Annotated in this window: 9 protein-coding genes (2 of these 9 running past the window's edge); 3 read left to right on the top strand and 6 right to left on the bottom strand. The window is 67.5% G+C overall.

The features are described from left to right. The 4 genes from AC51GR_RS03755 to AC51GR_RS03740 all read right to left on the bottom strand — a co-directional run. Nucleotides 1-33,386, bottom strand: partial view of a non-ribosomal peptide synthase/polyketide synthase gene (locus AC51GR_RS03755; RefSeq protein ID WP_496323283.1) — the 5' portion only. The gene continues 529 nt to the left of window position 1, outside the view; only the first 33,386 of its 33,915 coding nucleotides appear in the window; it begins with the start codon at nt 33,384-33,386; the stop codon falls past the left edge of the window. Between the two features lie 385 nt (nt 33,387-33,771). Further along, nucleotides 33,772-34,194: a hypothetical protein gene (locus AC51GR_RS03750; RefSeq protein ID WP_496323282.1), complete on the bottom strand. Its 423-nt coding sequence runs from the start codon at nt 34,192-34,194 to the stop codon at nt 33,772-33,774. Nucleotides 34,195-34,321: 127 nt separating this feature from the next. Next, entirely contained in the window at nt 34,322-34,447 is a 126-nt protein-coding gene (locus tag AC51GR_RS03745; RefSeq protein ID WP_496323281.1) for a hypothetical protein, read from the bottom strand. A 22-nt stretch (nt 34,448-34,469) separates the two neighbouring features. After that, nucleotides 34,470-34,826, bottom strand: coding sequence for a hypothetical protein (locus AC51GR_RS03740; protein WP_496323280.1), 357 nt, complete (start codon nt 34,824-34,826; stop codon nt 34,470-34,472). Nucleotides 34,827-35,088: 262 nt separating this feature from the next. Between AC51GR_RS03740 and AC51GR_RS03735 the strand changes: the two genes are divergently transcribed. Genes AC51GR_RS03735 through AC51GR_RS03725 form a run of 3 tightly spaced genes read left to right on the top strand, consistent with a single transcriptional unit; the run spans nt 35,089 to nt 38,200 of the window. After that, nucleotides 35,089-36,117 carry an ATP-binding cassette domain-containing protein gene (locus AC51GR_RS03735; RefSeq protein WP_496323279.1) on the top strand — a complete coding sequence of 343 codons (1,029 nt, stop codon included), beginning with the start codon at nt 35,089-35,091 and terminating at the stop codon, nt 36,115-36,117. Then, nucleotides 36,114-36,932, top strand: coding sequence for an ABC transporter permease (locus AC51GR_RS03730; protein WP_496323278.1), 819 nt, complete (start codon nt 36,114-36,116; stop codon nt 36,930-36,932). Before AC51GR_RS03735 ends, AC51GR_RS03730 begins: the two co-directional genes overlap by 4 nt. Further along, the gene (locus tag AC51GR_RS03725; protein WP_496323277.1) at nt 36,929-38,200 is read left to right on the top strand and encodes an ABC transporter permease; all 1,272 of its coding nucleotides are present in this window, start codon (nt 36,929-36,931) and stop codon (nt 38,198-38,200) included. Before AC51GR_RS03730 ends, AC51GR_RS03725 begins: the two co-directional genes overlap by 4 nt. A gap of 44 nt (nt 38,201-38,244) precedes the next feature. Here the strand turns inward: AC51GR_RS03725 and AC51GR_RS03720 are convergent, their stop codons facing one another. Then, a complete protein-coding gene (locus tag AC51GR_RS03720) occupies nt 38,245-38,472 on the bottom strand; it encodes an MbtH family protein (protein WP_482135440.1) in 228 nt (75 codons plus the stop codon). A 140-nt stretch (nt 38,473-38,612) separates the two neighbouring features. Beyond that, nucleotides 38,613-57,671: the 3' portion of a non-ribosomal peptide synthase/polyketide synthase gene (locus tag AC51GR_RS03715; protein WP_496323276.1), read on the bottom strand. The gene runs 7,362 nt beyond the window's last position; 19,059 of the gene's 26,421 nt are visible here — the last part of the coding sequence; its start codon lies off the right edge, out of view; the stop codon is at nt 38,613-38,615.

The raw sequence follows: 57,671 nt of genomic DNA, 5'->3' as shown, positions 1-57,671 counted from the left end.
GTCCGCGAGAGATCGGCGCCCGGCACAACCGCTTCCTGCCGGCCGTGACCCTCGAGTGTGAGCAGGGCGTTGTTGATCGCGTAACCACGATCTCGCCGCCACCCGACAACCGCTGCCGCGAGTCCGGCGACCAACTGGTCGGCCACCGTGACATCGCCGCCCGCCGCGGCCGACAGCGGCTCGACGATCTCGGCCGGGATCTCGACCTCCATGCGGCTTTGCAGGTCCACCCGGTCGCGGGTGACGTCAAGGCGGCGCGCACCCAGAGCCGGGTCCTGTCCGCCGAGCACCGCCGACCAGTGGTCGATCTCGTCGCGGCGAGACGCGGCCCGGGCGTGCTGCGCAACGGACCACTCTGTCCAGGTGGTACCGGCATCCGGTAGGTCCACCGCTCCACCGGCGGAGATCTGCGAACCCGCAGTTGCGATGTCGGCGACCAGGATCCGCCACGACACCGCGTCGACAACCAGGTGGTGGGCCACGATGAGCAACCGGCCGCTACGGTCCGGGCCGGCGTCCAGCCACACGAACTGCAGCATGACCCCGCCCTCGGGATCCACCCGATCGACACCGTCGAACAGCGCATCACGCAGCGCGGATTGGTATCCCGGTTCTCCCGGACGTGCATCGGCGGCCAGTTCCGTACGGGACAGCAGCGACCTGACGTCGAGGCCACCGGCAGGCGCGATCACCAGAGTGCGTTCGTGGCTGTCCAGCCGCGAGCGGAGCACGTCGTGCTGATCGGTCACCGCGGCCATCGTCGCGACGATGTCGTCTTCGGTCACACCCACGGGCAGATTGACCACCATCGGCATCACGAACCGGCGGTGGTCGCCGCCGCGTTCGATCATCTTCACGGCAACCGGACTCAACGGTGCGACACGGGCTTGGGCGGCAACATCTCCCGGTATCTCGTCGACGGTTTCTGTTGCCGTCGTCGTCGATGCGGCCGCGGCCAGTGCGGCGACCGTGCGCAACTCCAGCACGTCCCGGGCCGTGAACCTCAGGCCGGCACCGCGCGCCCGGCTGACCAGTTGCATCGCCATGATGCTGTCGCCACCGAGCTCGAAGAACGAGTCATCGGTTCCGACCTCGTCGGCTCCGACGACCTCGGCGACGATCTGACAGAGCAGCCGTTCGTTCTCGGTCTCCGGGGCCCGTCCGGCCGTCGTGGAGGTGTCGGTGGCGGGCAACGGCAATTCGCGGCGGGCGATCTTGCCGGATCGTCCACGCGGGAACTCGTCGAGCACCACGATCGTCTCGGGCACCATGTACGAGGCCAACATTCGCGAAGCGTGTTCGCGGATGGCGGCCGGGTCGACATCGTGTCCGGCACGCCTGCTGACGTATCCGACCAGCCGCTGGCGGCTTCCGTCGGTGTGCACGACCGCGGCGGCCTGCTCGACCGTGTCATGGCCGGCCAACACGGTTTCGATCTCTTCGAGTTCGATCCGCAGGCCGCGTACCTTCACCTGGAAATCGACACGGCCGACGTACTCGAGGGTGCCGTCGGGTAGCCGCCGCACGCGGTCGCCGGTCCGGTACATCACCGAACCTGCCGGACCGTGGACCGCCGGCACAAACCGCTGCGCGGTCAGATCCGGCCGGCCGAGGTATCCGCGGGCGAGCTGCTGCCCCGAAAGGTAGAGCTCACCAACGGCTCCGGCCACACAGGGACGCAACCAGCGATCGAGCACCACGGTCTGGGTGTTCCACACCGGCGCCCCGATCGGGGTGATGTCGGCCCCGGCCATCGACGTGTCCGGCCCGGTGGCACCGGTCGCCACAACCTGCGATGTGGCATCGACGGTGACCTCGGTGGGCCCGTACAGGTTCACCACCTGCGTATCGGCCAGTGCGGCAACGTGTGCGGCGAGTGATCGCGGCAACGCCTCGCCGCCACTGAACACCAGTCGCAGTGTCGAGGCGGTCTTGGACGTGGCCAGCTGCGCGAAGACGGCGAGCACCGACGGCACGAACTGCACGATCGTCACCTGATGGCGCGCGACCAGTGCGACGAGTTCGTCGACATCCCGATGCGCCTGCGGTGGGGCCACGATCGTGCGGGCACCCACCAGTGCCGGCGCGAACAACTCCCACACCGAGGCGTCGAAGGTGAACGGCGTCTTGTACAGCACGACGTCGTCGGCCGAGAAGCCGTGTTCGGTTGCCATCCAGCGCAATTGGTTGACCAATGCCCGCTGGGTGATCTGGACGCCCTTGGGGCGGCCGGTGGACCCGGACGTGAACAGGACGTACGCAAGCGATTCCGGATGGATGCGCCCGCGCCGCTCGGTGTCCCGGAGCGCACTGGCATCTGCCGGTTGCAGGTCGCGTGCCGTCAGGTCCACGCAGAGAACGCCGGGCAGTGCCGATCGCAGGCGGCCGAGCAGATCGGCACTTGCGACGACGCAGCGTACGCCGGCATCGCTGACCATGGTTCGCAACCGTTCGTCCGGTCCCTCGATGTCCAGCGGCAGGTACGCGCCGCCGGCCTTGAGGATCCCGTAGACCGTCGCGACCTGTTCGAGTCCGCGCTGCATCGCGACGCCGACGATGGAGTCGGGGCCGATGCCCTGTGCGATCAGGGCCCGGGCCCGCCGGTTCGTCAGCGCGTCGAACTCGGCAAAGGTCAGTGCGGTGGTGTTGTCCCCGAACGCGATTGCCTGCGGCGTGGCGGCCACCCGATCGGCGAACAGCTGCATCGCGGTGCGATCGGGAATCTGGCGATCGGTGGCGTTCCAGGTCTGCAATTGCGCAGCCACTTCGTCCCGGTCGAGCAGGTCGAGCTCCCGCACCGGCGTCCAGCTCGCCTGTGCGATGGTGTCGAGCACCCGCACGATCCGCTCGGCGAGTGTCTGCGCCCGGTCGCCGGAGATCAGGGCCGGGACGTACTTCAGGGTGAGCGACAGATCCGGATCCGCCTGCGCCAGAAGGGTCACCGGATAGTGCGAGGCGTCATTGATCTGTGCTCCGGCGATGAACATGCCGTCGATGCCCGACTCACCCTGCTGACGGGTCCGGTCCACCGGATAGGACTCGAAGACCGTCAGGGTGTCGAAGAGCACCGGCAGGCCCGCGGAACGCTGGATGGTTGGCAGACCGACATGGTGGGCGTCGAGCAGACCGGCCTGCTCGGACTGGATCCGTTCGAGCAGTCCGATGATCGTCTCGCGTTCGCCCAGCCTGATCCGCACCGGAATGGTGTTGATGAACAGACCGAGAATCGATTCCACACCGGTCACCTCTGGCGGGCGGCCGGAGACCGTCGCACCGAAGACCACGTCGTCGCTACCCAACGTGCGTGCGAGCACGATGCCCCAGGCCGCCTGCACGAGCGTGTTCATCGTCAGACCGCGCTCTCGCGAGAGATCGGCCAGAGCACTCGACGTGCGTCCACCGATGTCCAACGCCATCTCGGTCGGCACGGTGTCAAGGGCGTCGGTGGAGTCGGCCACGACGCTGTCCCCGACCAGCAGGGTCGGCGAGTCCAGCCCGTCGAGCGCCTGCTGCCACGACGAGATCGCCGCCGAGGCATCACGCGCTGCGAGCCAGACCAGGAAGTCACGGTAGGACCGGGTCCGCGGCAGGTGGGTGTCGTCACCGCCGGTGGCGTAGAGGACGAAGAGCTGCTCCATCAGCAGCGGCCCCGACCAGCCGTCGAGCAGGATGTGGTGGTTGGTCAGCGACATCCGGTAGCGCTCAGCGCCATTCTCGTCCGGCCCCATCCGCAGCATCATCACCCGAACCAGCGGTGGTGCCGCCATGTCGAACCGGGCGCTGCGATGTTCGAACAGCAGGCGGTCGGCCTCGCGGTCGGCGGCGGCGGTATCGTCGCCGTACTCCGCGGCCAGATCGATCAGCTGCCACGGAACGTCGACGCCGGCGGCCACGAACTGCACCGGCGAACCGTCGCCGATGTGCCGGAAACCGACCCGCAGGTTGGGGTTTCGGTCGATGAGCGCGCGTACCGCGGTGCGCATCCGCTCGGTGTCCACCGCGCCGGTCAGCTCGAAGACGATCTGGGCGGTGTAGATGTCGGTGTGCTGATCGGCGACCTCGGCATGGAACAGCATGCCCATCTGCAACGGTGAGAGGGACCAGATGTCCTCGATCGCGGCGAAGTCGTTCTCGAGTGCCTCGATCTCGTCCTGTGCGATCCGCACCAACGGCACATCGGACGGGGTCAGGCCGCCCGATGCCGGCGAATCGTCATGTGCCGCCAGGGCAGCCGCGGCCGAGGCCCACAGGTCGCCGAGTTCGCGGACCTCGTCGGGCGCCAGGATCCCACTCGCGTAGGCCAGTGAGGCCGACAGCCGCGGGCCGTCCGGGTGATCAGTCGTCACAGCGTTGATACTGAGCACGGCAGGCGCGACCATGCCGGCGTCCTGGGCACCGCCCAGCGGTCCGCCGTCCTTCGCCCGTTGCCACCCGAAATTGGTTGCTGCATCGGCGTTCTCATCGTGTCCCGCGGCGACCCTACCGAGATAGTTGAACCCGATCTGGGCCCCCCGGTAGTCGGCCATCGCGCGGGTCCGCTCATCCCCGCTGTACGCCAGCAGCCCGAAACCGATACCGGCCTGCGGGACCGCGAGCAACTGTTCCTTGACGGCCTTGATCGCCGCGCCGGCGGCCGGGCCACCGGTGAACGCGTCATCGACGTCGATCCCGGACAGGTCCAGCAACAGCGGATACATCGAGGTGAACCAGCCGACCGTGCGGGAGAGATCGGCGCCGCCGACCGCATCTTCCTCACGACCGTGCCCTTCGAGGTCGATGAGGACCGAACCGGCGTCCGATCCGCGACGAGACCGCCACACCCGCACCGCCATTGCCAGCGCGGTCAGCAGCGCGTCGTTCACACCACCGCGGTAGGTGGCGCTCACGCCGGTGAGCATCGACTCGGTCACCTCGGTGTCGAACTCGAGGTCCAGGCGTTCGATGGTCGAGGCCACATCCCGCTCCGGGTCGATGCGCCGGGCACCGAGCACCGGATCGTCCGACTCGACGATCGTTGTCCAGTAGTCGATCTCGCCACTGTGCTGCGGCGCAGAAGCGGTCAGTGCGGTGGCCCAGGCGCGCAGCGACGTGCCGGTCTCGGCCAGTTGTGGCGTGCCGCCGTTCTCGCTCTGGCCCCAGGCCACGGCGAGGTCGGGCAGCAGGATGCGCCACGACACGCCGTCCACCACCAGGTGGTGGATCAGCACGTAGAGCCGTCCGGTCACATGTGCCGGGCTGTCGGCGGCGGGATCGAACCAGACCACCTGGATCATCGATCCGGTGGCCGGATCCAGACGGGCGATCGCCTCGGCGGCCGCGGCCTGGGCGATCTCGATGAACTCGGGAGTTCCTGGCGCAGCGGTGAATTCGACCCGGGTCAGGACCGATCGCGGATCGACCGAACCGACCTCGCCGATCTCGAGGTGGGCCGATTCCGCACCGGCCTCCACCAGCCGGGACCGCAGGGCGTCGTGCCGGTCGAGCACCGCGCCGACCGCGGCGAGCAACCGGTCCGCACCCGGGTCCGCGGGCAGTGTCAGGAAGCTCGCCTGCGAGAACTCGCGGTACTCACGACGGCTTTCCACCAGCCACCGCATGATCGGGGTCAGCGGCGCAGAACCCACCCCACCACCGGGCAGTTCGTCGAGCATCTGGATCTGCGCGTCGGCCGCGATCCGCGCGACCTGGGCGAGTTCGGCAATGGTCCGCCGGTCGAAGACGTCCCGCGGGGTGAACACGATGCCGGCGGACCGGGCCCGCGACACCAACTGGATCGAGACGATGCTGTCGCCGCCAAGCGCGAAGAAGGAGTCGTCGACGCCGATCCGCTCGGCACCGAGGACCTCTGAGAACAGCTCTGCCAGTCGCTTTTCCATCTCGGTACCCGGCGCCCGGTAGGCGTCCGAATCGGCACCGAAGACCGGTTCGGGCAGGGCCCGGCGATCCAGTTTGCCCGCAGGCGTCAGCGGCACCGAATCCAGCACCGTGATCGACGAAGGCACCATGTGTCCGGGAAGTCGTTCTCCCAGAGCGGCACTGAGTTCTGCGGCGCTCACGTTCCGGCCGGGATGCGGATACACGTATGCCACCAACACCGTCTGGCCGGTGTGCGGATGGCGGTGACCCATGGTCACGGCGAAGCCGACATCGGGATGATCGCCGAGCGCGGCGTCAATCTCACCGAGTTCGATCCGGAAGCCGCGAACCTTCACCTGATGGTCGCTGCGACCGAGGAACTCGAGCTCGAGTCGACCGGAGGACGTCTGCTTCCATCGCACGACGTCACCGGTGCGATACATGCGGGAGCCCGGCTCGCCCAACGGGTCGGCGACGAAACGCCCGGCCGTCAGATCTGGCCTGCCGAGGTAGCCGCGCCCCACGGAAGCACCCGATACGTAGAGTTCACCGGCCACACCCGGCGGCACCGGCTGCAGTCGTGAGTCGGCCACCAGAGCCCGGACACCCGTGACCGGCCCACCGATCGTGACCGGCTTCTCCGGATCCATCTTCTCGGTCGAGGTCGACCAGATCGTCGCCTCCGACGGTCCGTACAGGTTGAACATCGAGCGTCCCGGTGCCCAGCGCCGGACCAGCTCCGGTGGACAGACATCGCCTGCGACAGCGATCATCTCGACACCGTCGAGTCCGTCGACAGGAACCGTGGCCAGGGCCGCAGGTGTCACGAACGCATGGGTCACCCGGTGTTCGGCGAGCAACCTCGCCAGATCGGGTCCACCGAAGATCGTCGACGGCGCGATCACCTGGGTCGAGCCCGACGCGACCGCCATCATGATCTCGAAGATCGAGGCATCAAAGCTCGGGGACGCGAAGTGCAGCACCCGCGACGACCGCGTGAGCTCGAATCGCGGAGCCATCTCGGCGATCAGGTTCGCCAGGCCACGGTGCGTCGTACCGACGCCCTTGGGCCTGCCGGTCGAACCCGACGTGAAGATCACATAGGCCAGGTCGTCGAGCGACACCTGCGCCGCGACCGATTCGCCCGGAGCATCCGCCCCGTCGGTGTCGACGGGTCCGAGTTCCGGTTCGGCCGACAGCGGTAGCCATTGGGTGGACTGCGGGAGCCGGTCGAGTACGTCGCCGGTGGTCAGACCGATCCTCACGTCCGCGTCGACGATCATGTTCTCGATGCGCGCCGCCGGATAGTTGGGGTCGATCGGCAGCACTGCACCACCCGATTTCACGATCGCCCAGAAGGCGGTCATGGACTCGACGGAACGGCCGATCGCCAGCGCCACCGGCGTGCCGGGGGCGACACCGTGTTCGAGCAGGCGCCGGGCCTGCCGGCTCGCAGCCCGATCGAGCTCACGGTAGGTCAATGACGTCTGACCACAGACCAGTGCCGCACCGTCGGGATTGGCGGCCACCGCCTCGTCGAAGATCTCGATCATGGTGCGCGGCGGTACATCCGGAGCCCCGGAGACGGGCGAGAGCGCGGCGCGCTCCTGGATCGCCAGGAGGTCGATGTCCCCCACCCGGACGTCGGGGTTGGCGGCCACGGCCGCCGCGATCGCAGCGAACCGCTGCGCCAGGGCGGCGATCGTCTCGGGATCGAACAGTGCCGTGGCGTAGGTGAAGTGCGCGGACAGACCGGTTGTCCCGGCCTCGTCGACCGTGTCGGCCAGTGTCAGCTGCAGGTCGAACTTGGTTGTGGGAGTGGCCGATTCCAGCGCCGAGACGCGCATGCCCGGCAGTTCGAGCTCGGCCCGCTCATTGTTCTGGAATGCCAGCGCGACCTGGAAGAGCGGTGCGTACGACGTTTCCCGCTCCGGCGCCAGGTGTTCGACCAGTCGCTCGAACGGGATCTCCGTATGGGTGAACGCCGCGATGTCGGTGCTGCGCGTGCGGGCCAGCAGATCGCTGAAGCGCTCACCGGGGTCGACGGGCGTCCGCAACACCAGGGTGTTGACGAACATGCCCACCAGGTCATCGAGTTCGGGTTCACCGCGCCCGGCGATCGCCGTCCCGACAACGACGTCGTCAGTGGTACCGGAACGCGCCAACAGCACGGCCAGAGCGGCGTGGCAGACCATGAACATCGTCGCCCGGTGATCCACTGCCACCCGCTGCAGTCCCTGACGTACCGACGCATCGAGTCCGAACTCGAAGGACGCACCGGCAGTGGACTGCACCGGCGGACGCGGTCGATCAAGCGGCAGGTCGATGACATCGGGGATGCCGTCGAGCTGCTGTGTCCAGTAGTCGAGCTGACGTGCGGCCAGGGATTCGGGATCGGCCTCGTCTCCCAGGACAGCGCGCTGCCACAGGGCGTAGTCGGCGTACTGCACCGGCAACGGGGACCAGTTCGGCTCGCTGCCTGCGGTCCTGGCGGTGTAGGCGACCATGATGTCGCGGGCCAACGGGGCAACCGACGAGCCGTCGCCGCTGATGTGATGGATCACCATCACCAGCACGTGTTCGTCCGCCGCACGCCGCAGTAGCGCGATCCGCACCGGAATCGACTCGGTCACATCGAATCCGACGCCGATCAGCGAACGCAGTCGGGCATGCAGGTCGTTGTCGTCGGCGACCTCGTGGATGTCGAGGGTCACGGCCGACGCGGGCAGGTCGTCGGCGTCGACGATCAGCTGGTGTGGTCCGTGGCCGTCGTCCGGGTACCGGGTCCGCAGGATCTCGTGACGGTGCACCACGTCGGCGACCGCGGCAGCCAACGCGTCGGTGTCGAGCTCGCCCGACATCGCGATGGCGGCCGGGATGTTGTAGGCCGGTGATGCCGTGTCGAACTGGTTGATGAACCACATCCGACTCTGGGCCGGGGACAGCGGCACCCGATCGGGACGTGGCCCGGCGATCAGCGGTGGACGATCGCGGCCACCGTCGGCCCGCTCAGCCAACTGCGCGAGTCCGGCGACCGTCGGTTCGACGAACAGATCACGGACGGCGAGATCCGATCCCACCGCCGCGTTGATCTGGGCCACCACGCGCGTTGCGGTCAGCGAGTTCCCGCCGAGCGCGAAGAAGCTGTCGTGGATACCCACGACATCGACTCCGGCGAGATCGGCGAAGATGCCTGCCACGATCTCCTCGACCGGCGTCCGCGGCGGCGCGTAGCCCTCGGTACCGGCGAAGACCGGCTCCGGCAGCGCCTTTCGATCGAGTTTGCCGTTGATGTTCAGCGGCATCTCATCGAGCGGTACGACCAGCGCGGGCACCATGTACGCGGGCAGTTCCTCGGCGGCAGCGGCCAGGACGGCACGGGTGTCCGGCTGCCCGGCGCCCTCGGTGACCACATAGGCCACCAGCTGCTCACCCACGTGCGGGTCACTGTGGACGGTCACGACCGCGGCCTGTACCTGCGGCGACTGCAGCAGGACACGCTCGATCTCACCGAGCTCGATGCGGAATCCGCGCACCTTCACCTGGAAGTCGCTGCGCCCGGCGTATTCGAGCGTGGGCGATTCACCGGCGACCGGGACCCAGCGGGCCAGGTCACCGGTGCGATACATCCGGGTTCCGTTGGCGCCGAACGGGTTGGCGACGAACCGTTCGGAGGACAGGTCGCTGCGACCCTGATAGCCGCGGGCCAGCTGGGCACCGGCGAGGTACAACTCACCGGTCACCCCGTCCGGCACCGGCTGCAACCGGGTGTCGAGGACGTAGACCTGCGTGTTCCATTCGGGGCGACCGATCGGAACGACCGCACCGATCGTCGCGGGCACCGGTTGGTGCGTGACGCTGACCGCAGCCTCCGTCGGGCCGTACAGGTTGTGCAGCTGCGGCGCCGCGGCGGAACCGGCGGTCAACTGCCGGAACCGGTGCACCACATCGGGAGTCAGTGCCTCACCGATGCAGAGCACATGGACCAGCGACGTCAGCTGTTCGGGCCGGGCATCGGTCAGGAACGCCCCGAGCAGGGAAGGCACAAAGGTCACGGTGCTCACGCCGGTGCGCTCGATGAGTCCGGCGAGATAGACCGGATCCCGATGACCCTGCGCGTCGGCGACGACCAGACGGGCACCTGCGGTCACGGCCCACCAGAACTCCCAGACCGACAGGTCGAAGGTGGCCTGGGTGCGCAGCAGCAACGCATCGTCGTTGCCGAGCCGGAACTCGGCGGTGATCCAGCTGAGCTGGTTGACGATTGCCGCATGCGACACCGCCACGCCCTTGGGCCTGCCGGTGGAACCGGAGGTGTAGATGACGTAGGCGGTGTTCTCCGGGCGCAACGGTGCCAACCGGTCGCTGTCATCGATCTCGTCCCCCGACACCGACGAGGTGTCGAGTTCGGTCAGATCCAGGACCTCGACGGTCTCGGGCAGACCGGACGGCCGCTCCCCCGCCACCAGCACCATCACCGGTTGCGCGCTCTCGACGATGAAACCGATGCGGTCGACGGGATGATCGGGATCGATGGGCAGATATGCGCCACCGGCCACCGAGACCGCGTACATCGCCACCAAGAGATCGAGTGAACGTGGCATGGCCAGTCCGACAATGGTTTCCGGGCCGACACCGCGATCGATCAGGAGCCGGGCTGTGGCGTTGACCCGCGACCGGAGTTCGGCGTAGGTCACTGCCGGGCCGCTGTCGCACTCGATGGCGACGAGTTCGGAGTTGTCGCTGCACGACTGCGCCAGTGCGCCGGCCAGTGTGCCGGCAGACAGCACCACCGAGGTGTTGTTGCGTCCCCGCAGCACCTCCCGACGGCGGCGTTCGGTCAGCATCGGCAGATCACCGACGGCGGTGAACGGCTCCGCGATGATCTCACCGACAAGCGTCACAAAATGTCCGGCGAAGGTGTCGACCGTCTGCGCATCGAAGAGATCGTCGGCGTAGGTGAACACCGCGTCGAGGCCGGCCGGCCGGCCCTCGTCGTCATAGTTGTCGGACAGGATCAGTTGCAGGTCGAATTGGGCAACGCCATCGGGCAATTCGACGGGCTCGATACTCAGCCCGGGCAGCTCCAGACTGGACCGCTCCATGTTCTGGAACGACAGACCGACCTGGAAGATCGGATGATGCGCGGTGGAGCGGACCGGGTTGAGGACCTCCACCAGACGCTCGAAAGGCACATCGGCGTGGGAGAACGCCTCTGCGTCCCGATCGCGAACGGCATCGAGAAGTGTGGTGAAGCTGCGGCCGAGATCGATGTCGGTCCGCAACGCCAGCGTGTTGACGAACATGCCGATGACACCCTCGACCTCACTCTCGCCACGACCGCCGATCGGTGTGCCGACAGTGATGTCGGTGTTGCCGCTCAGGCGGGCCAGAAGCAGGGCGTAGGCACTGTGGAAGGCCATGAAGGTGCTCGCGCCCCTGGTGCGCGCCAGATCCGCCATGCCGCGGTGCAGGTCCGCCGAGATGCTGAACGCATGCTGCCGACCGCGCAGAGACTGCACGGGTGGCCGCGGGCGGTCGGCGGGCAGTTCCAGCTGATCGGGCGCACCGTCGAGATTGCGCTTCCAGAAGTCGATCTGCTTCGACAGCAGGCTGTTCGGGTCTTTCTCGTCACCGAGGAGTTCGCGCTGCCAGATCGAGTAGTCGGCGTACTGCACTGCCAACGGTGTCCAGCGGGGGCTCTGGCCCTGTGACCGCGCGGCGTAGGCCATTGCGAGGTCACCGACAAACGGTGCCACCGATTGGCCATCGGCCGCCACGTGATGGATGACCATCGCCAGCACGTGCCGGCTCGGGTTGACCCGCAACAGGCCGATGCGCACCGGTACCGCGGTGGTCACGTCGAATCCCCGCGAGACGAATTCGCGCATCGCGTCGGCGACCGTCTCTTCGGTTGTCTCGAGGAGCTCGATCTCGGGTGTCGCCTGGGCCGGCGTCAGGATCACCTGATGCGGTCCGGACGGCGAGTCCGGGTAGATCGTCCGCAACGACTCGTGCCGGGCCGCCACGTCGGCGATCGCCCGTCGCAGGGCCGGCAGGTCGAGATCGCCGACCAGGGCGACCGCCGCCGGGATGTTGTAGGCGACCGAGTCCGGATCGAATCGGTTGAGGAACCACATCCGGGTCTGGGCCAGTGACAGCGGGATCCGGACCGGACGAGGGCGCGCCACCAGTGGCTGCCGCTGCGTCCGCGCACCGGGGTCCGAGGAGATCCGCTGCGCGAGTTCGGCAACGGTGGGAGCCGCGAACAGCTCCCGCACACCGATCTTTCCGCCCAGGGCGGCACTGGCCCGCCCGACCACCTTGGTGGCACTGAGCGAGTTGCCACCGAGGTCGAAGAAGCTCTCGTCGATGCTGACCTGGGAGACGCCGAGAACCTCGGCGTAGACCTCGGCCAGGGTCGCCTCGATCTGATTGCGCGGCGCGATGTATGCCCGCTCGCCCACGGTGAACACCGGCTCCGGCAGCGCCCGGCGATCGAGCTTGCCGATCGGGGTGAGCGGGATCGAGTCCAGCAACATGACAACCGTCGGCACCATGTGCTGCGGCAGATGTCGTCCGACTGCTGCTTTGAGCGACTCCACGTCGATCTCACGATCGCGCTTGGCCAGGACGTAGGAGACCAGGACGTGATCACCCTGCGGACCCGGAGTGCCCAGGGTGACCGCGAAGTCGACGTCCGGCTGCGCGTCGAGCACTCGGTCGATCTCGCCGAGTTCCACGCGGAAACCACGGATCTTGACCTGGAAGTCACTGCGGCCCACATATTCCAACGAGTCGGGGTGCACATCCGCGTCGGTGCTGTACCGCACGAGGTCACCGGTGCGATACAGGCGCGACCCGGGTTCGCCATAGGGATCGGGCACAAACCGTTCGGCGGTGATCTGCGGACGGTTGAGGTATCCCCGCGCCACGCCGGGTCCGGCGAGGTACAGCTCACCGACAACACCACGCGGGACCACGCGCATCCTCGAGTCCAGGACCCGGGTGGTGACCCCGCGCAACGGAGACCCGATGGTCACCCGGTCGCCGGCGTCGAGGGCAGGCGTGATGGTCACGATGACCGTGGACTCGGTGGGACCGTACGCATTTCGCAATGCGCCCGGCCAGCGGTCGGTCAGTTCCGGAGGACAGACGTCGCCACCGACGACAACCGAGCGCACCGAGTCGAGCCCGGCGGGGTCGACCGTCATCAACGCGGTCGGCGTCATGACCACGTTGGTGACCTGTTCGGCGGCGATCAGGTCGGCCAGTTCGGAGCCACCGAAGACGTCCTGGGGTGAGACGACAACGGTTGCACCGGCGGTGAACGCGGCCAGCAGTTCGCCGACCGACGTGTCGAAACTCGGTGAGGCGACATGCAGGAACCTGGAATCGGGGCCCACGTCGTAGTGCTCGCGCACGTCTTGCGCGAGGTTTGCCAGGCCGCGGTGTGTGACCACCACTGCTTTCGGCCTGCCGGTCGAACCGGAGGTGTAGATCAGGTAGGCGACCTGGTCGAGTCGCATCGGGCTGATCCGGTCGGCATCGGTGATGGCGGCACCGGCGTCGTCACCGGCGCCCAGCTCGTCGATGTCGTGCCAATCGACCACAGCGGGCAGATCACCGGAGTCGGGGGCGACGGTGATCCCGAACAGCGCCCCCGAGTCGTCGAGCATCTCCACAATGCGTTCGCGTGGGTAATCGAGGTTGATCGGCAGGTAGGCGGCACCGGTCTTCGCGATCGCCCAGGTGCCGACAACAGAGGCCAGCGAGCGGCGGGTTCCCAGTGCCACAACGGTTTCCGGTCCGGCGCCCGCCGAGATGAGTCGACGCGCGATGGTGTTGGTCAGGCGATCGAGCTGGGTGTAGGTCGGCTCGCGGCCCTGGCAGGACACGGCAACACCCGACGGATTGATCCCGACCCCGCGACCGAGTAGCTCGGGCAGCGTCTGTGGCGTCGTGCCCGCCGGTCCGGACACCGACACCAGATCGGCGAACTCCTCGTCGCCGAGCACGTAGATGTCGCTGACGACCACGTCGGGGTCCACGGCCACCGCGGCCAGGATGCGGTTGAACCGTTCGGCGAAATTGTGGATCGACGACGGGTCGAACAGATCGCTCGCGTACGTGAACAACCCGGCCATCGCCGCGCCCGGTTCGTCGTTGTCGCCGATCGACAACTGCAGATCGAACTTGGCGACATCGAAGTCGGCACGTAGGGGCGACACCCGCAATCCGGGCAGCGTCAGTTCGGGGACCTCGTTGTTGTCGAAGGACAACGCCACCTGGAACAGCGGATGGTGCGCGGTCGAACGGGGCACGTCGAGCACTTCGACGAGGCGCTCGAACGGTATGTCGCCGTGCGCCATCGCATCGACGTCGGCCCTGCGCACCGCAGCGAGAAGGTCGGCGAACGTCTCTTTGGGGTCGACCTCGGTGCGCAGTACGACGGTGTTGACGAACATACCCACGAGCGGATCGAGCGCCTGCTCACCACGTCCGGCGATCGGGGTGCCGACAGCGATGTCGGTGACCCCGCTCATCCGCTCCATGAACACGGCCAGTGCCGCATGGATCACCATGAACATGCTGACGTCGTGCGTCCGGGCGATGTGTTGCAGCGCTTCCCGGACCTGGGCCGGTACCTCGAACTGGTGGCTGCCACCACGCAGCGACTGTGTCGCCGGCCGCTGATGGTCCGTCGGCAGATTCACCGACTCCGGCAGTCCGGCCAACGTCTTGCGCCAGAACGCGATCTGCTGGGACGCGAGCGAATCGGCGTCCTTCTCGTCGCCGAGGACCTCCCGCTGCCACAGCGTGAAGTCGGCGTACTGCACGGTCAGCGGTTCGAAGTCGGGGGCCGCGCCGGATCGACGGGCTTCGTACGCGCGCAACAGGTCCGCGAACAGGGGTGCCATGGAGGCACCGTCGGCGGCGATGTGGTGGACCACCATCATCAGCAGGTGTTCGGTCTCCGACACGCGCATCAGCACGATGCGGATCGGCAGTTCGGCGGTCACGTCGAACCCGGCCACCGCGTGCCTGCGCAGTTCCGCCTCGATCGCTGCCTGGTCGGCGCGCACCTCGATCTCGCGGTAGATGTCGGTCACCGCGGCGTCCGCGGCGTGGATCACCTGATGCGGTCCGTCCGGTGAATCCGGGAACGTGGTGCGCAACGACTCGTGACGCTGTGCCACATCACCGATGGCCGCGCGGAGGGCCCGGACGTCGAGTTCGCCGGACAACCGCAGCGGCAGCGGCAGGTTGTATGCCGGTGAGCTGGTGTCGAACTGGTTGATGAACCACATCCGCGACTGGGCCAGCGAGAGCGGTATCCGCTCGGGCCGTTCGCGGGCGGCGAGTACCGGACGGGTGGAGACCGCGCCGGAGCGCGAGGCAGCCAGTTCCGCCAGCTCCGCAACGGTCGGATGGTCGAAGATGTCGCGGACGGTGATCTCGATGCCCAGGGCCGCGGCCACGCGAGCCGCCACCCGTGTGGCGCCGAGTGAGGTGCCACCGATGTCGAAGAACGAGTCCGTGGCGCCGACCTGCGTGGCCTTCGCGACATCGGCGAACACCGCCGCCACGGCCCGCTCGCCCGCGGTCCGCGGCTCCACGTGGTGCCCGTCCGAGCTGCCCGACTCCGGCCGCGGCAGGGCGGCACGGTCGAGTTTGCCGTTGACCGTGAGCGGGAGCTCCTCGAGGATCATCACGACGTCCGGAACCATGTAGCTGGTCAAGAACTCCGACACCGCTGCCCGGACCTCGCCGGACACCAGGTCCGTTCCCGACTCGGGGACCACATAGGCGATCAGACGTTCGCCGGTGGACAGGCCCGGCATATCTGCGCCTTCGACGAGCGTGACCGCCGAGGCCACACCGTCGATCCGCAGCAGCGCTGCCTCCACCTCACCGAGTTCCACCCGGAATCCGCGCAGCTGCACCTGAGAGTCGCTGCGCCCCAGGTACTCCAGTTCGCCGTGGGCGTTGCGACGGGCAATGTCGCCGGTCCGGTAGAGCCGCTCGCCGGGGGCACCGAACGGGTTGGCGACAAAACGCGAAGCGGTCAGATCCGGTCGATCCAGATAGCCACGGCCGAGCTGGACGCCCGAGACGTACAGATCACCTGACACACCGGTCGTGACCGGATGCAGACGGCTGTCGAGCACGTGTACCCGCAGACCTGCGATGGCGTCGCCGACCACCGACGACGTCGCCTGCGCGGCGAACTCCCGGTCCAGACGCATCCGCGTGACATGCACGGTCGTCTCGGTGATGCCGTACATGTTGACCAACACCGGGGCGGTATCGGCATGCCGGGAGAACCATCGGTCGAGCTGCCCGAGATCGAGCGCCTCGCCACCGAAGATCACGTACCGCAGGTTCAGATCGCCGGATACGGCCACCCGATCCGCCTCGGCGAACTGATAGAACGCCGACGGCGTCTGGTTGAGTACCGTCACCTGTTCCCGCACCAGGAGTTCGCGGAACTCGTGCGGCGATCGCGACGTCGCGAAATCGACCATGACCAGCGCACCGCCGTGCAGCAGCGGGCCCCACAGCTCCCAGACCGAGAAGTCGAACGCGTAGGAGTGGAACATCGTCCACACATCGTTTTCGTCGAAACCAAAGTCGCGCTGCGTGTTCCGCATCAGTGCGACAACCGTCTCATGGGCGATCACCACACCCTTGGGGCGACCGGTCGATCCCGATGTGTAGATCACGTATGCGGTGTTCGCCGCGGCCAGCGGCCCGGCGAGTTCGCTCTGCGTGACCGGCGACCCGTCGAGGGACGCGAGGTCGTCGGCAACCGACGGTGCGTCGAGCACGACAGTGGCCGGCAACTCCGCGGACAACGCAGCCCGGTGTTTCTCGGTCATCAGCACCAAGACCGGCGCGGCATCGTCAAAGATGTACTGCAGGCGCGCAGCCGGGTGGCTGACGTCGATGGGCAGGTAGCCGGCACCGGATTTCAGCACCGCCAGCAGGGCCACCACGAGATCAGCGGTTCGGTCGAGCGCGATCGCAACCAGCTTCTCGGGACCGGCACCGAGGGAGATCAGCAGCCGGGCAAGCCTGTTCGCGCGTTCGTCGAGCTGGGCGTAGGTGATGACGGTGTCGCCGTCGATGAGAGCCCGGTTGCCGGGAGTGCGCACGACCTGTTCGTCGAACAACTGCACCAGGGTCGCGTCGCGTGCCGACCCCTCCCCCGACTCGATGATGACCGAGGCGAGCATGCCGGTGAACTGCTCGGCAAAACCGACCGCGGAGTCGCCCTCGAGTAGTCCGGGAAGCAACGTCGACAACGCGACCGTGATGGCGGCCTCGGCACCGACGCCGACCGCCGCCAGTGTCACCACGAGCTCGGTCGACTTGGCATGCAGGGCGCCGTAGGTCACATCGGTACCGTTGTGCGAGAGCGCGATTCCGTCGGGGTTGATCCGCGCCGCGGTTTCCAGCAGCTCCGAGAGCGACTTGCCCTTGAGCTCGGCAAGGGCCGAACCGAACCCCTCCGCCTCTGCACCACCGACCGACCGGTCGAGCGATCGGCGTTCGGCCGCGGTCAGGATGTCGATGTCCCCGACGACAACGTCCGGATCGGTGGCGATCGCGGTCAACACCGAGAGGAACCGCTGTGACATCGCCTCGACGGTCGACTCGTCGAAGATGTCCACCGCGTAGTCGAGTACCGCGTCGATACCGCGTCCCCGGCCGTCGGTTCCGAACGATTCCGAAACACTGAGCCCCAGATCGGATTTCACATAGCGCAGCGGCGACTCGAGTCCGCTGACCTGCAGACCGGGCAGCGTGACGGTCGGGATGTCGATGTTCTGCATCGTGAGCATGGCCTGCACCAGCGGCGCGTACTTGCGCGAACGGACCGGCGCGAGTGCTTCGACAACCTGCTCGAACGGCAGGTCGGCGTTGTTGAACGCGGCCAGGTCCGACGCCTTCGTCTCGGCGAGCATCGAGCTGAAGGACGCCGACGAATCCACCCGGCTACGCATCACCAGGGTGTTGACGAACATGCCGACCAGTCCTTCGACCGCCGAGGCATTACGTCCGGCGGTCGGGGTGCCGACCGCGACATCGACCGAACCGCTCAACCGCGACAACAGGATCGCGTAGGCGGCGTGGACCACCATGAACAGCGTGGTCTCGTTGTCCTTGGCGATCGCGTTCAACCGCTGCTGTAGGTCGGCGCCGATCGTGAACCGGACCTCACCGCCGGCCACCGACCGCTGATCGGTACGCGGTCGATCGGTGGGGATGTCCAGCAGCTCGGGGAGCCCGGCGAGGTGCTGACGCCAGAAGGAGACCTGCTGCGAGACAATAGACTCCGGATCCTCTTCGGATCCCATCACCGAGCGCTGCCAGATCGCGTAGTCGGCGTACTGCACCGCCAGCGGCCGGAACACCGGCGAGCTGCCCGCGGCGCGCGCCGTGTAGGCCGACATCAGGTCGGTGGCCAGCGGTACCAGCGACGAACCGTCCGCCGCGATGTGGTGGATCACCAGGAGGACCACGTGATCATCGGGTCCGACCTCGATCAGCAGCGCACGCAACGGAGGCGCCGCGGTGACGTCGAATCCGCCGGTGGCCATCTCGAGGCACAGCGCCAGCAGCTCGTCCTCGGAGCCGACGGTTCTCGAGATCAGCGCCGGTGCGGCCTCGTCGACGGTCAGGATCTTCTGGTACGGACCCTGAACCGAATCGGGGTACACCGTGCGCAGGATCTCCTGCCGCTGCACGACATCGGTCAGGGCCGCGGTCAGGGCGGCCTCGTCGAGCCGTCCCCGCAGCCGCAGGCCGAGAGGGATGTTGTAGTCCGCGGCATCGGGGTTGAGCCGGTTCACGAACCACATCCGCTGCTGCGCGAGTGAGAGCGGGATCCGGTCGGGCCGCGGTTGCGGCGTCAACGGCCGGATGGGCATGCCATCGAGATCCGGTGAGGCACTGATCGCCTCGGCGAGATCTGCCACCACCGGTGCCTCGAACAGGATCCGGACACCCAGACGCACACCGAGGACCTCGTTGATCCTCGCGATGGCGCGGGTGGCGGCCAGCGAATTGCCACCGAGATCGAAGAACGAGTCGTCGGCGCCGACGGTCTCGACACCCAGCACGTCGGCGTAGGCCGCGGCGATCGCGTGTTCCATCGGTGTGGACGGTTCCCGGTGTTCGGTTGCCGCGGAGGCGAACTCCGGCGCCGGCAGCGCCCTCTTGTCGAGCTTCCCGATCGGGGTCAGCGGCACCTCGTCGAGGAACACCATCGAGCTGGGGACCATGAACTTGGGCAGGAACCCGCCGGCATGGTCGGCGAGATCGCGCGCATCGATCGTGGCACCGGGCTTGAGCTTCAGATAGGCCGCCAGCGCGGTGTCACCGGAGGGGCCGTCGACACCGATCGTCACCGCGAAGTCCACCGCGGGATGACCGGCGAGCACCGCGTCGATCTCACCGAGTTCGATGCGGAAGCCGCGGACCTTGACCTGCTGATCAGAACGGCCCATGTAGGCGACCTCGTGGCCGAGGTGTCCGTCGGGACCGGTGACCGCGACCCACCGGACCACGTCACCGGTGCGATACATCCGGTCACCCTGGGGTCCATACGGATTGGCGACGAATCGGGTGGAGGTCAGATCCGGCCGGGCGCGGTAGGCGCGGGAGACGCCGGGTCCGCTGATGTACAGCTCACCGGGGACGCCGACGGGTACCGGATGCAACCGGCTGTCGAGCACCAGTGCACTCACGCCCGCGATCGGGGCACCGATGGTGATCGGTGCACCGACCGTCATCGGATCACTGATGTTGGTCATGATCGTGGTCTCGGTGGGGCCGTACCCGTTGTACAGACGGCGACCGGGAGCCCAGCGCTGCACCAGATCCGACGGCACCGCCTCGCCACCGGCGACCACGTCGGAGAAGTGTGGCAGCCCCTGCGGGTCGATCGACGCCAGGGCGGCCGGCGTGATGAACGCATGCGTGACCTGATTGTCGGCCAGCAGTGCGTGGAGCTCGGCACCGCCGTACACGCCGGGCGGCACGATGACCATCGTGGCGCCCGCACCCACGGCCAGGAGCAGTTCGAGGATCGAGGCATCGAAGCTCGGGGACGCGAAATGCAGTGTGCGCGAGGACTTCGTGGTCCGGTAACGGCGTCGCTGCTCGTCACTGAAGGCGGCCAGACCGCGGTGCGTGACCTCCACGCCCTTCGGCTTCCCGGTGGTGCCCGAGGTGTAGATGATGTACGCACAGTTCGACACCCGCACGTCGCCGCGTCGTTCGGCGGCGCCGATCGGGTCGCCTGCGTGACGGTGCAACGCCGGATCGTCGATGTCGAGCCAGTCGATGGTCTGCGGCAGCCGCATGGCGTCGACGCGACGCGTCATACCGATCCGCGCCCCTGAATCGGCGAGCATGTGCGCCACCCGGTCGGCCGGATAGTTCGGGTCGACGGGCACGAACGCCGCGCCGCTTCGAGCAACCGCCCACACCGCCAGCACCGATTCGATGCTGCGGGTGATGCCCAGTGCCACCACGTCTTCGGGTCCCAGACCGCGCGAGATCAATTCCCTGGCGAGCCGGTTCGACCGGTTGTCGAGCTCGCGGTAGGTCATGGCCTGCTCGCCGCAGATCAGCGCGACACCATCGGGATCGGCGGCTGCCGCCCGGTCGAGCAGGTCGATCAGGGTTGCCGGTTCCGGCGCGGGTACACCGCGCACGGGGACCAGGTCGGTTCGTGCCTGCTCGTCGAGCAGTTCGATCTCACCGATGAGTACATCGCTGTCCGCGACCATGCCCTGCAGGATCCGCAGGAGCCGATCTGCCAGCGCCTGCGCGGTCGACGGGTCGAAGATGTCGGTGGCGAAGCCGAGGAATCCGGCCAGTCCGGCGGGCTGCCCGTTCTCGCCCCACTGCTCGGTGAGTTCGAAGGACAGGTCGAACTTGCTGAATGCGGTGTCCACCGCACCGGGGGTCACCTCGAGGCCTTCGAGTTCGAATGTGGGCCGGGCGTTGTTGTTCAACCCGAACACCACCTGGATCAGCGGCGTGTGTGCCGTTGATCGACTCACCGTCAGCGTGTCGACGATCTGCTCGAACGGGACGTCGCTGTGGTCGAACGCATCCAGGTCGCGGGCCCGGACGTCGGAGAGGAAGTCACCGACCGACCGGTCCAGGGGTACATCGGTCCGCAGGACCAGGGTGTTGACGAACATCCCGACCACCGGGTCGAGTTCCGCGGCGCCGCGTCCGCCGACGGGGGTCCCGAGGGCGACATCGCGATCAGCTCCGCTGCGGGCCAACAAGATTGCCACGGCGGCGTGCAGGACCATGAAGCTCGACAGTCCGCGGGCCCCGGCCAGGGCCACCACCTGCTGATGCAACTCGGCGGGCACGAAGAACAGGTGGCTGCCACCGACATCACTGCGCACATTCGAGCGCGGACGGTCGGTGGGCAGACCGATCACCTCGGGCATGCCGGCCAGATGTGCCCGCCAGAAGTCCAGCTGGGCCGCTGCCGCACCTCCGGGTTCGTCGGCGGCACCGAAGTTCTCCTGCTGCCAGATCGCGAAATCGGTGTACTGCACCGCAAGTGGTGCCCATCCGGGCGCCCGGCCCTGGCGGCGGGCCTCGTAGGCGGTCAGCAGATCCGACGCCATCGGACGCATCGACAATCCGTCCGAGGCGATGTGATGGACGACGATCACGAGCAGGTGCTGTTCGCGGTTGTCGCCGCCGACCTCGTCGTCGGGCTCGATGCGCCACAGGGCCGACCGGAACGGCACCGTGGTGGTGACATCGAAACCGACCCGGGCGAAGGCCTGGAGGCGTTCCCACACCTGGTCCCGTGCGATCGAATCGAGACGGAACGGCGGCAGGGCATCCATCACCGGAACCACCACCTGCTCGGGTCCGTCGGGCCCCTGTGGGTAGACGGTCCTCATCACGTGCTGGCGATCGACCAGATCGACCAGCGCCGCACTGAGCGCCTCGACGTCGAGTTCACCGGTGAGCAGGAGCGTCATCGGGATGTTGTAGGCACCGGACTCCGGGTCATACCGATTGATGAACCACAGGCGTTGCTGTGCGAGCGAGAGCGGTATCCGCTCGGGCGCAGGGCCTTCCGGCTTCACGAAACGGGTGACCGCGGGCCCGGGCCGGCCGGCCCCATCGGTGCGGCGCAGTTCCACGAGCGCGGCCAGTTCGGCCGGGGTCACCGCGTCGAAGACATCGCGCAGCCCGACGGTTGTGCCGAGCGCATCGGACAACCGGTTGGCCAGCCGGGCGGCGCTCAGCGAGTTGCCACCCTGCTCGAAGAACGATGCGGTGGCACTGACCCGATCGACGCCGACGGTGTCGGCGAAGACCCCGGCGATGATCTCTTCCAGCGGTGTCCGCGGCGCCACGAAGGACTCCGCATCGTCCTGACCGAATTCCGGCGTGGGCAACGCCTTTCGGTCGACCTTCCCGTTCGGGTTGAGCGGCAGTGCGTCCATGACCATGATTGCCTCGGGCACCATGTAGTCGGGTAGCACCTTGGCCAGTTCGGCCCGGACCGCACCGACGTCGAGTCCCGGATCGGCGCCCACGTGGGCCGCCAGTCGGCGGTCCGAGGACTCGCCGTGTGCCGACACGACAGCTTGGCGGATACCGGCCAGCGCCGTCAGCGCCGATTCGATCTCGCCGAGTTCGATCCGCAGACCACGGACCTTGACCTGGAAGTCGCTGCGTCCGACGAACATCGCGTCGCCGCCGGGTAGACGACGCACCAGGTCTCCGGTGCGATACATCCGGGATCCGGCCGCGCCGGCGGGATCGGCGACGAAGCGGGCCGCGGTGATGCCGGGCATCCGCCCGTAACCACGGGCAAGTGCCACCCCGCCGATGTAGAGCTCCCCCACCACACCGATCGGGACCGGACGCAGTCGCTGATCAAGGATCTTGTGGGTGACGTTCGGGATGGTGTGTCCCAGTGTGATCGGCCCGATGTCCCGGGCTTCACCGTCGGCGTTGGGCGCATGATCGGCCAGCGGCACCCACCGCGCGGCCGTGGTGGCCGCGGCCTCGGTGGGTCCGTACATCGACAGCATCGCGGTGTCGGTCCCGAGCAGGCTGCGATAAGCGCGCGGCGTCAGGACCTCGCCACCGGTCGCCACCGTGGCGAGCGTGGTCAGCACGTTCGCGGCATCGAGTTCGGTGAGCAATTCCAGTGCGCTCGGCGCGACGTTCAGCAGGGAGATGTCCTCGGATCCGATGATGCCGAGGATCTCCGCGGGGTCGAAACCCTCGGTGACGAGGCGGATCACACCGCCGACCCGCAGCGCGGTCCAGATGTTCTTCTGGGTGAGGTCGAACCGAGGTGACGAGGCGATGATCACCGTGTCACCGTCGGAGAACCGGATCTTCTCGCGGTACCAGCCCCACATGTTCAGCAGGCCACCGGCCGGCACCAGGGTCGGTTTCGGTCGTCCGGTGGACCCGGACGTGGTGATCACATAGCCAAGGCGCAGGTCGGCGCCGGGCTCGGACCAGCGGTCCGGCAATCCCGAGGCGTCGAGCCTTCCCAGTGCGGCATCGGTCGTGGCGTCGCCGAGTTCGATCAATTCCGCACCGGCGGTGTCGATCCCGGCACGGAGCTCATCGGTGACCACATCATGATTCGCCACGACAACCCGCACACCGGCATCGGCGACGATCGCGACCGCACGGTCGGCCGGGCCGGTCGGATCGAGCGGAAGGTACGCCGCCCCTGCCTTCCAGGCGGCCAGCAGACCGATGATCCAGTTCGCCGACCGCGTGGTGAGCAGGCCGACGACGTCATCGGGACCGATGCCGCGCGAAATCAGTTCGGTGGCAAGCTGATTGGCTGACCGGTCGAGCTGGCGACGGGTCAGCGACCTTTCCGGGCTTCGGATGGCCGGGGCATCCGGGTTCTCGCGGACGCGCGCATCCCAGTCGGACAGCGGCGTGGTGGCCGCCGGAATCGCAGACTCCGACTCCGTCACCAGACGCGCACTGCGGTAATCGGTGAGGTCGCGCCCATCGAGAAGACGCGCGGCATCGGCGATGACGTTGTCGAGGGCGACGGCGAAACCGTCCGGGGCCGCCACGATGGTGGGGACCAGACTGGTCAGGACGACCGACGCGATCGCATCGGCGTCCATCCCGCGCTCGCCGAGCGGACCCGACAGCTGACCGAAGCGATCACTGAAATCGCGGTAGGTGATCGCGACACCGTCGACATCGAGCGCCACCGCATCGGGATCGATGTCGACCGCGGCGGCGAGGAGCGCGGCGAGGTCTGCGGCGCTGTATGCCGGGGTGGGTTCGGCCGCGGGCTCCGGGGTCTGCGAGGCGAGTTCGTCCTCGAGGTGTTCGGCTGCGGTGAGGATGTCGATGTCCCCGACCACGGCGGTCGGGTCGGCGGCGATCGCCCGCGCCAGGATCTCGAAGCGCTCGGCGATGGCGGTCACCGTCTCACGGTCGAAGATGTCGGTCGCGTAGGTGATCCGGCCGCCCAGTCGGCGACGGCCGTCGGCGTCGACGGTGTCGTCGATGGCGAACGTCAGGTCGAACTTGGCGCCCTGGATCATCCCGTCGGCGACCTCCACGCTCAGACCGGGCAGGTCGACCGAGGCGGTCTCGTTGTTCTCGAAGGACAACATCACCTGGAACAGCGGCGAATGGGACTGCTGGCGGCGCGAGACCAGCGCCCCGACAACGCTCTCGAACGGGATGTCGTCATTGGCGAAGGCGTCGAGATCGGCCACGCGCACCCGGGTGAGTACCTCGTCGAAACGATCCGCCGGGTCGATCTCGGACCGCAGCACCACGGTGTTGACGAACATGCCGACCAGATCGTCCAGAGCGATGTGGTCACGTCCGCCCACGGGCGTGCCGACGGTGATGTCCGACGAACCGGACAGGCGCGCAAGCAGAGTCGCGACGATGGCGTGAACCACCATGAACAGCGACGCCTGCCTGCCCTGCGCATAGGCGTCCAATGCGGCCACGACATCGCCGGGAACGGCCAGCGGTACCGATGCGCCCTGCATCGTGCGCCGGGCCGGACGCGGCCGGTCCAGCGGCAGGTCGACGACCTCAGGCACACCCGACAGCGCCGTGCGCCAGAAGTCGAGCTGGCGGGCAGCAACGGAGGCCGGATCGTCCGGCGAGCCGAGCACTTGCCGCTGCCAATGCGCGTAATCGGTGTACTGCACCGGAAGTGGCGTCCAGTGCAGCTGCGGATCGGCACCCGCGGTCCGGGCTGCGTAGGCGGTCACCAGATCACGGGCCAGCGGGGCCATCGAGGCACCGTCGGCGACGATGTGGTGGACGACCACGATCAGCAGGTGTTCGCCACCGGCGCGTAACAACCGGGCCCGAACCGGGGCCGTTTCCGTGACATCGAAGCCGACAGCGGCGAACTCTGCTGCCGCCGAGAACATTTCGTCGGCGCCGGGGACGTCCACCGGGTCCAGATCGACCTGGACATCATCCACCGACAGCACCCGCTGGTACGGACCGTGGGCCGTGTCGGGGAAGACCGAGCGCAGTGTGTGCTGGCGGTCGAGGACATCGGCCACCGCGGCGGCCAGGGCCTCGACATCAAGTGCACCGGACAGTCGCAGAGGCAGCACGATGTTGTACGCCGGGGACTGCGGGTCGAGGCGGTTGAGCAACCACATGGCCTGCTGGGCGAGCGAGAGCGGTGGCCGCTCCCCCGACCCGCCGGCGACGAGTTCGGGCAGATCCGCTTGCGCCGGTGCGGTGTCGAGGCACCTGGCCAACGTTTCGACGGTCGGGTTCTCGAAGATCTCACGCACCGCCACACGGCGACCGACGAGCGCACTGATGCGGGCCGCCGCCTTGGTGGCCACCAGCGAGTTGCCGCCCAGATCGAAGAACGAATCACTCACGCCGACCGACGACAGTCCGAGCACCTCCGCCAGCACGGTGGCCAGCATCCGCTCGGTGTCCGTCGAGGGTGCCGCACCGGCCGAGGCCAGGGCTCCCAGGTCGGGTTCGGGCAGCGCCGATCGGTCGAGTTTGCCTGATCGGGTCAACGGGATCTCGGTCAGGAAGACGATCGCGGCGGGCACCATGTGGGAAGGCAGCCGCTCCCCGACGAAGTCCCGGACCGCTTTGGGGTCCAGGGGTTTCGACGCGAGCACATGCGCCACCAATGTGGTGACGCCCGAGGGCATCCGGGCACCGGAGGTGACTGCGAAGTCGATGTCGGGATGGGCCGACAACGCGGCGTCGACCTCACCGAGTTCGATGCGGAAGCCACGGACCTTGACCTGGAAGTCGCTGCGTCCGACGTACTTCACCTCGAGGCCACCGGATTCGGTGCGGACCCACCGCACCACGTCACCGGTCCGGTACATGCGGGCACCGGGTGCGCCGTGCGGATCGGCGACGAAGCGTTCGGCAGTCAGCGAGGCCCGGTTCTGATAGCCGCGGGCCACCGCCGGACCGCTCAGGAACAATTCGCCGTCCACGCCGACCGGGACCGGCTGCAGACGCCGATCGAGGATCAGCGACGTCAGTCCACGCACCGGCGAGCCGATCGTGATCTCACCGGCAGGGGCCATCGGTCCGGCGATAGTCGCGACAATCGATGTCTCGGTGGGTCCGTAGGCGTTGAACAAGCGCCGGCCGGGGGCCCAGCGCGCGACCAGCTCGGGTGGGCAGGCCTCGCCGCCGACGACCACGGTCTCGAGGTGATCGAGGCCCGCGGGATCGACCGAGGCCAGCGCGGCGGGTGTGATGAAGGCGTGGGTGACGCCGTATTCGGACAGGAAATCGGATAGATCGTCGCCGCCGTAGATCTCGGTCGGGGCGATGACCATGGTGGATCCGTGCGCCAGCGCCAGCAACAACTCCAGCACGGAGGCGTCGAAGCTCGGTGAGGCGAAGTGCAGGGTGCGCGAATCCTCGGTCAGCGCATAGCGATCCGACTGGTGCGCCGTCAGGCTCGCCAGGCCGCCGTGGGTGACGACGACACCCTTGGGGACCCCGGTGGTACCGGAGGTGTAGATCATGTAGGCCGGGTTGGCGATCCGGACCGGTCCGGTTCGGTCGGCGTCGGTCAGGGGTGCGGTCGATTCCCGCGAGATCGCGGCGGCGGTCTCCTGCGAATCGAGTTCGAGCCAGTCGACCGTGTCCGGTCGCACCGATCGCCAGGCCGACGTCGAAAGCCCGTATACCGCAGCCGAATCGGCGAGCATGTGTTCGATGCGTTCGGCCGGATATTGCATGTCGACGGGCAGATAGCCGGCGCCGGTCTTCGCCACCGCCCACAGCCCCACCAGGAAGTCGATCGAGCGACCCATGCCCAGTGCCACGATCTGGTCGGGTCCGATCCCACGGGCGATCATGATCCGCGCCAGCGCATTCGACCGGGTGTCGAGGTCACGGTAGGTGATCGAGCCGGTCGGTGACACGGCAGCGTCGCGATCGGCACCCGCGGTGGCCGCCGCGGCGAGCAGTTCGGGGAGCGTGTCGAAGGCGGTCTCGCCGGAGCCCTGCACGCCGAGTAGTTCGGTCCGCTCCGGCGCGGACAGGACCTCTACCCGGTCCACCCGGATCGACGGATCGGTGGAGATCTCGCCGAGCACCCGCAGGAACATCTGCAGGATCTGCTCGGCCTGGTCCCGGGTCACGCTGTCCGGCAGGTATTTGGCCGAGAGCCGCAGTCCCGGTTCGGTTGTCGCGATCAGCGTCAAGGGGTAGTGGGTGGCGTCGAGGATGTCGGCATCGACGACGGCCATCCCGTCGATCGAGGCGGCGGCGGTGAGCGCGCTGCGATCGAAGGGGTACGACTCGTACACCATCATCGTGTCGAACAGTGCGTCGGCGTCGGTGGCCGCGGTGATCTCTGCCAGGCCGATGGTGTGGTGGTCGAGCAGTTCGGTCTGCTCTACCGCAACCCGTCTGACCAGCGCGTCGAGATCGGAGTCGTTGTCCAGGCGTACCCGCACCGGCAGCGTGTTGATGAACAGTCCGAGCATCGACTCGATACCCGGCACCTGCGGCGGACGGCCCGACACCGTGGTCCCGAAGATCACGTCGTCGCGACCGGTCAGCCGCGCCAACACGATGCCCCAGGCCGTCTGCAGAGCGGTGTTGAGCGTGGTGCCGGCGCTCCGGACGTATTCGGTCAAGCGGTGCGAGATGTCCTCGGCGACATCGACCTCGACCACGTGTGGGACCTGACCGGCACTGTGGGCGGTGGCCGCCGGGAACAGCGTGGTCGGTTCGCTCACGCCGGCCAGGGCGGCGGTCCAGGCGGACAGCGTCGCGTCGGTCGACTGCGACCGCAGCCAGGTCAGATAGCTCCGGTAGGGAGCGGCCGGGTGCAGCGCCTCCGCGTTGCCGCCGGCACGGTAGATCTCGAGCAGGTCGCCCATGAAGATCGGCATGGACCATCCGTCGAGCAGGATGTGGTGATTGGTCACCACGAAGCGGTACGCCGCGGGGCCGCGCCGGATCATCGTGAACCGGATCAGTGGCGCAGCGTCCATCTCGAACGGGGCGATCCGTTCCTGATGTGTCAGCTCCGCGACCCGGGTCTCGGGTTCGTTCTCGTCGACGTCGGTCAGGTCGTGCTCGGTCCACGGCGCGTCCACGTGGGAGGCGACCACGGCCAGCGCCAGGCCCTCGCTGTCGGTGACAAACCCGCTGCGCAGGTTCGGATGTCGGTCGATCAGCGCCTGGGCGCTGCGCCTCATCCGGTCCGGATCGACGCCGGTCAGGTCGAGCACCATCTGCGCGGCATAGACATCCATCCCGCCTGCGGCGAGTTCGGCGTGGAACAGCAGTCCCTCCTGCAGGGGGGTCAGCGGCCACACATCGACGATGTCATCGAACCGTCGCTCGAGCTCATCGACCTGCCGCTGCCGCAGATCCACCAGCGGCAGATCGGACGGGGTCAGCCCACCGGCTCCGGCCGACGAAGCATGCCGCGCAATCGATTCCAGCGCCCGGGTCCACAATTCTGTGAAGCGGTCCACCGCGGCGTCGTCTAGCAGCCCGGCGGGGTATTCGATCGTGGCCGAGAACTGCGGGCCGGCCGCGGATTCGGTCACCATCGCGTTGATGTCCAGTGCGGTCCGAACCGGCACCGCGGTGCCCCGGTTGCCCCGTAGGGCGCTCTCTCCATCCGGGATCCAGGGACCCGACATGCCGGTACCCGAGAGCCGGCCCAGGTAGTTGAACCCGATCGCGGGTTCGGCGAACTGTGACAGTTCGGCGGCCCCGGCCTCGTTCAGGTACCGGAGCAGGCCGTAGCCCACGCCGCGCCGCGGTACCGAGGCGAGTTGTTCCTTGACCGCTTTGACCAGGTCTCCCGCGGCGACCCCACCGGTCATCGCATCATCAACGTCGATGTCGTCGGTGCGCAGGAGTACCGGGTAGGCGGTCGTGAACCAGCCGGCGGTCCGGGAGAGATCGGATCCGGCGAGCAGCTCTTCCTCGCGGCCATGCGCTTCGAGTGCCACGACGATCGACCGCCCTGATGGCCGGGTTCCGCTGTGTCCGTTGCCTGATTCTTCGTCACCCTCACGCAGCCAGGTGGTCGCCGCCAACGCCAGGGCTGCGAGCAACCCGTCGTTCACGCCACCGTGGAAGGCCTGCGGGACCCGCGTCAGCAGGGTGTCGGTGAGCTCCGGCGAGATGGTGAACTCCCGGCGCCGCAGTGTGGCCACCACGTCGCGGGCGGGATCGACCCGCAACGTCTGATCATCGATCGCCCCGAGCACCGAACGCCAGTGGTCGAGTTCGCCGAGGAGCTCGGGCTGCGCGGCCAGTTCGGTCAGGTGGTGAGCCCAGCGGCGCATCGAGGTGCCGGTCGGTGCGAGCACCACCTCATCACCCGCGGCGGCCGCCGCCCAGGCAATGGCCAGGTCCGGCAACAGGATCCGCCAGGTGACACCGTCGACAGCGAGATGATGGAGCACGATCAGCAACCGCCGGCCGACCTCGGGAGCCCAGTCACCGGTCACCACCGTCACGGACATGATCGAGCCCGTGGCCGGATCGAGCGCCTCGGTGGCATCGAGGGCAGCGGCGGCGACGGCCTCGTCGAACGCCACCGTCCCGGGCGCCGGGTCCACCGTGATCTCTGTGACCGCAACGTCTCTGGCGTCGGCGATGGGGTCGATGACGTGGTGGAGGCGCCCGGATTCGTCACCGAACAGGCGCGAGCGCAAGATGTCGTGGTGGGCCACCACGGCGGCAAGCGTGCGGCGCAGGGTGTCGTCGGAAAAAGGCTCGGGGGCGGGGACCACCACGGACTGGGAGAACGCTCGCGCATTCTCGGGCTCGGCCGCCATCCACCGCATGATCGGCGTCAGCGCCACCTCGCCCACTGCCCCACCGGGCAGTTCGTGGACCACGGACGCCGAACCCTCGGTTCTGGCGACCCCGGCCAGTGCGCCGATGGTGTTGTGCTCGAAGACCTCTCGCGACGAGAAGTGCAGACCGATCGCCCGGGCGCGGGAGACCAGCTGAATGGACATGATGCTGTCGCCACCGAGACCGAAGAACGAGTCGTCGAGTCCGACCTCCGAATGTCCGAGCAGGTCGCCGACGAGGCCGGCGATGGCCCGCTCGGCGTCCGTGACCGGCGGCCGGAATGCGGTGGTCCGTACCGAGAAATCGGGCGCGGGCAGCGCCTTTCGATCGATTTTGCCGCTGGGCCCCAGGGGCATCTGCGGTAGTTCGACGAACGCATCGGGCAGCATGTAGTCGGGAACCAGGGCCGCGACCGTGTTCGTCAGGGCCGCGGTGTCGATCGGCGGTTGCCCGGCGGCTCCGACCACGTAGACCACCAGTCGCTGACCGTGTTCGCTCTCGTGGACCGTCACCACAGCCTCGCGAACCGCCGCATCCGACCGCACCGCGGACTCGATCTCCCCGAGTTCGATGCGGAGGCCACGGACCTTGACCTGGAAGTCGCTGCGTCCCAAGTACTCCAGGGATCCATCGGCCGACCAGCGGACCAGATCGCCGGTGCGGTACATCCGCGTTCCCGCGGGCCCGAAGACGGACGGCACATATCGTTCGGCGGTCAGATCGGCCCGGCCGAAGTAACCGCGGGTGAGTTGTTCACCCGACAGGTAGAGCTCGCCGACGGCGCCGACCACACACGGCCGCAGTTGCCGGTCGAGCACCCAGGCCTGGCAGTTCCAGACCGGGCGGCCGATCGGGACGCCCCGTTCGACGTCCGGTCCGGTTGATGCGGATGTGGCGTGAACGGTGAACTCGGTGGGGCCATAGAGGTTTTCGATCCGGACACCGGGGAGGTCCCGGGCGCCCTGGCGCGCCAGATGCTCACCGAAGGCCTCACCGGCCACGAGCAGCAGTCGCAGTGCAACAGGGTCGATGGAACCGTTCTCACCGAGGAAGAGCTGCAGCATCGACGGCACGAACGAGGTGGCGGTGACGCGTTCGGCGGTGATCACGTCGAGCAGGTACTGGGGGTCCAGATGCCCGTCGGGCCGGGCGATGACCATCTTGGCACCCACGGTCGGTGCGAACAGTTCCCACACCGAGACGTCGAACGTGGTGGGGGTCTTCTGCAGGACGACGTCGTCGGGACCGATTCCGTAGTGCCCGGCCAGCCAGGCCATCTGGTTGACCACGGCGCGATGTGGGACCGCCACCCCCTTGGGCTTGCCCGTCGAGCCGGAGGTGAACAGGACGTAGGCCAGAGCCTCGGGACGCAGGGCGCGCTCGTCATCGGTCAGCGGCGCATCCGAATATCCCGCGAGGTCGACGTCATCGAGTTCGACGACCTCGACACCGGTGTCCGCGACCGCCGCCCGATCGGCGCCCTCGACCACGACACAGATCGGGGCCGCGGTCTGCAGGACATCAACCGTCCGGCTCCGCGGATGGTCCGGATCGATCGGCACGTAGGCGCCACCGGCCTTGAGTACCGCGTACAGGGTCGTCACGAGCTCGAGACCGCGGCGCAGGGCCACCCCGACGCGGACGTCGGGGCCCACGCCGACAGCGATGAAATGGCGTGCGAGCCGGTTCGTCCGGGCGTCGAACTCGGCGAAGGTCATCTGGCGGGACCCGTCGACGAAGGCCGTGGCATCCGGGGTCCGCTCGACCTGGCGGCCCCACATCTGGATCAGGTCGGTGGAATCGACCGGGTGCGCAGTGTCATTCGGGGCCACCGTCGTCGCCGTGATCTCAGCCGCCGAGCCCAGGGTGAGCGAGCCGACCGGCGTACCCGCGGGTGCCTGCAGCAATCGGCCGAGGAAGTCGGTGAAGCGCTCGTGGTGCCGGGTCAGGTCGGCGTCGGAGTAGGACTGCGGGTTCGCCTCGAAGTCCACCCGCAGGTTCGAGCCCGACACACCCGGATACAGGTTCATCGACAGGTCCTCGACGGGACCGGTGGTCAGCACGTGCAGATGTCCCACGACATCGCCGAGTTCCAGGATCGGATGGAACATCATCAGGTTGATCGACGGTCCGAACAGGCCGCGCCGGCCGGTGCCCTGACCGAGATCGCGGCGGATGTCCTCGTGCCGATAGAGCTGCCGCCGCAGGGCGCCCGTCAGCTCCGTCTGCACCGCTGCGACGAGTTCGTCGATCGTCGTGGCCGGAGCGACTGTCAGACGCAGGGGGACGATGTTGGAGACCATGCCGCCCGCTCGCCGGAGTCTGGCGGTGTTGCGGCCCGAGACGGGCAGGCTCAGCACGACGTCTTCGCTGTCGGTCATCCGGGCCAGGTAGGCCGCGAAGGCGGCGATCACCGTCGGCGCGGTGCTGCCTCCCGTTTGCCCGGCCGCCTCGTCGAGCTGTGCGGCGATGTCGTCGGGCAGGGTGGCCGAGGCCAGCTGCGAGTAGGCGCCGGGAGCGGCGCGGTGCGCGGACAGGGACAGCGGGCCGGGCAGATCGGCCGTGCGCTGCAGCCAGTACTCGCGGTCCTTGACGAAGCGATCCGAATCCCGGTACTTGCGTTCGTCCGCGAGGATGTCGGGTAGTGCGGCGCCCTTGGACGGCGCCGGCTCACGTCCGGCCACGAGCGCCGAGTAGACCTCGGCGATGCGGGTGACCGTGGCCATCGCACCGAATCCGTCGAGGGCGATGTGGTGGGTACGGACGTACCAGAAGTGGTGGTCCTCGCCGATGCGCAGCAGCGAACTGACCGTGAGCCGGTCGGTGAGCACATCGACGGGTCGGCGGTATTCCTCACGCATCCATCGTTGCGCGGCGGCATGCGGATCCGGTTCGGCGGAAAGGTCGACGAACTCGATGCTGTCGTCGATCGACTCGTCGACGAACTGGAGCGGTAGCGCGTCGGTCTCGACCAGGCTCAGATAGGCCGAGCCCATCTCCCGGCCGGCGACCTGGGAGGCCCGGCTCAGCAGGTCCGCATCGATGTGCCCGACCAATTCGACGTACTGCGCGATATTGATCGGAATCTCACCCAGGGCTTGCTGGGCGAAATAGATTCCACGCTGAGCGGCCGAAAGTTCAAATACTGCGTCACCGGGCATATTCACTGATTCGTCGGAGGGGCCAGCACTCAAACCCACTCGCTCCAATCTCGAACGGAATGCTCGCCTCGGGACACAAAGAAGACAGCCTACATGCTTCTGCCGATTGCAGCGCCCACGGCGCTGCCCATTCTGCATTTCAGCTGTTCAAGAGGTTTATTCAATACCCTAAACCTCTGAATAGAGATTCATAACGGGTAGTTAGAGAGGGAAATCGTCGGCGGGGTCCCACGCCGGCCACCGGGAGCCGACTCGGGACCGGCACAGTGGCAGCCACTCAGGGACGAACCGAACCCGTCGCCGAGGGGTGTGGGGCCGCCGGGAGACGGCACAGCGGACGAAAGCGACCCACCGTAGAACTCACGGCGGAGACCGGGAGGGCCGGTCAGGCGCCGGACAACCGGCTGGCGATGACGCGCAGATCGATCTCGTTCGTCCCGGCGCCGTTCAGCGGCGCAACGGGCGTGATGGTGTGCAGATCGACCATGTCGACGGATATCCCGCTGACGGCGCCGTCGACGACCGCTGCCACCGCTGCCGGATCGGGCTCGCCACCCAGTGCGGGCAACCCGGCGAAGATCCCGGCCACCACTGCGGACCGGTCGTCCATTCGCTGACCGCGGATCACCGGCATCATCAGCCTGATCGCGGCATCGAGGTCGCGGTAGGTGAGAGCACGCCCACGGTGACGGGCGACGATGCGATCAGGTGTTGCGGCCGCGATCCGGGCCACCGCATCGGGCAGTTCGATCGAGGCAGAAGTATGGTCCGCGACCTGGTCGTGGGACCGAACTGCTGAGGTAGCCATCATGCACTCCAAACCTGGCCCGCCGGCGACTTGAGGGGCCTGAAGTGCCCATGGTCACAGGACACAGGTCATAAGGGAAGGTTTCGGACGAACCCGTTACCTCACTGAAATGTGGAACATGTCACATTCAGCCGTCCTTCGTGGTCACCGCGACGAACGAACGCGGTGATCCGGAGTCGGCCGGATCAGTGTTCCCGGAGGGTTTCGCGTGCACGAACAGCAGTCCCGCCCACATCAGGCGCGGGGGGGTCACACAGCGGAGGGTCCGGCGCTGTTCAGGATTCCGCGAGGACCATCAGAGCCCGGAGTCGGATCGCCCGCAACGTCTCGTCCAGGGCGCCCGGGCCGGAAACGGCGAGCCCGGGAACGCTGGTCATCACCGCGACGGTGAGAGCGGAGTCGTCGATGCGGGGTGAACCGGTCATGGCGACCGCAGCGCCCTGGGCGCGGGCCCGCAGGTCCGCGAACGTCACCGTGAAGCCATTTCCGGTCACTGCGGGCCGGTCGGGAGCGGCATCGGCCGCGGCGGCAAGCAGGTCGGTCAGGGGCCGGGGATCACGCCGACCCCGGAGGGTCTGCACACCAACCGCGGGATACATCTCGTTGCCATCACATCGGGATTGTGTTGCCACAACGCCCACCCCTTTCGCGACCTGCTAATCGACTGCGACTATCGCACGACATTTCGGCTGCGCCCCTGGGATATTCCCCATAATGACGTCGCTAAACCATCCATATGCAAGCTTTTACCATGTGAAAAGGAAATTTTTCCTTTTCCGAGGAAGGATATCGCCAGATGGCCGCTTGGCGTTACCACCGGATTTTGCGATACGTTCGATAACGTCAGAATGGGCGATCGCGTCGCCGCGTGACCAATACGACGACGGGATCCAAATGCAGGCCAAGCACGGTGGTGTTGCCCGAACGAGCCGGTCGGGTGAGTTCGAGGTGTCGCCCGCCGGGACCACGTACGGCGTCGTCGCAGATGGGCTCGTGAAGCGTTTCGGCGACTTCACGGCCGTCGACGGGGTCAGCTTCGAGGTGCCCACCGGCACGGTGCTCGGACTGCTGGGTCCCAACGGCGCCGGGAAGACGACGACGGTCAACATGCTCGCGACCTTGCTCACACCGGACGAGGGCACTGCGCGCATCGCCGGCTACGACGTCGTCCGGGATCGGGCCGCCGTACGCGCCTCGATCATGCTCACGGGCCAGTTCGCGGCTCTGGACGAGTCCTTGACCGGCCGCGAGAACCTCGTACTGTTCGGCAAATTGATGGGTCTGAGCAAAACCGAGGCCGCGCAGCGCGCTGCCGAACTCCTCGACGCCTTCGACCTCGTCGACGCCGCCTCGCGACGTGTCGGGAAGTTCTCCGGCGGCATGCGCCGACGCATCGACATCGCGTGCGGTCTGGTGGTGCGGCCCGAGGTCGTCTTCCTCGACGAGCCCACGACCGGACTCGATCCGCGCAGCCGTCAGGATGTCTGGAACATCGTGACCTCGCTGCGCGACCTGGGTATCACCACGCTGCTGACCACCCAGTACCTCGAGGAGGCAGACCTGCTCAGCGACCGGATCGTCGTGATCGACAAGGGCCGCGTCATCGCCGAGGGCACCGCGGCAGAGCTCAAGGAACAGGTCAGTGGAACGTTCTGTGAAGTGGTCACGCGCAACCCCGACGACCTCGCCCGGATCAAGACGTTGCTGACCGAACTGGTGCCTGCCGACGAGATACGGATCGACCCGAACCGCAATGCGCTGACCCTGCCCGCGGTGCGGTCGACGCAGACGCTGGTCGATGTCGTACGTCTGACCGATTCCGCCGGAATAGAACTCACCGACGTGGGCTTGCGACGACCGTCACTGGACGACGTGTTCCTCAAGCTGACGGAAGGCCCGGCCGACGGCACGGAGCAGGCATGACAGTGACCAGCACCGCACGGGTGGCGATCTCGGCCGGCGGTCGCCGTCCCTCGGTCAGGCCCGGCCGTCAGTGGCTGGCCCTGACCCAACGTTCCATCATCGGCATGAAGCGGCAGGGCGAGTTCTATCTGTCCATCACCGCGCCCGTGCTGCTGACGCTGTGCTTCTACATCCCGCTGCGGACCATCATGGATGGGTACCCCGGGATGGACTACGCGCAGTTCCTCATGCCGGTCATCTGCCTGCAGTCGGTGGGCTTCGTGGCGACGTCGGCCGCGATGCGTGCGGCGAATGACGGCAGCACGGGCCTGACCAACCGGCTGCGCAGCATGCCGGTGAACACCTTTGTCCCGCCATTGGCCCGATTGACCTCGAATGTCGTGCTGTTGGTCATCTCACTGATGTGGGCGCTCATCTCGGGATTGGTGATCGGGTGGAGGCCCACCGCCGGGATCGTCGACTTCATCGGATTCATCGGGGTCGCGATGGTCGTCGGCGTGATTCTCGCCTTCGGCGCCGACACGATCGGCGCCGTCTCGAAGAATCCGGCGGCCACCAGCCAGGCACTGGCCCTGCCCCAGTTGATCCTCGGCATGCTCTCGACGGGGTTCGTGCCCGAAGAACGCTTTCCCGAGTGGATCCAGCCTTTTGCGCGCAATCAGCCGATCTCACAGTTCACCGAACTGATGCGTGGATTCGATGCGGGCGACGTGTCGTGGGATCTGGCGCTGCCGTCCATCTGCTGGGCCGCAGGCATCACCGCGGCAGGCCTGGCCGCCGGAGCCGTCCTGACGATCCGGAGCAGCCGGCGATGAGCAGACACAGAGGCGATGACGGCGCCCCCCAGCAGCATTGGTGGCGCAGCGACACCGGCGGGTCGAGTTCCTCACCGCGCCGGGCCCGAACCGCAGACGGCCCCGCAACCGGTTTCCCCCGGCCAGAACGGGACCGCGCCGATGGCGGCCAGACCGGCTCACATCAGGCTCTTGTCGGCCCGTGGACCCTGCTTTCGCCCGGGGCCGCGGCGGCCGACTGGGCCTCCGAACACGCCGCGGCCAGACATCCGGAGCCCGAACAGACCGGGCGCCCGCTGACCCGGCTCACCGACCGGAACTCTCCCGACCCGGCGGAGTTGACCCCGGCGATGCAGCAGGCCCCCACGGTCCGGCTGGACCTCGCTCAGATCGCGGCGGCCCGGGCCGCGGCGGAGGCGGCAGAACAAACCGCAACGGAACATCCGGACAGGACCGGCGGGGGGTCCACCACGGGCGCGACGCGATTCCCGCCCGCCCGGGCCACTGATGAGCGCGGCCTGCGCGCCTATCTGACGCACTCGAAGATCCTTTTCGGACGACAGCTCCGAGTCGTCACCCGGGACCGGCTGACGCTGATGCAGAGCCTGCTCTTCCCGTTGCTGAGCATGGTCATGTTCAAGGTGGTGCTCGGAGATGCGATCGGCGGCGCGACCGGGGAGAACAGTGCGTACGGCACGGTTCCATTGGTGGTGCTCGTCGGGGCGATGTTCGGTTCGCTGGCGGTCGGGACCCGTCTGATCAGTGAACGCCGCACGGGCTTGCTGACCCGGCTCTACGTCATGCCGGTGCACCGTGGGGCCGATCTGACGTCGCGGATCACCGTGGAGATGCTGCGGATCCTCGTCGGCACGCTCGTGATCACGACAGCCGGAATGCTCATCGGCTGGCGTTTCGATGAAGGGCTGCTCCCGGCCATCGGGATCTTCGCGGTGGCACTTCTCTACGGTGCGGCGTACTCGACCATCGTTCTCACAGTGGCGATGTCGGCGTCGAACGCTCCCCTGGTGCCCATCATGTCGCTGTGCACCAGCCTGCTGATGTTCTTCAATTCGGGGTTCTCGCCGGTCGAGGCCTACCCGGAGGTGCTCCGGCCACTGGTCCAGAATCAGCCGATGACGTGCGCGATCGAAACGATGCGCGCGTTGGCCATCGGGGGCCCGGTCGCGGAAAACCTCATCAAGACCCTCATCTGGGCCGTCGGTGTGCTGGTGGTCTTCGCCTATCCCGCACTTCGCGCCTACCGTCGGGCGGCTGCGGCGCGGGGCTGAACGAGGAGGACCGCCCGTCGGACGGTCCTCCTCGCCTGCGCTTGTCAGTCCTTGTTCGCCTGGTCCGCGTTCATCGCGTCGATCAGGCTCTTCGGCCGCAGGTCGGTCCAGTTCTGCTCGACGTATTCGAGGCAGGCAGCCCGCGAATCCTCGCCGAAGACCTTGTTCCAGCCTGCCGGGATCTCGGCGAAGGTCGGCCACAGCGAATGCTGGTTCTCGTCGTTGACGAGCACGAAGAAACGGCCGTCCTCGTCGTCGAATGGGTTGGTCATGTTGATACTCCCTTCCACTCCGGATTCACCGTGAGTGATGTCGCCTGTTTGTCGTTCTGTCGGACCTTGTTGTTAGCCGGATCTGGTGTAGAAGGACCCGCTCTGACTTGCTCCGTCACCCACGCCCATCGGATCGACCATCACCGGTCAACACTACTCGACCGGTGGGCGAGGAACTCTGCCAACATCGGGCCCGCCTGCCTGAGCGCATCGGCGCTCATCATTGCCCAGTGCGTGGCGTCGATGCTGTGGTGGACCATGTCTCCGGACACGGCGCCTCGCCACGCGCGCGGCGCGGCGGTGTCGTCGTCGCGCCCCGACCCCGCGGTGAACAGCAGCAGATCGGCGTCGATGGTCCGCGGTTCATAGCGGCGCATCAGCTTCATGGATTCGGTGGCCGTCGCGACCATGTTCTCGAGCCACTCGGCGGTGACGTCAGAGAATGCCGGGCCACCGGCCTCCCGGAGTTTCGCAGCCACGATCGCCGGGGAATCGAGGACCGGGTCGACGCCCATCTCGGCGGGCAGACCCAGACCGGCCACGATCTCGCTCGGCGCGACGCCCTCCTCGCCGAGGGCTCTGGCGGACTCGCCGGGGAAGCTGTCGAACATCACGAGCATCTCGACCTGCTCACCCTGTTCCTGCAACCGGGCCGCCACCGCGTGCGCGATCACCCCGCCGAGCGACCAGCCCAGCAGCCGATAGGGACCGGCCGGCCGGACCGCGCGGATCTCGTCGACGTATCGGGCGGCGATCTCCTCGACCGATTCCGGATGCCACTGCCCGGTCGCCGCCGGCGACTGGACACCGTAGATCGGTATCGCGGAATCCAGCGCATCGGCAAGTCCGCGATAGGCCCAGGACAGACCGAGCACCGGGTGGATGCAGAACACCGGATGGTCGGCGCCCTGCTCTCGGATCGGCAGCATGACGTCGAATACACCGGCGGACGAACCGCCTCCGGATTCTGCACTTGCCGCGATCCCGGTCACGGTCGGATCGAGGAAGATCGCCCGCAGCGACATCGGTGTACCCAGCGCATCGGTGAGCCGGGACACGAGCCGGGTGGCCGACAACGAGTTACCACCGAGTTCGAAGAACGACGCGTCCGCCGACACCCTCTGAAGGCCCAGCACTTCGGCCAGCACGTCCGCGACGATGCGTTCGGTCTCGGTGACCGGGGCCACATACTCCCCGGTGCGGTGGAACTCGGGCAGCGGCAACTGTTTCCGGTCGAGCTTGCCGCTGGGGTTGAGCGGGAACTCGTCGAGCACGACGACCGCGTCGGGCACCATGTATTTCGGCAACGTGTGACCCACGAAGGCGCGCAGCTGTTCGGTGTCGGGGTCGACGCCCCGGTGGGCGATCACATAGGCGATCAGGTGGTCACCGGTCCGCGGATCCTTGTGCACCAGCACTGCGGCCTGGCGGATCGGCGCGTGGGCCAGCACCGCCGATTCGATCTCCTCGAGTTCGATGCGCTGGCCGCGCAGTTTGACCTGGAAGTCGGTGCGCCCGATGTATTCCAGAGCCCCGTCGGCTCGGCGGCGCACCAGGTCCCCGGTGCGGTACATCCGTTCGCCCGGCCCCCCGAACGGGTCGGCGACAAAGCGGTCGCAGGTGATCCCCGGCCGCTGGAGATAACCCCGCGCCAGCTGCGCGCCGCCGAGGTACAGCTCGCCGGCCACACCCGCGGGGGTCGGTCGCAGACCGGAATCGAGCACGTGGGCGGTGACATTCCACTGCGGCACACCGATCGGTATGGTCTGGGTATCTTCCGGTCCGACTTGCCAATTCGTCACACTGACCGCCGCCTCGGTCGGGCCGTACATGTTGTTCAGACTCGCCGAGCACAGCTCCCGGAAACGCTCCGCGGTCTCCGGCGGCAAGGCCTCACCGATCACGAACGCGTGGCGCAGGGTACGTAGTGCGGACGGATCGGCCTCGGCCACGAACACTCCCAACGGCGACGGGACGAACGTTGCCGTGGTGATCCCGTATTGCTCGATGAGCGAGGCCAGATAGCGCATGTCCTTGTGCCCGTCGGGTTTGGCGATCACCAGGGTGGCACCGTTCTGCAACCCCCAGAAGAACTCCCAGACCGACACATCGAACGTCATCGCGATCTGCTGCAGCACCACATCGTCGGGGCCCAGCCGATACTCGGATTGCTTCCACACGAGTTGGTTGACGATGGCCCGGTGGGTGATCACCACGCCCTTGGGCTTTCCGGTCGAACCCGAGGTGAACATGACATAGGCGGTGTTGTCCGGCCTCAGCGGTGCCGTACGGTCGGCGTCCGTGATCGGGCCGGACGGCAGATCCGACAGGTCCAGGGTGTCGATCTCGACGACGGTGAAGGCTTCGGCGACCTCGATTCCGTCACCGGCCGTGGTCAATACGCAGACCGGGTCCGCGATCTGCAGCACGTAGCTGGTGCGATCCGCCGGGTGATCGGGGTCGATCGGGACATACGCCGCGCCGGCCTTGATGATCCCGTACATGCCGACCAGAAGATCGAGTGATCGACGCATCGCGATGGCGACCTTCGATTCGGGTCCCACGCCCATCCCGATGAGGTGCCTGGCGAGTCGGTTTGCGCGGGCATCGAATTCGGCATAGCTCAGCACCTGGCCGTCGAAGACGAGGGCGTCGGCGTCAGGTGTGCGAGCGACCTGGGCGTCGAACATGTCGGCCAGGGTCCGGGCCGGCACGTCGACCTCGGTCGCGTTGAACTCCGCGAGTTGCTCTCGCTCGGCCGGGACCAGCACGTCCACCCGACCGACCCGGCGCTCGGGTTCGTAGACGATCTGGGCGAGCACCTGATCGACCCGCGCCAAGATGGTCGCCACCTCATCGTGGGCGAACACGTCGGCCAGGAACTTCGCCTGCAACCGCACCTCATCACCGGCGGTGATGAACAGTGAGAGCGGAAAGTTGTTCGCATCCACGCCGGAGACGTCGAGGACCCGCAAGCCATCGATGTCGGTGACCGACCCCGATGCCACCGCGTCGACCGGGTACGACTCGAAGACCGTCAGCGTGTCGAAGCCGGCTCCGGCCCCGACCCGCCCGGCGATCACCGGCAACCCCACATAGTGGTGGTCGACCAGTTCGGACTGTTCGACCTGCAACCGCACCAGGAAGTCGGCGAGGGTCTCGGACCGCTCGATCCGGGCCCGCACCGGCAGGGTGTTGATGAACAGACCGATCATCGACTCCACGCCCTCGAGGTGGCCGGGCCGACCCGACACCGTGGCACCGAACACCACGTCGTCGCGGCCGATCAGTCGCGACAGCACCAGGCCCCAGGCCGCCTGCACGATCGTGTTCATCGTCACGCCAAGGCGTTTGGCGAGGGCATCGAGTTCCGCAGTCCGCTCGCGATCGATCTCGAGGAGCAACTCCCCCGGCATGCTCCGCTGTTCCCGGGCACGATTGGCCGGTGCCAGCAACGTGGGCTCGGTGACCTCGGACAACGCCGCCGCCCAATGTTCCACGGACGCCGCCAGATCCCGGCCGGCCAGCCACTGCAGGAACCCCCGGTATGAGCGCGGCGCCGGCAGCACCGTGGCATCTCCGCTGGTCGCGTACAGGGTGAACAGCTCCCGCAGGACCAGGGGCATGGACCAGCCATCGAGCAGGATGTGGTGGCTCGTCATCACGAAGTCGACCCGGTCGTCATCGAGCCGGATTGCGGTGAACCGCATCAGCGGTGCCCGGTCCATCTCGAATCGACGGGTCCTGTCCTCGTCGAGGACCCCGGCCCGCAGCGCCTCGGCATCCGGGTCGTTGCGCAGATCGTGCTCCGCGAACGGAGCCACCGCGGATTCTACGATGACCGCGACGGCTTCGTCGGAGAGATCATCGCGGAATGCGGCACGCAGATTCGGATGGCGATCGAGGAGAGCCTGGGCCGCCAGACGCAACCGCCCGATGTCGATGGTGCCCCCCAGCCGCAGGACGACCTGTGAGGTGTACACATCGAGCGAACCTTCGGCCAGCCTGGCGTGGAACAACATTCCCCGCTGCAACGGCGACAGCGACCACACGTCGGTCATCGACGGATGATCGACGGCCAGCCTGTCGACCGCGTGCTGATCGAGGTTCACCAGCGGTAGATCCGACGGTGTGAACACCCGCGAGTTCGCGGTCGACGACCACCCGGCAACGGCTTCGGAGGCCCGCGCCCACAACTCGATGAGAGCCTGCACCTCGACCTCGCTCAGCAGGGTGTTCGGGAAGGCGAACGTGGCCTCGAGCCGATCACCGGTCACCGCGGCGTTGATGTCGATGGCCGCGGCCACCGGCATGTCCGGATCCGGGCCGGCCGAGGCGGCGAGTTCACCGCTCGGCGCCGGCAGCCACCCGACCGCGCCCGAAGCGGTCTCGGTGCCGATCCGGCCGAGATAGTTGAAACCGATCGCCGGTTGCGGATACGCCGACAACTGCTCCGCGGTAATCGGATTCAGGTATCGCAGCATGCCGTATCCGATCCCCTTGTCCGGGACCGCCAGGAGTTGTTCCTTGATCGCCTTCACGGCGTCGGCCACCGCGGGCCCACCGGCCAGCGCGTCATCGATGTCCACGCCGGTCAGGTCCAGCCCCAACGGGAACATGGTGGTGAACCAGCCCACCGTGCGCGACAGGTCGGCACCGGAGACGACCTCTTCCTCACGGCCGTGACCCTCCAGTTTGATCGTGGTGGCGTCGGCGTGGATGCCGCGGTCGCGCAGCCAGGCGATCGATGCGAGCGCCAGGACGGTCAGCAGACCGTCGTTGACACTGCCACGGAAAACCCTTGGGACCGTGGTGAGCAGCGCATCGGTCACCTCTTCGGAAAGCTGCAGCTTCACCGACTCCACGGTGCCGAACACGTCCACGGCCGGGTCCAGTGGCCGCCCGCCGACATCGGTGCTGCCCTGCTCCATCAGATTCGACCAGAAGCCCACTTCCGCGGCCCGGTCCGGATCGACGGATTGCTCCGACAGCGCGTGCGCCCAGCGCCGCATGGAGGTGCCGACCGGTTTCAGTTGCGGCTGCCGGCCCTGCGAAATCGCCTGCCACGCGGTCACCAGGTCTTCGACGAGAACCCGCCACGACACCCCATCGACCACCAGGTGATGGGCGACGATCAACAGCCGGCCGGCATCGGACACATCAGGTCCGGGTTGCAGCCAGACGAACCGCAACACCTGGCCCCGGCCGAGATCCAATTGGCCCGCTGCCCGTTCGAAGGCCGGTCCGACCAGCGCGGCGAACTCCGGTGTTCCGGGAGTGGCCGAAGGGCCGAACTCGACGCGCTCGATCATTCCCGCGACGTCGATCGCGTGACGGTCGCGGACGTTGATCGTGTTGTCCTCGTATGAAACCGCGGCCCGGAGCATGTCGTGGTGATCGATGACGGCCGAGAGGGTGGCCACCACTTGATCGTGGCCGATGGCGTCGGGCAACGCCACATAGAGCGGCATGATCAGCCGGCTGTGTCCGCCGGGGCGCTCGAGCATCCACCGCACGATGGGCGGGGCCGGCATCTCACCGATTCCGCCGCCGGGCAACTCTTCGAGCACGGTGACGGCGCTGTCGGTGTTCATGGTCGCCACCCGGGCGATCTCGGCAACGGTCTTGTGCTCGAATATGTTTCGTGCGCTGATCAGGACACCGGAGGCCTTGGCGCGGGAGACCAGCTGGATCGAGATGATGCTGTCGCCGCCGAGGGAGAAGAAGGAGTCTGTGACACCGACCCGGTCAACACCGAGAACATCGGCGAACACGGCGGCCAAGACCTCCTCGGTCGGCGTACCCGGCGCGACGTACTCCAGGGCCGACTCGTCGAACGTCGCTTGCGGCAGCGCCTTTCGGTCGACCTTGCCGTTGACGGTCAGCGGCATCTCGTCGAGCACCATCACCACCGCCGGCACCATGTGAGCGGGCAGGGAACGGCCGGCGAAGGCGGTCAGCTCGGAGGCCTCCACCCGCGCGCCGGTGGCCGGTGCCACGTACGAGACCAGCATCGTGGCACCCGACGGACCCTGCGCACCCACGGTGGTGACGAACTCGACCGACTCGTGCTCGGCGAGCACCGCATCGACCTCCCCGAGTTCGATCCGGAATCCGCGGACCTTGACCTGAAAGTCGCTGCGGCCGATGTATTCGACTTCCAGCGTCCCGGATTGCGTCTGTACCCAACGGACCACATCGCCGGTGCGGTACATCCGCCGACCGGGATCGGCGGGATCGGCGACGAAACGCTCGGCACTGAGCCCACTCCTGGAGTGATAGCCACGTGCCAGCTGCACCCCGGAGATGTACAACTCGCCGGGGGCGCCGACCGGCACCGGCCGCAGGAAGCCGTCTCGAATCGACGCCGAGACGCCGCGGATCGGGCCACCGATCGTGGCCGGGTCGCCGGGGAGCAACCGGTCGCTGATGGTCACCATGATCTGCGTCTCGGTCGGCCCGTAGCCGATGTGGAACTGCCGGTCCGGTCCCCAGATCTCGACCAGCCGGTTCGGCACGGCCTCGCCACCGACCGCCAGATGTTGCAGGCTGTCGAGTCCTTCGGGGTCGAGCGTCGCCAGCGCAGCCGGTGTGATGAAGGCATGGGTGGCCCGGTGTTCACGGATGATCGCCGCGAGTTCGTCTCCCCCATAGGTACCCGGGGGCACGATCACCGACACCGCACCCACCGGGACCGCCAGCAACAGTTCCAGCATCGACGCATCGAAGCTGGGTGACGAGAAGTGCAGTGCCCGTGACTGTGTGGTCAGCGCATAGCGTTGCGCCTGCTCGGCGGCGAAGTTCGCCAGCCCGGCATGCGACATCACCACGCCCTTGGGCAGACCGGTCGATCCGGAGGTGTAGATCATGTACGCCGCGTTGTCGACCCGCAGCGCGCGCGGACGCTCTTCCGGCAGCAGCGGCTCGTCGAGGCGCGTCGAGCACTGCATCTCGAACTGCTGATCGTCGAGCACGAACCACTCGGCGGCAGCGGGCAGGTCGGGCCGGTGGGCCTCGATGGTCACACCGATCCGGGCACCCGAATCGCGGACCATGTGCTCGATGCGGTCGGCCGGGTAGGCCGGATCCATCGGGACCAGGATGCCACCGGCCTTCGCGACCGCCCACAGCGCCAGGTGCGAGTACACCGAGCGGGGCAGCGCCGACGCCACCGCGACCTCCGGACCGACGCCGAGCGCGATGAGTTCGCGCGCCAGGCGATTCGACCATCGGTCCAGCTCTCCGTAGCTGACCCGGCGGTGTCCGAGCACGAGTGCGGTCGCCTCGGTCCCGGCGGCCTGGACCGCGGCGGCGAGCAGCTGGGGCAGGAGCACAGCGGGTTCGGCCGGTGCTCCTCTGACGCTCTGCAATTGGGCTCGTTCATCGGCGGAGAGCAGATCGATCGCCCCGACCGATGTCGCAGGCTCGGCGATCAGGGTGTTCAGGGCTGCGACGAATCGCTCGGCGATGCGTTGCATCATCGGCTCGTCGAGCAGCTCCGGTGAATAGATGAACTTGAACTTCAGCGCGCCCCGCATGCTGGCGGTCAGGGTCACCGGATAGTGCGCGGCGTCCTGCCCGGTGAAGCCGGTCACCCGCATTCCGGCGATGTCGGTCTCTGCCGTGGCACCTGCCATGTCGACCGGGAACGACTCGAAGACGGCCAACGTGTCGAACTGCGCGGCCTCTCCCACGGCTCGCTGGATGTCGGCCAACCCCACGTGCTGATGGTCGAGCATGGCGGACTGCTCCACCTGCACCCTGGCCAGCAGCTGATCGACGGTCTCGGCGCCCGTGACGCGGACGCGGACCGGGATCGTGTTGATGAACAACCCGATCATCGATTCGACCCCGGCCACGTCGGCGGGTCGACCGGAAACCGTTGCCCCGAACACGCAATCGGAGCGCCCGGTCAACGCGTTCAGGACGAGTGCCCAGGCCGTCTGCACAAAGGTGTTCGGCGTGACGCCGAGTGCTCTGGATCGGGTCTGCAGCTTCGCCGTGGTTTCCTCGGTGATGCTCGTGTGCAGTTCTGCGGCACCTTCGTGCTGCCGGCGGCCGCGATCGCCGGAGATCAGCAGGGTCGGCCCTTCGACGTCCCCGAGGGCCTCAGCCCAGGCCTGCTGCGATTCTTCGGGCTTCCGCCCGGCCAGCCACGACAGGAAGTCACGGTAGGAACGTGGAGCAGGCAGGACCGAGGCGTCACCTCCCGTCGCGTACAGGACGAGTAGTTCCTTGATGACCAGCGGGGTCGACCAGCCGTCGATCACGATGTGGTGATTGGTGACCAACAGTTCATATCGATCGACGGCGGTACGCAGCAGCGTGAACCGCATCAACGGCGGCTTCTGCATGTCGAAGGGCGCCGCCAGATCCGCGGCGGCCAGCTCGGCCCGGTTCCGCTCGAGGTCCCCGGCACCGGTCGTTCCTGTCAAATCTACCGTGCGCCAAGGAATATCGACGTCACCGAGCACGACCTGCACCGTGTCTCCGGCCTCGTCGGTGACAAAAGCGGTCCGGAAGGCCTGGTGCCGGGCGATCAGCGCGCGGGCACTGCGGCGCAAGCGCTCGGGGTCGACGATCCCGGCCAGGTGCAGGGACATCTGCGCCGAGTACACGTCCACGGCCCCCTCGGCCAGCGAGGCGTGGAAATGCATGCCCCGCTGCAGAGGTGAGAGCGGCCAGATGTCGTCCAGGTCCGGGAACCGACGCTCCAACGCCTCGATCTCGCCTTGTGACAGCGTGACCAGGCCGAGGTCGGACGGCGTCCGGCCACCCGCCCCTGGTGCCGACGCGTATCGGGCGACCTGTTCGAGCGCCGCCGACCACGCCGCGGCCAACTCTCCCACCTGCGCCCGCGTGAACAGCCCGGCCGGGAAATCGATGGCCGCCGACAGTCGTTCTGCCCCATCACGCTCGGACACAACGGCATTGATCTCCAGGGCGGGAACCGGCATGTCCGGGTCCAGCGACGATCCCAGCTCGCCACCGTCGCGGGCCGGAACCCACCCGATCTCGCGCATCTCGTCGGTGAAGTCGATCGCCGACGTCCGACCGAGGTAGTTGAAGCTGATCTGCGGCTCTGGTCCGGTCAGTTCGGTCGCCGTCCGGTTGTTGAGATACCTCAGCAGTCCCCAGCCGATACCGTTGTCGGGCGCCGACCGGAGATTCTCCTTGGTGGCCTTGATCAGCCGGCCCAGATCGTCACCGCCGGCGAGCGCATCATCGAGGTCCAGGCCCGCCAGATCGAGGCGGAGCGGAAATGCCGTGGTGAACCAGCCCACCGTGCGGCCGATCTCGGCACCCGGCAGTGCGCCTTCTTCCCGTCCGTGACCCTCCAGTTGCAGGTAGACGTGATCGGCCGCCCGGCCACGCCGCGACCTCCACGTGGCCAGTGCCAGCGCGAATCCCGTGAGCAGTCCGTCGTTGACACTGCCGCCGAAGGCTTCTGGGACGGCGGTGATCAACATCCTGGTCGTGTCCGCCGACAGCTCGAGCCGGATGCGCTCGGTCGTTTCGACGGTGTCGGCTCCCGGGTCCGGCGCCCGGTCCCCCAATTGCGGGTCGTCCACGTCGATCACGGTGCGCCAGTAGTCGAGTTCTGCCACCCGCTCGGGGGTGTTCGCCATCTCGGTCAGCCCGTGAGCCCATCGCCGCAGCGACGTGCCCACCGGTTGCAGTCGGGGTCCGTCCCCGGCCAGGATGCCACCCCAGGCGGCCGCCAGATCGGGTAACAGGACGCGCCAGGACACACCGTCGACCGCCAGGTGGTGAATCACGATCAGCAGGCGTCCGTTGGTGCGCGATCCCGGCGCCGGTTCGAACCAGACGAACTGGGCAACTGTTCCCGCCTCGGGATCCAATCGATCGGCGGCCGCGCTGAACTCGCGTTGCACCAGCGCCTCGAAATCATCGCTCCCGGGCAGGCTTTCGAACCCGACACGGCGCAGCAGCGACCGGCCCGCTTCGGGTTGCGGTTCCTCGACCCGCAGATGCCCCGGCCCGCCGTCGGCGTCGCGCACCCAGCGCAGCCGCAGTGCATCGTGATGTGAGACCACCGCATCGATCACCGATTCGATCGTCGTCCGATCGATGCCGTGCGGCAGGGTGACGAAGTTCGACTGTGAGAAGCGCTGGTGTCCTCCGGGCGCGGAGAAGAACGCCGCCATGATGGGTGTCAGTGGCAATTCACCCACCCCACCACCGGATAGTTCGGCGATCAGGTTCCGCCCGCCGCCGGAGAGGTCGGTTGCCACCGTCGCCAGCGCGGCAACGGTCTTGTGTTCGAACACGTCTCGTGCCGTCAGACCGATACCGAGCGCCTTTGCCCGGGAGACCAGTTGGATCGACATGATGCTGTCGCCGCCGAGGGCGAAGAACGACTCGACCGCACTGACCCGATCCCGGCCCAGCACTTCGGCGAACACCGCCGCGATCTGGACCTCGGTCTCCGACGCCGGCGCCACGAATGCCGCGCTCTCGACGTTGAAGACGGGCTTCGGCAACGCTTTTCGATCGAGCTTTCCGTTCGTCGAGGTCGGCATGCGCTCGAGCACCGTGAACGAATCAGGGATCATGTAGTCCGGCAACGATGTGGCGATCGCGGTGCGCAAGGTGGCCACGTCGATCAGTTCATCTTCGGCGGGTGTCACATAGGCCGCCAGCCGGCGTCCGTGCTCGCTCTCCACGGCCAGTATCGCGACCTGACCGACCGAGTCATGCCGGGCCGCCGCCGTCTCGATCTCGCCGAGTTCGATTCGCAGGCCCCGGATCTTGATCTGGTGGTCGGTCCGTCCCAGGTATTCGAGTTGCCCGCGACGATTGATCCGCGCCAGGTCACCGGTGCGGTACATGACCGCACCCGGGTCACCCAGGGGATCTGCCACAAACCGGTCCGCGGTGAGATCCGGGCGGCCCAGATAGCCACGCGCCAACTGGATTCCGGCGAGATACAGCTCACCGCCCGTTCCCGGCGGCACCGGCCGCAGACGCGCATCGAGTACGTAGGCCCGGGTGTTCCACACCGGCTTTCCGATCGGCACCACACCCGATTCCGTGCCGTCGACCCGGTGGTCTGTCGCGGTGACGGTGGCCTCGGTGGGTCCGTACTGGTTGTCGAGGAACGCTGTGTTGTGTTCGAGGAATTGCCGTGCCAGTGACTCCGGCAGCGCCTCACCACCCACGGCCAGCCCCCGCACCGATCCGGGCAGGGCCGGTCGCGGACCGTTCACCAGGACCGCGAGCATCGAGGGGACGAAATCGAGCAGGGTTACATCCCATCGCTCGACGATCTCGATCAGGTATTCCGGATCCCGGTGACCGTCGGGCCTGGCGATCACCAGATGTGCCCCACACGCGAACGGCACGAACAACTCCCACATCGAGGCGTCGAACACCAGCGGCGTCTTCTGCAGGAAGGTGTCCTGTGCGCAGCACTCCAACGCGGCCGCCATCCAGCGGATCTGGTTCACCGCGGCCGCATGGCTCACCATCACGCCCTTGGGCTTGCCGGTCGAACCCGAGGTGAAGATGACGTATGCCGAATTCTCCGGTCGCAGCGGAGCCCGCCGCTCCGAGTCCGTCAACCGGCCGTTGCCGAACCCCGACAGGTCCACCCGGTCGAGATCGATGAGGGCGCAGTCGACGACCGACGACATCGGATCCGGCGCGTTGGTCAGAACACAGACCGGGGCAGCCTGATCGAGGACCGCGGCGATCCGGTCACGCGGCTGGTCCGGATCGACCGGCACGTAGACGCCGCCCGCCTCCATCACCGCATGGATGGCGACCATCATCTCGATCGACCGGTGCACCGCCACGACGACGGTCACCTCCGGTCCGGTGCCCTGTTCGATCAGCAGGCGGGCCAGTGCGTTGACCCGAGCGGAGAACTCCGCGTAGTCGAGAGTCGTGTCCTCGAAGGTGATGGCCGGGGCGTTCGGTGCCACATCGACACCGGCGGTGAGGAAGTCGGTCAACAGCCGTTCGTCGACCGGGACCGCGGTGTCGTTGAGTTCGTGCAGGATCAGCGCCCGCTCGCGCTCGTCGAAGAGATCGATGTCCCCGACCCGCCGCTCCGGCTCGGCAACAGCGGCGGTGAGCACCCGCAGGAAGCGCTCGCTCATCGCCTCGATGGTCGACCGGTCGAACAGTGCGGTGGAGTAGGCGAACACGCCCGCATATCCCGACTGTGCACCGTCGGGGCCGACCTTCGGTGACAGGGAGAGCTCGAGGTCGTACTTCACCTCGAACAATTCGACCGGCAACGGACTGATGGCGAGATCCGGCAGGTCGAGCGCCGGGCGGTCGACGTTCTCGAAACCGAATGACACCTGTGCCAACGGCGCATAGGCCGTCGACCGTTGGGGGTTCAGGACCTCGACCATCCGCTCGAACGGGACGTCGGCATGAGAGAACGCACCGAGATCCGCATCCCGCACGGCCGCCAGTGTCTGCGTGAACGTGGCATTGCCGTCCACCGACGTCCGCAACACCAGCGTGTTGACGAACATCCCGACCAGCCGGTCGAGCGCCTGCTCACCCCGACCGGCGATCGCGGTGCCCATGGCGATGTCGCCGGAGCCCGAGATCCGGGCCAGCAGCACCGCAAAGGCGCTCTGCAGCACCATGAACGCGGTGGTACCCGTCCGCTTGGCGATGTCCTCGACCGACTCCGCGAGCTCGGCCGGAACCGAGAACGGCAATCGCTCACCCGCGGTGGACTGCACCGGGGGCCGGGGCCGATCGGTCGGCAGTTCGAGCACATCGGGCAGGTCGGCCAAAGTCTCACGCCAGTAGGCGATTTGCCGGGAGATCACCGATTCGTTGTCGGTTTCGGAGCCGAGGACCTCGTGCTGCCACAGCGTGAAGTCCGCATATTGCACGGGCATCGGCTGCCAGTCCGGATCGCTTCCCTGCTGCGCCCGTGACAGGTACGCCACCATCACGTCCTGGGCCAGCGGCGCCATCGACGCGCCGTCGGCACTGATGTGGTGCACGACCACGACGAGCACATGGTCGTCGGGACCGATGCCGAACAGTGCGGCCCGCAACGGCACCGATTCGGTGACGTCGAATCCCCTGCGGCCGAACGTGATCGCCGCCGCGACGACCTCGCCTTCGGGGACCTCCACGGTCTTCAGCGAAACCCCGGCCTCGGCCACGGACAACACCCGTTGTTCGGGTCCTTCCGGACCGGACGGGAACACCGTCCGTAGCGATTCATGGCGGCCCAGCACGTCATCCATCGCAACTTTGAGAGCTTCGATGTCGAGCGTTCCGGTCAACCTGACCGCCATCGGAATGTTGTAGGCCGCCGACGTGGTGTCGAACTGGTTGAGGAACCACATCCGTTGCTGCGCCATCGACAGCGGGATCCGGGCCGGCCGGTCGCGTCGGGTGAGCGGCGGGTGACCGGACTCCCGCTTGGTCGCAACCGATGCGGCGGCGGCGATTCCGGACACGGTCGGCGCGTCGAAGATCGCCCGGACCCCGAGCTCGACGTCGAGGGCCTGATTGACCCGGGCGACGACGCGGGTCGCCGAGAGCGAGTTCCCGCCCAGTTCGAAGAAGTCGGCATCGACCGACACGCGTTCGACACCGAGGACGTCGGCGATGACCCCGGCCACGATCTCTTCGACCGGGGTCCGCGGAACCCGGAACTCCCCGTCGGCCTCCCACACCGGGGCCGGAAGTGCCCGCCGATCGATCTTGCCATTGGTCGTCAGGGGCATCTGTTCGAGTTCGACAACCGCGGCGGGCACCATGTGCGATGGCAGCTCTCGCCGCGCGTGCGCCCGCAATTCCGGCGAATCGATCTGCATACCGGGGGCGCTGGTGACGTAGGCGACCAGAGCCACCGACCCGCTCGCCGTCCGTACGTCCACTGTGGTCGACATGCCCACGGCCGGATGACGTGACAGCACCGCGTCGATCTCGCTGAGTTCGATCCGGAATCCACGTATCTTCAGCTGGAAGTCCGCCCGGCCGATGTAGTCGATCACGTACTCGTCGTCGTTGATCACCCAGCGGACCACGTCACCGGTCCGGTACATCCGGCTGCCCTCGGGCCCAAAGGGGTTCGCGACGAACGTGCCGGCGCTCAGGCCGGTCCGGTTCAGGTAACCCCGCGCCAGCCCGCCGCCGATCATGTAGAGCTCGCCGTCGACGCCGACGGGAACCGGGCGCAGCCGGGAATCGAGCACCACGGCCTGCATACCCCGGAACGGCGCTCCGATGTCGATCGGGCGATTGCGGCGCAACGGAACGCTGACCGTGCAGATGATGGTGGTCTCGGTGGGGCCGTACATGTTGATCACGTCCCGGCCTTCGGCCCAGGCCTCGATCAGCTCCGGCGGCGTCGCCTCACCACCGAGGACCACGGTGCGATAGGTGTCCAAGCCGGCCGGATCAACCGTCGCCAACGCGGCAGGCGGGATGAATGCCATCTCGACTGCCTTGTCCCGCAGCAGGTCAGCGAGTTCGCGACCGCCGTACACGCCCGTCGGGACAACAACCATCGTGTTGCCGCCTGCCGCGCCGAGCAGGAGATCGAAGATGGCCCCGTCGAAACCGGGCGAGGAGAACAACGCGGTACGGACCGCGGTTTCGCCGCGGGTCACCCGCTTCTTGATGGATTCGTGGACCGCCGCCAGACCACGGTGTGTGGCGACCACACCCTTGGGCTTTCCGGTCGAACCCGACGTGTAGATGGTGTAGGCCACGTTGTCCACCGACGCCGCGGTGCGATCGGCAGTTGTCAGCGGCGCGTCCGGCAGGTGTGCCAGGGCCCGGCTCGTCGCGGGATCGTCCAGGACCAGCCACTCGATGTCGGTCGGCAATTTGTCCAGCAACGATGCCGTGGTGATCCCGAACCGAGCACCGGAATCGGCGAGGATGAACCGCATCCTCGACATCGGGTACGACGAGTCGAGGGGAACGAACGCCGCTCCGGTCTTGCTGATCGCCCACACGGTGATGATCCATTCGATGGACCGCGGCAGCGCGACCGAGAGGAAGGACTCGCGAACGGCGCCGCGCTCGAGAAGGCTGCGCGCCAGCCGATTCGACGCGGCGTCGAGCTCCCGGTAGGTGATCGACCGTTCGTTCTCGATCACCGCGACCATATCCGGATACCGGGCGGCACCCCGCGCGAAGAGGGCATCGAGTGTCATCGGTTCCGGATTCGGCCCGTCGTTGTAGGGGACGACCTCTCCGCGTTCGGCCCGGTCCAGGAGTTCGAGGGCTCCCACTGCCACCTCGGCGTCGTCGGCCACGGCGCGGCACACGCGCACGAAGTAGTCGGTGAAACGTTGCGCGGCCACCGGATCGAACAGGTCGGCGGCGTACGTCAGAGTCGCGTCCAGCACCGGGCCGCCCTCGGTCTCGCGCTCCATCATCATCAGTGCGAGGTCGTACTTCGCTGTCTCCAAACCGGATTCGACCGGTTTGATGACCAGATCCGGTAGGTTCAGCTCGGCCCGCTCAACGTTCTGGAAAGCCAATGCCACCTGCGCCAACGGTGAGTGCGACCGGGAGCGTTCCGGGTTCAACGCCTCCACCAGTTGTTCGAACGGCAATTCGGAATGGCTGAAGGCGGCAAGGTCGGATTCGCGCACCCGGTGCAGCAGATCCACAAAACGCAGATCGGGATCGGTGCGGGTCCGCAGCACCAGGGTGTTGACGAACATCCCGATCAGGTCGTCGAGCTCGCGTTCACCCCGCCCGGCGACCGGGGTCGCGACCGCGATGTCGTCGCCGCCGGTCAACCGGGACAACAGCACCACCAGGCAGGCGTGAACGGTCATGAACAGTGTTGCGCCACTGTCGGTACCGAGAGCGGCCAGCGCGGCCCTGGTCGCCGCGTCGAGGGTGAAGTCGACGGTTCCCGCCCGGAACGACTGCACCGGGGGACGCGGATACGTCGTGGGCAGTTCGAGCACCGTGGGCAGGTCGGTGAGCTCGGCCCGCCAGAACTCCAGCTGCTCGGTCGCGACCGACTCGGGGTCATCGATGGAACCGAGCCAGTTGCGCTGCCACACACTGAAATCGGCATACTGCACCGCCGGCGGCGCCCAGGCGGGCGCCCCGCCCTGCATCCGCGCGACGTACGCGGTGACCAGGTCCCGGGCCAGCGGGGCTCGGGATGCCCCGTCGGAGGCGATGTGGTGGATCGACATCAACAGCACGTGCTCGTCCTGGCCGGACTCGATCAGCGCGACCCGCAACGGGATACGCTTCGCGACGTCGAACCCCTGTGAGAAGAACCCGATCATCTGTGATGCGAGATCGTCCTCGCCGCAGGTGATGCGGGCGACATCGATATCCGCATCGGCGACATCGAGGATGTGCTGGTGTGGTCCGGTCTCGGAATCGGGGAAGACCGTGCGCAGCGATTCATGGCGCTCGAGCACATCGAGCAACGCTGCGGTGAGGACGTCGATGTCGAGGCTTCCGGTGAGCCTGATCGCGACCGGGATGTTGTAGACCGGTGACGTGGTGTCGAATTGATTGAGGAACCACATGCGCTGTTGTGCGAGCGAGAGCGGGATGGCGGCCGGGCGCACGCTGGCCACCAGCGGTGGCCGCGTGCGACCCTCCCCCGCGCTGCGCCCGAGTCGCGACGCCAGTCCGGCGACCGACGAATCCTCGAACAGATCGCGTAGCCACAATCTCGCGTCACCGGCGGCGTTGAGGCGGGCCACGACCCGGGTCGCGATCAGTGAGTCGCCGCCGATGTCGAAGAACCGATCGTCGACGGAGACCCGTTCCAGACCCAGGACCTCACCGAAGACTGCCGCGACCATCTCCTCGTACACGGTGACCGGTGCCCGGTAATCGGCTGCAGCGCTGCCGAACTCCGGATCCGGCAACGCCCGCCGGTCGAGTTTGCCGTTGACGGTCAGTGGCAACTCGGCCAGGACGACAACCGCCGACGGGACCAGTGCTGCCGGCAAGAGCTCCCGCGCACGTTCGAGCAGATCCTCCGGTTCGCCGCCCGTGGTGGTCTCCGGGACCACGTAGGCGACCAGCCGGTCGAGCCCCTGCGGACTTGTCTTGAGCGCAACGGCGCACTGTCGGATCCGCCCATCGGAGGCCAGGGCGCCCTCGATCTCGCCGAGCTCGATCCGGATGCCACGCAGCTTGACCTGCAGGTCGGCCCGGCCCAGGTAGTCCAGGGTTCCATCCATCCGGCGCCTCGCCAGATCACCGGTGCGGTAGAGCCGCACGCCGGGTTCGCCCTGCGGATCGGCGACAAATCGTTCCGCGGTCAGCCCCGGCTTCGAGGTGTATCCGCGGGCCAGCTGAACACCACCGAGATACAGTTCGCCCACCGCGCCCGGGGGTGCTTCGCGCAAGGCTCCATCGAGCACGCGCGCAACCACATTCGGCACCGGCAGTCCGATACCCACCGATCCGCGCACGACATCGTCGGCACCGGTCTGCAGCCTGGTCGAGGTGACCGTCGACTCGGTGGGTCCGTATTCGTTGTGCAGCGAGGCATCCGACATCGACCGGAAGCGGCTCAGCGACGTCACCGACAGCGCCTCACCACCGCAGAAGACCATGCGCAGGGACGAGATCTCGTCGGGTTCGACGGCGGACAGGAAGACATCGAGCATCGAAGGCACGAAGTGCATCGCGGTGATCCGATGGCGCGACACCACCTCGGCGAGGTAGCGCGGATCTCGATGGCCATCCGGGGTCGCGATCATCAGTGCGGCGCCCTGCGTCAGGGGCCACCACAGCTCACGCACCGACGCGTCGAAGGTGAACGGCGTCTTCTGGAGAAGCCGGTCATCGGATCCGAGCCGATACACCGATTGCCGCCACTGCACCATGTTCACCACCGAACCGTGGGTGACCTCAACCCCCTTGGGCAGACCGGTTGATCCGGACGTGAACACCACGTACGCCAGGTGATCGGGCCGCAGCGGCGCCACTGACTCGGACGCATCGATCGTGGCACCACTGAGGCGCGCGAATTCGTCTCCCAGCGAGTCGATCTCGAGAACCAGACTGTCTCCGAGACGATCCTGTGGTCGCGCCGAGGTGGTCAATGTCAGCATGGTTCCGGACGCGCGCATGATGTGCTCGATGCGCTCGGGCGGGGCATCGATGTCGACCGGGACGTACGCGCCGCCCGCCTTCGCCACGGCATAGATCGCGATCATCAGGTTCGTCGACCGCTCGATGAGCAACGCAACCCGTTTCTCGGGTCCGACCCCCTGCCCGATCAGCACTCTCGCGAGCCGGTTGACACGGGCATCGAACTCCTCGTATGTGAGGACCTCGTTCTCACCGATGATCGCGGTGGCCGTGGGTGTTCGGGCGACCTGATCATCGAAGAGATCGACCAGCGTCCGCGTCCCCATCGGTTCCGGCGACGGGTTCCACCCGGCGGTCGTGGCCAGTTCCGCCGGCGAGGCCGGCTGCAGCGCGGCCAGTCTCGCCGTCGGGTCGGCGATGAAGGACCGCAGCACCCGCAGCAGTCGATCGAGGTGCGAGTCGGCGACGTCCTCGGAGAAGCTCTCCCGCGCGAACTTCGCGGCGAAATGCAGACGATCGGTGTTCGCTGCCACGATCGACAACGGGAAGTGGCTGGCCGCAGCGGATTCGACATCACGCAACCGGACACCGGCGATGTCCACACCACCGCCCACCCCGGCGCTGTCGACGGGATAGGACTCGTAGAGGACCGCGGTGTCGAAGACCGCCCCGGGGCCGCCGTGTCGGTGGATGTCCGCCAACCCAAGGTACTGATGGTCGAGCAGGTCCGACGACGCGCTCTGCAGACGCTGCAGGAACTCGGCCACCGCCAGCGCGTTGTCCACGCGGACGGCCACCGGCACCGTGTTGATGAACAGACCGATCATCGATTCCACGCCCGTGATCGACGGAGGCCGGCCGGAGACGGTGGAACCGAAGACCACGTCGGTGCGGTTTGTCATGGCGCCGAGCACGATTGCCCACGCACCCTGGACTACAGTGTTCATCGTGACACCCAGCCGGCCGGCGAGTGCCGTGGCCTGCTGCGTCTCGTGCACGCTGAGTTCACGCGTGACCACACCCGGCAGCGACGCCTGATCCTGCCCCCGTGACCGTGGCGACAGCAGTGTCGGTCCGTCGACGTCGGACAGGGCCCGTTGCCAGGCCGCCGCCGAGGCGGTGCGGTCCTGCTGCTGCAACCATTGCAGATA

It is taken from the genome of Williamsia sp. z71, assembly GCF_059553375.1.
Note: the sequence above shows the minus strand (reverse complement) of the source record. Positions and strands in the feature narration are given on the sequence as shown.

Excerpts from the sequence above, each read along its gene's own strand:
- AC51GR_RS03750 (WP_496323282.1), bottom strand. The coding sequence starts at position 34,194 with ATGGCTACCTCAGCAGTTCGGTCCCACGACCAGGTCGCGGACCATACT.
- AC51GR_RS03735 (WP_496323279.1), top strand. The coding sequence starts at position 35,089 with ATGCAGGCCAAGCACGGTGGTGTTGCCCGAACGAGCCGGTCGGGTGAG.
- AC51GR_RS03730 (WP_496323278.1), top strand. The coding sequence starts at position 36,114 with ATGACAGTGACCAGCACCGCACGGGTGGCGATCTCGGCCGGCGGTCGC.
- AC51GR_RS03725 (WP_496323277.1), top strand. The coding sequence starts at position 36,929 with ATGAGCAGACACAGAGGCGATGACGGCGCCCCCCAGCAGCATTGGTGG.
- AC51GR_RS03720 (WP_482135440.1), bottom strand. The coding sequence starts at position 38,472 with ATGACCAACCCATTCGACGACGAGGACGGCCGTTTCTTCGTGCTCGTC.